The sequence below is a fragment of the uncultured Ruminobacter sp. genome, assembly GCA_902764345.1.
In the GTDB taxonomy this organism is placed as follows: domain Bacteria; phylum Pseudomonadota; class Gammaproteobacteria; order Enterobacterales; family Succinivibrionaceae; genus Ruminobacter.
In genome coordinates this window covers 1-41,193 of sequence record CACWVT010000013.1, presented here as the reverse complement: position 1 = coordinate 41,193, position 41,193 = coordinate 1, and the positions used below count along the sequence as shown (strand labels likewise).

General features: G+C 44.8%; 35 protein-coding genes and 1 riboswitch. Of the genes, 29 read left to right on the top strand and 6 right to left on the bottom strand.

Annotated elements, in window-relative coordinates:
- Positions 1–471: 471 nt before the first annotated feature.
- The 3 genes from QZU58_RS04095 to QZU58_RS04085 all read left to right on the top strand — a co-directional run bounded on the left by QZU58_RS04095 (position 472) and on the right by QZU58_RS04085 (position 3,187).
- A complete protein-coding gene (locus tag QZU58_RS04095) occupies positions 472–1,644 on the top strand; it encodes a phosphoglycerate kinase (protein ID WP_294495192.1) in 1,173 nt (390 codons plus the stop codon).
- Positions 1,645–1,729: 85 nt separating this feature from the next.
- On the top strand, positions 1,730–2,812 hold the full coding sequence (gene fbaA, locus QZU58_RS04090) for a class II fructose-bisphosphate aldolase (protein ID WP_294460979.1): 1,083 nt from the start codon (positions 1,730–1,732) through the stop codon (positions 2,810–2,812).
- Between the two features lie 78 nt (positions 2,813–2,890).
- Positions 2,891–3,187 carry a hypothetical protein gene (locus tag QZU58_RS04085; RefSeq protein WP_294495189.1) on the top strand — a complete coding sequence of 99 codons (297 nt, stop codon included), beginning with the start codon at positions 2,891–2,893 and terminating at the stop codon, positions 3,185–3,187.
- A gap of 71 nt (positions 3,188–3,258) precedes the next feature.
- Here QZU58_RS04085 and QZU58_RS04080 read toward each other — a convergent pair whose 3' ends face one another.
- The 3 genes from QZU58_RS04080 to gltA form a co-directional block, all read right to left on the bottom strand.
- Positions 3,259–3,870, bottom strand: a complete 612-nt coding sequence (locus QZU58_RS04080; RefSeq protein WP_294495186.1) for a hypothetical protein — start codon at positions 3,868–3,870, stop codon at positions 3,259–3,261.
- Positions 3,848–4,468 carry a DNA-binding protein gene (locus QZU58_RS04075; RefSeq protein WP_294495185.1) on the bottom strand — a complete coding sequence of 207 codons (621 nt, stop codon included), beginning with the start codon at positions 4,466–4,468 and terminating at the stop codon, positions 3,848–3,850. Before QZU58_RS04075 ends, QZU58_RS04080 begins: the two co-directional genes overlap by 23 nt.
- 229 nt (positions 4,469–4,697) lie before the next feature.
- A complete protein-coding gene (gene gltA / locus QZU58_RS04070; protein WP_294495182.1) occupies positions 4,698–6,020 on the bottom strand; it encodes a citrate synthase in 1,323 nt (440 codons plus the stop codon).
- Between the two features lie 536 nt (positions 6,021–6,556).
- On the opposite strand from gltA, the gene sucC reads away from it, so the two are divergent.
- From sucC to QZU58_RS04040, 6 genes are all read left to right on the top strand, one after another.
- Positions 6,557–7,717 carry an ADP-forming succinate--CoA ligase subunit beta gene (gene sucC, locus QZU58_RS04065; protein WP_294495180.1) on the top strand — a complete coding sequence of 387 codons (1,161 nt, stop codon included), beginning with the start codon at positions 6,557–6,559 and terminating at the stop codon, positions 7,715–7,717.
- A gap of 9 nt (positions 7,718–7,726) precedes the next feature.
- Complete coding sequence (gene sucD, locus QZU58_RS04060) at positions 7,727–8,602, top strand: succinate--CoA ligase subunit alpha (protein WP_294495177.1); 876 nt, start codon at positions 7,727–7,729, stop codon at positions 8,600–8,602.
- Positions 8,603–8,896: 294 nt separating this feature from the next.
- Complete coding sequence (locus QZU58_RS04055; protein WP_294495174.1) at positions 8,897–10,132, top strand: FtsX-like permease family protein; 1,236 nt, start codon at positions 8,897–8,899, stop codon at positions 10,130–10,132.
- A 10-nt stretch (positions 10,133–10,142) separates the two neighbouring features.
- Positions 10,143–10,841: an ABC transporter ATP-binding protein gene (locus tag QZU58_RS04050; protein WP_294461193.1), complete on the top strand. Its 699-nt coding sequence runs from the start codon at positions 10,143–10,145 to the stop codon at positions 10,839–10,841.
- Positions 10,842–10,844: 3 nt separating this feature from the next.
- Positions 10,845–12,119: an FtsX-like permease family protein gene (locus tag QZU58_RS04045; protein ID WP_294461191.1), complete on the top strand. Its 1,275-nt coding sequence runs from the start codon at positions 10,845–10,847 to the stop codon at positions 12,117–12,119.
- Positions 12,120–12,144: 25 nt separating this feature from the next.
- On the top strand, positions 12,145–12,615 hold the full coding sequence (locus QZU58_RS04040; protein ID WP_294495171.1) for a GNAT family N-acetyltransferase: 471 nt from the start codon (positions 12,145–12,147) through the stop codon (positions 12,613–12,615).
- A gap of 107 nt (positions 12,616–12,722) precedes the next feature.
- Here the strand turns inward: QZU58_RS04040 and QZU58_RS04035 are convergent, their stop codons facing one another.
- Positions 12,723–13,940, bottom strand: coding sequence for an acetate kinase (locus QZU58_RS04035; RefSeq protein WP_294461187.1), 1,218 nt, complete (start codon positions 13,938–13,940; stop codon positions 12,723–12,725).
- A 519-nt stretch (positions 13,941–14,459) separates the two neighbouring features.
- Here QZU58_RS04035 and QZU58_RS04030 point away from each other — a divergent pair.
- The 16 genes from QZU58_RS04030 to QZU58_RS03955 all read left to right on the top strand — a co-directional run bounded on the left by QZU58_RS04030 (position 14,460) and on the right by QZU58_RS03955 (position 34,177).
- Entirely contained in the window at positions 14,460–17,471 is a 3,012-nt protein-coding gene (locus QZU58_RS04030; RefSeq protein ID WP_294495168.1) for an EAL domain-containing protein, read from the top strand.
- Positions 17,472–17,817: 346 nt separating this feature from the next.
- Positions 17,818–18,804, top strand: a complete 987-nt coding sequence (gene pheS / locus QZU58_RS04025; protein ID WP_294495165.1) for a phenylalanine--tRNA ligase subunit alpha — start codon at positions 17,818–17,820, stop codon at positions 18,802–18,804.
- Positions 18,805–18,815: 11 nt separating this feature from the next.
- Positions 18,816–21,203, top strand: a complete 2,388-nt coding sequence (pheT, locus tag QZU58_RS04020) for a phenylalanine--tRNA ligase subunit beta (RefSeq protein ID WP_294495163.1) — start codon at positions 18,816–18,818, stop codon at positions 21,201–21,203.
- 104 nt (positions 21,204–21,307) lie between these two features.
- Positions 21,308–21,742, top strand: coding sequence for a DUF5710 domain-containing protein (locus tag QZU58_RS04015; RefSeq protein ID WP_294495160.1), 435 nt, complete (start codon positions 21,308–21,310; stop codon positions 21,740–21,742).
- Positions 21,743–21,899: 157 nt separating this feature from the next.
- On the top strand, positions 21,900–22,724 hold the full coding sequence (ttcA, locus tag QZU58_RS04010; RefSeq protein ID WP_294495157.1) for a tRNA 2-thiocytidine(32) synthetase TtcA: 825 nt from the start codon (positions 21,900–21,902) through the stop codon (positions 22,722–22,724).
- Positions 22,725–22,963: 239 nt separating this feature from the next.
- Positions 22,964–24,868, top strand: coding sequence for a methyl-accepting chemotaxis protein (locus QZU58_RS04005; RefSeq protein ID WP_294495154.1), 1,905 nt, complete (start codon positions 22,964–22,966; stop codon positions 24,866–24,868).
- Between the two features lie 441 nt (positions 24,869–25,309).
- Positions 25,310–26,566: an aminotransferase class I/II-fold pyridoxal phosphate-dependent enzyme gene (locus QZU58_RS04000; protein ID WP_294495152.1), complete on the top strand. Its 1,257-nt coding sequence runs from the start codon at positions 25,310–25,312 to the stop codon at positions 26,564–26,566.
- Positions 26,550–27,020: a M67 family metallopeptidase gene (locus tag QZU58_RS03995; protein ID WP_294495149.1), complete on the top strand. Its 471-nt coding sequence runs from the start codon at positions 26,550–26,552 to the stop codon at positions 27,018–27,020. Before QZU58_RS04000 ends, QZU58_RS03995 begins: the two co-directional genes overlap by 17 nt.
- A 204-nt stretch (positions 27,021–27,224) precedes the next feature.
- Positions 27,225–28,685: a ThiF family adenylyltransferase gene (locus tag QZU58_RS03990; protein ID WP_294495145.1), complete on the top strand. Its 1,461-nt coding sequence runs from the start codon at positions 27,225–27,227 to the stop codon at positions 28,683–28,685.
- Positions 28,686–28,736: 51 nt separating this feature from the next.
- Positions 28,737–29,693, top strand: a complete 957-nt coding sequence (locus QZU58_RS03985) for a family 2A encapsulin nanocompartment shell protein (protein ID WP_294495142.1) — start codon at positions 28,737–28,739, stop codon at positions 29,691–29,693.
- Positions 29,680–31,335: a cysteine desulfurase gene (locus tag QZU58_RS03980; RefSeq protein ID WP_294495139.1), complete on the top strand. Its 1,656-nt coding sequence runs from the start codon at positions 29,680–29,682 to the stop codon at positions 31,333–31,335. Before QZU58_RS03985 ends, QZU58_RS03980 begins: the two co-directional genes overlap by 14 nt.
- A gap of 80 nt (positions 31,336–31,415) precedes the next feature.
- Positions 31,416–32,375, top strand: a complete 960-nt coding sequence (epsC, locus tag QZU58_RS03975; RefSeq protein ID WP_294495136.1) for a serine O-acetyltransferase EpsC — start codon at positions 31,416–31,418, stop codon at positions 32,373–32,375.
- Positions 32,376–32,406: 31 nt separating this feature from the next.
- On the top strand, positions 32,407–32,625 hold the full coding sequence (gene thiS / locus QZU58_RS03970) for a sulfur carrier protein ThiS (protein WP_294495133.1): 219 nt from the start codon (positions 32,407–32,409) through the stop codon (positions 32,623–32,625).
- Positions 32,612–33,421: a thiazole biosynthesis adenylyltransferase ThiF gene (gene thiF / locus QZU58_RS03965; RefSeq protein ID WP_294462667.1), complete on the top strand. Its 810-nt coding sequence runs from the start codon at positions 32,612–32,614 to the stop codon at positions 33,419–33,421. Before thiS ends, thiF begins: the two co-directional genes overlap by 14 nt.
- Before the next feature lie 18 nt (positions 33,422–33,439).
- Complete coding sequence (locus tag QZU58_RS03960; RefSeq protein WP_294495130.1) at positions 33,440–33,880, top strand: M67 family metallopeptidase; 441 nt, start codon at positions 33,440–33,442, stop codon at positions 33,878–33,880.
- A gap of 45 nt (positions 33,881–33,925) precedes the next feature.
- Positions 33,926–34,177: a sulfurtransferase TusA family protein gene (locus QZU58_RS03955; protein ID WP_294495128.1), complete on the top strand. Its 252-nt coding sequence runs from the start codon at positions 33,926–33,928 to the stop codon at positions 34,175–34,177.
- Between the two features lie 108 nt (positions 34,178–34,285).
- Here QZU58_RS03955 and uspE read toward each other — a convergent pair whose 3' ends face one another.
- The gene (gene uspE, locus QZU58_RS03950) at positions 34,286–35,203 is read right to left on the bottom strand and encodes a universal stress protein UspE (RefSeq protein ID WP_294495125.1); all 918 of its coding nucleotides are present in this window, start codon (positions 35,201–35,203) and stop codon (positions 34,286–34,288) included.
- Positions 35,204–35,443: 240 nt separating this feature from the next.
- Positions 35,444–36,172 carry a fumarate/nitrate reduction transcriptional regulator Fnr gene (fnr, locus tag QZU58_RS03945; RefSeq protein WP_294495122.1) on the bottom strand — a complete coding sequence of 243 codons (729 nt, stop codon included), beginning with the start codon at positions 36,170–36,172 and terminating at the stop codon, positions 35,444–35,446.
- A gap of 254 nt (positions 36,173–36,426) precedes the next feature.
- On the opposite strand from fnr, the gene lpxK reads away from it, so the two are divergent.
- From lpxK to lysC, 4 genes are all read left to right on the top strand, one after another.
- Complete coding sequence (gene lpxK / locus QZU58_RS03940) at positions 36,427–37,413, top strand: tetraacyldisaccharide 4'-kinase (protein ID WP_294495119.1); 987 nt, start codon at positions 36,427–36,429, stop codon at positions 37,411–37,413.
- A 48-nt stretch (positions 37,414–37,461) separates the two neighbouring features.
- Positions 37,462–38,217 (top strand): 3-deoxy-manno-octulosonate cytidylyltransferase, encoded by a 756-nt coding sequence (gene kdsB / locus QZU58_RS03935; protein ID WP_294463372.1) that lies wholly within the window; start codon positions 37,462–37,464, stop codon positions 38,215–38,217.
- Between the two features lie 106 nt (positions 38,218–38,323).
- Positions 38,324–39,076 carry a Bax inhibitor-1/YccA family protein gene (locus QZU58_RS03930; RefSeq protein ID WP_294463371.1) on the top strand — a complete coding sequence of 251 codons (753 nt, stop codon included), beginning with the start codon at positions 38,324–38,326 and terminating at the stop codon, positions 39,074–39,076.
- A gap of 279 nt (positions 39,077–39,355) precedes the next feature.
- Positions 39,356–39,527: riboswitch (Lysine riboswitch) on the top strand.
- 70 nt (positions 39,528–39,597) lie between these two features.
- Positions 39,598–40,974: a lysine-sensitive aspartokinase 3 gene (gene lysC, locus QZU58_RS03925; RefSeq protein ID WP_294495116.1), complete on the top strand. Its 1,377-nt coding sequence runs from the start codon at positions 39,598–39,600 to the stop codon at positions 40,972–40,974.
- The last annotated feature ends 219 nt before the right edge of the window (positions 40,975–41,193 follow it).

Below are 41,193 nucleotides of genomic sequence, written 5' to 3'. Positions count from 1 at the left end.
ATCCAAAAATCAATACATGTTTTTAAAAAACACCCAAACCGCCTAGGATATGGGTTATGTTGTTATTTTCACTTTAAAACAAGTGGGAATCTCGAGTTTTGAACATGTTTTGAACAGAAGGCAGTAGTCCTGTATTATGCTTTATGCATAAAAATCGGAGCTTACGTTTAAAATCCCCTTGAAAGGATGTTTAAGAATTTTTTAAAAGACAGTTTTCATAAAAAGTAGTACAATTAACGGGTGCATGAAAAGTACGGAGGTTTTAGCTTCCTGATGACGGTTTCATCCCTGGACTTTTATGCAGACTGCAGTTTTAGGCAGCATGAAAATATTTAATACGGTAGGTGTAGTACCGGTGCTGCTTTAAATGAAATGAACGTGCCGTCAGACGGCATCTGAATTGTTGACCGGTGATTTAAAATCATCGGTAGTTTTTTGTTATTTTGTCTTAATAAGAATGAGGACTTTGATATGTCAATTATCAAGATGACTGACTTAGACTTAGCCGGTAAGAGAGTATTAATCCGTGCCGACCTTAACGTACCTGTAAAAGATGGTAAGGTTGCTTCTGACAAGCGTATTACCGCTACCATGCCAACCATTAAGTACGCTCTTGAAAAAGGTGCAAAGGTTATGGTTACTTCTCACCTCGGTAGACCAACTGAAGGTGAATACGATGAAGCTTTCTCATTAAAGCCAGTAGTTGATTACTTAAAGGATCACATGGATTGTCCGGTACGTCTCGTAAAGGATTATCTTGATACTCCTGTTGACGTTAAGGCCGGTGAACTTGTAGTTCTCGAAAACTGCCGTTTCAACAAGGGCGAAAAGAAGAATGATGAAGCACTTGCCAAGAAGTATGCTGCTCTCTGTGACGTATTCGTAATGGATGCATTCGGTACTGCTCACCGCGCTCAGGGTACCACCTACGGTGCTGCTCAGTTCGCTCCTATCGCTTGTGCAGGTCCTCTTCTCGCTGCTGAACTTGACGCTTTAGGTAAGGCTATGGACAACCCAGCAAGACCAATGGTTGCTATTGTTGGCGGTTCAAAGGTTTCTACCAAGCTCGAAGTTTTATACTCTTTAGCAAAGATTGCTGACCAGATCATCGTTGGTGGCGGTATTGCTAATACCTTCATCGCTGCTGAAGGTAAGAACGTAGGCGGTTCATTATACGAACCAGATCTCGTTGATACTGCTAAGGATATCGCTAGCAAGACCACTATTCCTGAAGTTATCGACGTTGTAACCGGTAAGGAATTCAGCGAAACCGCAGCTGCTGAAACCAAGGATGTTGCTGATGTTGCCGCTGATGACAAGATTTTCGACTTCGGTCCAAAGAGCACTGCAAAGATTGTTGAAATCATCAAGAATGCAAAGACCATCCTCTGGAACGGTCCAGTAGGCGTATTCGAATTCGACAATTTTGCCAAGGGTACCGAAGAAATGGCTAAGGCAATTGCTGAAAGCGATGCATTCTCAATTGCTGGTGGTGGTGATACCATCAATGCAATCCAGAAGTTCGGTGTAACCGACAAGATCTCTTACATCTCTACCGGTGGTGGTGCATTCCTTGAATTCGTTGAAGGCAAGAAGCTCCCAGCTGTAGAAATTCTGGAAAAGCGTGCAGCTGAACAGGCTTAATTAATGAAATTAAACGGGAGGATGTCAGTCCTCCCGCTTCTGCTTTTATTTTATAAATCAATATATATATTGGGAAATTATCTAAATGACTAAGATTTTAGACGTTGTAAAGCCAGGCGTTATTGCCGGTAAGGATTTAAACAAGGTTTTTGCAGTTGCCAGAGAAAACGGCTTTGCAATTCCAGCTGTTAACTGTGTTGGTACCGATTCTATCAATGCCGTTATCGAAGCTGCCCGCGTTGCTCAGGCTCCGGTTATCGTTCAGATTTCTAACGGTGGTGCTCAGTTCATCGCTGGTAAGGGTTTAAAGCTTGAAGGTCAGAAGGCTCAGGTTTTAGGTTCTATCTCTGCTGCTTTACACGCACGTAACGTAGCTGAAGCTTACGGCGTCCCTGTAATTATGCACACTGACCACTGCGCTAAGAAGCTTCTTCCATGGATCGACGGTCTTCTCGATGCTGGTGAAAAGTACTATGCTGAACACGGCGTACCTTTATTCTCTTCTCACATGATCGACCTTTCAGAAGAATCTTTAAAGGACAACATCGACCTCTGCTGCAAGTACTTAGAACGTATGGCTAAGATCGATATGACCCTTGAATTAGAATTAGGCTGCACCGGCGGTGAAGAAGATGGTGTTGATAATTCAGGTAAGGATGAATCAGCTCTCTACACTCAGCCAGAAGACGTTTACTATGCTTACGAACGTTTAAGCAAGATCAGCCCTAACTTCACCATCGCTGCATCATTCGGTAACGTACACGGTGTTTACCAGGCTGGTAACGTTAAGCTTAAGCCAACCATCCTCCGCGATTCACAGGCTTATGTAGCTGAAAAGTTAGGTCTTGCTAAGGGTGCTAAGCCATTAAGCTTCGTATTCCACGGCGGTTCAGGCTCAGCTGCTCAGGATATCCGTGACGCAGTTAGCTACGGTGTTGTTAAGATGAACATCGATACCGATACCCAGTGGGCTACCTGGAGTGGTGTATTAAACTACTACAAGGATAAGGAAGCTTACTTACAGGGTCAGTTAGGCAACCCAGAAGGTGAACATGCTCCTAACAAGAAGTACTACGATCCACGCGTATGGTTACGTAAGGGTCAGGAAGGCATGATCGCTCGTTTACAGGAAGCTTTCGAAGAATTAGGTTCTAAGAACTCCCTCTAATGTCTGATTTCAGATATTTATAAATAATACTAACCCCGGAAATTCCGGGGTTTTTTACATGTTTGAGTTTTAATTATAATGTTTAATAATATTCCGCATCTGTATTATTTTTGCAGACACCATGGTCATGGTTTTCGCTTTAGAGGACATTCAGGTGGTGGTGATCTGTTCAGTGATGAGTTTCTTAATACCTATCCTTTTGTTAAGTATATTCTTCTAATTGTCTTTCTGGTATTTGCCGGATTTTTACTGTACTGTCTTCTTAATGAGCTTGTGAATAAATCTGACGGCAAAGGAAACAGGAGCAGACCTAAGGTGAATAGTTGCAGACGTAGCGATTATGACAGGAATGTTGCGGATCGTTATAAGCACTGATGATTGTTGCTGCTGACACAATACGTGAATACCTGCGTAAGATCTCTATGCTTGAGGATGTTTTTTTCAGTTCAGATGTTTTGACTTAGAAATATAGCTTTGAGCAGTTTGTCAGCCTCATCGCGGTAGAATTCAGATTTGTCATTATGGAGTATGCCCAGATGCTGTCTGCTCCTCAGTATAAGTTCACGTAAAACGATCAAAAGATCCTCCGGAATTTCCGGACAACTTCCCTGGAATAATCTGTTGTTGAAAAATTTGAGTACAGCCTGATATTCTGTCAGTGGGGCGGTAATATCATTTTCAATGTGCTGAATGTCGTTGCTGAGTTTAAGATTTTCACTTCTGAGCTGGTTCAGAGTTTTTTCAGCATCGTGTATCATGCTTTCAATGCCTGAGGAACCGAGAGACTGATAATTTTCGCAGGTCTCCGTGACCTGCTTATTCTCGTGGTTTGTATCTGGGCTGTTTGTCGCATAACCTAGCCCGGAAACATTGCTTTCACCAGTTTCAGAGCTTTTGACTGGCTCTTCCAGATAGCCTTTCTGCCGCAGAATTTTCTGCAATGTGCCATAAGACCCGCGTCCAAGAATTTTTCTCATGTTGATGGTTGAGACTTTCTGATTGGTCGCTTCCAGGTTTTTTATGGCCAGTTCAATCTCAGTAGTTGTAAACCCCGTCATTTTTATTCCTGTTAAGTAGATCCCTAAGCATTTTTTCAATATTCATCAGACTCTGGTAACCTCCGTTGAGACGAAGGTTGTCCATATTGTTTTTCAAGGATTGGATACCGTTCAGAAAATCCTCTATAAGCATGCGTTCCATATTGTCTATTGTGCTTTGAGAAAAATCTGCATGCTGTTTGAGAAACTTCCATTTTAGTTCATCATCAGGCATGAATTTAACATGTCTGTTTTCCTGTGAGAGGTGCCGTACCAGAATTGTTTTTACCAGATTAAGAAGAATGATGTTTTCTATTAATGATGGATCGTGCAGCTTACGGATTTTTTCCCTTAGGGATTCGTTGCGACACTGTTCCCTGATTACTGATTTCTGCAACTGAGTGAGAATCTCCAGCCGCTCCATGTCAGTAGCTTCCGTCGTCTTGCGTGATATTTTGTTTTTTGCTGTTCTGATGCCGTTTTTTTCCAGAATTTCCAGGATCGTGGAATAGGAACCGTGACCGAGAGAGTCTCTGATTTTATTCACGCTGACCTTTTCTCCTTTAAGAAGAAGGCTTCTGGCAATGCGTAAAACTTCAGCTTCGGTTATGGGAGTCATAGGTATCCGGTAAAATGATTCTGAAATAACGATGACATCAGTATATAGAATATTCATGCATGTGTCCAAGCCTAATATCTCAAATCACGGCTATCGGAACCAATGCGAAAAAGCTGTTTTCAATGTTTTTGAGGAGTAATGCACGATTGGCAATGTTAAGTGCATATACATAAAAAAGGAAAAGACCCGACCGGGTCTTTTCCTAATATTGAAAAATCTTAATGAGCCATTAGAACTTCTTAGGGCAGGCTTCACGTTCACTCATAGGCTTAACCTCTCTGGTTGGACTTCCTACGTAGATCTGACGAGGTCTGCCGATACGTGAATCGGCTTCTTCATTCATTTCAATCCAGTGGGTAATCCAGCCGATGGTTCTTGCCAGTGCGAAGATTACGGTGAACATGTTGGTTGGAATGCCGATTGCGTTCAGAATGATGCCTGAGTAGAAGTCCACGTTAGGGTAGAGCTTACGCTGAATGAAGTATTCATCGCTGCGTGCGATTCTTTCGAGTTCAACGGCGACGTCAAGAATAGGATGATCCTTGATGTTCAACTCCTTCAGAACTTCGTGGCAGGTGTCACGCATTACGGTTGCTCTAGGATCGTAGTTCTTGTATACGCGGTGGCCGAATCCCATGAGTCTGAACGGATCGTTCTTATCCTTTGCCTTGGCGATGAATTCAGGAATGCGATCTACTGTTCCGATACGTTCGAGCATTCTCAGACAGGCTTCGTTTGCACCGCCGTGTGCAGGCCCCCAAAGAGATGCAATACCGGCAGCAATACATGCATAAGGGTTGGCACCTGAAGAACCTGCGAGACGTACTGATGAGGTTGATGCGTTCTGTTCATGATCTGCATGGAGAATAAAAATTCTGTCAAGCGCCTTTTCAATTACAGGATTAACCACATATTCCTCACAAGGGGTAGCAAACATCATGTGAAGGAAGTTGCCTGCGTAGCTTAAATCATTCTTAGGAGACATGAACGGCTGACCTATTGAATACTTGTAGGCCATGGCTGCGAGGGTTGGCATCTTGGCAACAAGACGCATGGCGGTCAGTTCGCGGTGTTCAGGATCATAGATATCGAGATTGTCATGATAGAACGCTGAAAGAGCACCGGCAATACCGCACATTATTGCCATCGGGTGGGAGTCTCTGCGGAAAGCCTTGAACAGTGAGTTAATCTGTTCATGAACCATGGTGTGGTAGGTTATGCGCTTTTTGAAGTTCGCATACTGTTCTTCGTTAGGCAGATCTCCGTTGAGAAGAAGGTAGCAGACCTGAAGGTAGTCGGTCTGTGTTGCCAGCTGTGCAATTGGGTATCCGCGATGGAGTAAGATGCCCTTTTCACCATCGATAAAGGTGATCTTTGATTTACATGAGGCCGTTGAAACAAAACCAGGGTCGTAGGTAAAGTATCCATGAGAACCGAGAGCCCTCACGTCAATTACTTCCGGACCTTCCGTTCCCTTCAGAATGGGAAGTTCAATCGGATCCAAACCCGGTATATTGAGAATAGCAACTTTCTGATTAGTCACTTCGGACATTTTTAGACTCCTTCATAATAAATCTTTTTCGTGGCGGACAGTTATTGAAATTGCTTACATAGCCATTCGTCAAAAAACTGCTACTATTATAACCATAATGAAAGCATTTGACATAATTAAAACATGTAAAAGCCAAAATATTTACATGATAACGCTGTCATTGATGACTTGTGTTGCAGAATATCGGTGCTGATTTTTATCCTGAAAATCAGTAGTTGTAACTGACATCAAGTATTACTCATTAACTTATTGTTGATCTTTGACTTTAAATTTATGGTGTGTATGGCTATAATTGACAACGGTTTAACCTTAATAAGTCGTTTTCCGCAGTGGATGTTTTTTCGTGGAAATTCCCGGACGGGATGTATGTTGGTTCTCGCTGTTTCTGAGAACGGATTCCGGGGTTTTTACCAGATTACGTGAAAATGTTTTGGAGATCTGAGTTTAGGATCGGGTCTGCCGCATGTAGTTTATTCCGGCATGTAGACCGGAGGTCGGGAAACGGGCAACTTTTTTATATACAGGTTTTGTACAAAATGAATTTACATGAATATCAGGCCAAAGAACTTTTAAGAAAATACGGATTACCTGTTCCTAAAAATACGGTTTGCAGTACTCCTGCCGAGGCGGAAAAGGCTTTTGAGGAGTTTAACGGAAATCCGGTTGTTGTTAAATGTCAGGCGTATACCGGCGGCAGAGGCAAGGTCGGAGGCGTAAAGGTGTGCAGAACTGCAACCGAAACGGCTGAATTTGCAGAAAAATGGCTGGGTAACAGAATTGTTACCGTGCAGACCGGCGAACGCGGACAGCCGGTATCCAAGTTACTTATCGAAGAGTGTTCCGATATCAGAAAGGAACTTTATCTCGGGGCTACCATTGACAGGTCAAAGGCACGTGTGGTCTTTATGGCTTCAACGGAAGGCGGCATGGAAATCGAGAAGGTTGCAGCCGAAACCCCTGAAAAGATTTTTAAGACTGTTATTGATCCGATAAGCGGTGCAATGCCGTTTCAGGGCAGGGAACTTGCTTTCAGACTCGGACTTACCGGTGATGCTTTTAAGCAGTTTGTAACCATGTTTCTCGGCATGAGCAGAATGTTCCATGAACAGGATCTGTCTCTTCTTGAAATCAATCCGCTTGTAATAACCGGTGACAACAGACTTCTGTGTCTCGATGCGAAAATCAATATCGACTCCAATGCACTGTTTCGTCACAAGGATCTGGCCGAACTTGATGATCCTTCACAGCAGGATCCGCGTGAAGCCAGGGCTCAGGCTGTAAATCTTAACTATGTTGCCCTTGACGGAAACATCGGATGCATGGTTAACGGTGCCGGTCTTGCAATGGGAACAATGGATATCATTAAGACCTATGGAGGAAATCCGGCAAACTTTCTTGACGTGGGCGGCACGGCAACAAAAGAACGTGTGGTTGAGGCCTTTAAGATTATTCTGTCTGACAGTAATGTGAAGTGCATTCTGGTAAACATATTCGGCGGTATTGTTCGCTGCGATCTTATTGCTGACGGCATTATCGGTGCCGTTGCTGAAGTTGGTGTCAGCGTGCCCGTTGTTGTCCGTCTTGAAGGTAATCAGGCTCCGGCCGGTCTGGCAAAACTTGATGCCAGCGGACTTAATATCATTTCTGCAAATTCTCTCAGGGAAGCTGCTGAGCTTGCGGTAAAGAGTGCACGTTAGGAGAAGGTAATGGCTATTTTATTAAACAGTGAAACCAAGGCTATCTGTCAGGGATTTACAGGTTCTCAGGGAACATCACACTCCGAGCAGTGTCTCGCATACGGTACCAAGCTTGTCGGCGGTACGACTCCGGGAAAGGGCGGTCAGGTTCACCTCGGTTTACCGGTATTTAATACCGTAAGGGAAGCGGTACAGGAAACAGGTGCTACAGCCACAATGATTTACGTTCCTGCCCCTTTCTGTAAGGATGCGGTGTTTGAAGCTATTGATGCAGGGATTAAGCTTATTGTCTGCATAACTGAAGGAATTCCTACACTGGACATGCTTCAGATAAAGAGACGTCTTGAGGGCACTGACATTACCATGATCGGTCCAAACTGTCCTGGTATTGTGACCAGTGGTGAGGCTAAGCTCGGTATCATGCCTGCTTCAATTCACATGAAGGGTAAGGTAGGTATCGTTTCACGCAGCGGAACTCTTACCTACGAGGCCATAAAGCAGACAACGGATGCCGGATTCGGTCAGACTACCTGTGTCGGTATCGGCGGCGATCCTATCCCGGGCTCCAACTTTATTGACATTCTGAAGCTTTTTGAAAAGGATGATGCAACCGAGGCAATCGTAATGATTGGTGAAATCGGCGGTACGGCAGAAGAAGAGGCTGCCCAGTACATCAGGGAACACGTAACCAAGCCGGTCGTAGCATACATTGCAGGTGCGACCGCTCCTAAGGGCAAGAGAATGGGGCATGCCGGTGCGATTATTGCCGGTGGAAAGGGAACCGCTGAGGAAAAGTTCAGGGCATTGGAAAGTGCGGGAGTGAAGATTGTAAGATCTCTTGCAGACATAGCCGACGGCTTAAGGGAAGTTACAGGCTGGAAGTAGTTTCCTGCTGTAAACGGCCCGCAACGTTTTTCTGAAAAATATATTGTGTCGGAAAACAGATAAAAAATCCCGGGAACGGGATTTTTTATCTTGATTATTTCGAATTTTTTTTGAATTCCGGATTTTTATTTTGAAACATAAATAAATTCGCATTTTAGTGAATCCTGTTTGGGATATAATTGCATTCTGTCCGTGCCGAAAGGCTTACCGGATCGGGATAATGAATTTAACTTAGGTTAACGGGATACGCCAGACCGTATGTCCGGTTAGCCTGGAACCGGGTGTTTTATCATCATGTCTCTGCTGAAAATGTTACCGCTGAGCGTTGCCATCGGACTCCGCTATGCATTTGCATCGTCAAATCACCGTTTTGCCACGTTTATTGCATTACTTTCCATGATAGGCATAATGCTTGGAGTGGCCGCACTGATTGTGGTTGTTTCCGTGATGAACGGGCTTGAAGGGGAACTCAAGGACAGACTTCTGTCATCTGTTCCTCATGCGGTTGTAACAACTGACAGTGACATGATAGTTCAAGACTACGACGTGGAAAAAATCACAGGGATAAAAGGTGTGCTGGCTGTAGCTCCTCAGATTACCGACGATGTTATGGTACAGGGAAGAAACGGCATTTATGGAGCCACCATGCTCGGCATAGATCCGAAATCCTATCCGGGAATTGATCTTGTCAGGGCTTCTGCAGGTTCCGAAGCCTTTAACAGTCTTGTACCGAGAAGCTTTGAGGTTATTTCCGGATGGGATACGCTGGAGCTTCTTAAAACCAATATTTCTGATGAAATGCGCATCATTTCCGCTTCATATGTCAAATTTACTCCTTTCGGCAGGGTTCCGTCACAGCGTCTTTTTACTGTTTCAGGCGCATATTCGGTCGGAGGCATGCCGTCAAAGATGATTCTTGCCAATATCGAGGATGTTCGTAAGCTTACTCACATGCAGAATGGATATGTTTCAGGTTTCAGAGTATGGCTCGAGGATCCGTTTGAAATCGGCAGTTTCACTGAAGAAATGAGGAAAATAGATCCATCAGTCACCGTAAAGGACTGGCGAATAGAGCTGGGTGAGTTCTTCCAGAGCGTGGCCATGGAAAGAATCATGATGGGGCTGATGCTGGCTCTTATAATTATGGTGGCCATATTCAACATGCTTTCGTCCCTTGCCATGGTGGTAAGCAGTAAGGTTGCCGAAATCGCTGTAATGCGTACCATGGGGCTGAGCCAGTCCTCAGTTATGAAAATTTTTATTACTGAAGGTGCGGTAAGCGGTATTATCGGTTCCTTTCTGGGACTTGGTCTGGGGCTTATTACGGTTAAATTCCTTGATAAGATTCTGAATGTTCTCGGAATAAACCTTTATATTTCCGCTGGAGGAAGCGGAATACCGGTACAGGTGGTAACCATGCAGATTGTCATGATAATGGTTATTACCGTGGCACTTAGCTTTGCCATCACCATATATCCTTCAATCAGGGCTGCAAGACAGTCTCCGGTGGAATCACTTCGTTATGAGTAAGGTAAATCACATGAGTATTGATAATGATCGTGAAATATTATTAAGAGCTGAGGGAATCAGTAAAGATTACGTTGAAAGCAGTGTGGTTACTCATGTGCTTAAGGGAGTGGATCTTGATATTTATACCAACGAGATGGTTGCGGTCATAGGCTCATCAGGTTCGGGAAAAAGCACCCTGCTGCACATTCTCGGAACTTTGGATAAACCTTCAAAGGGAAGTGTTTATTTCAAGGGGGATAACCTTTTTAAGCTCAGCAGCAGACGTAGGGATTATTTCAGAAACCACAGTCTGGGTTTTGTGTATCAGTTCCATCATCTGCTCAGTGATTTTACTTCATACGAAAACGTGGCATTTCCTCTTATGATTTCAGGGGAATACACCAAGAAGCAGATTGATGACAGGGTAAGGTATCTTCTCGACAGGGTGGGGCTTGCTCACAGAATGAACCATCGTTCTTCAGAGCTTTCCGGCGGTGAAAGACAGCGAGTGGCCATCGCAAGGGCTATAGCCAATAAGCCTGAGCTGATTCTGGCTGACGAACCTACCGGAAACCTGGATTTCAGGAGTGCGGGTGAGGTATTCGCACTTTTAAGCGAGCTCAGAGAGGAAAATGGGTGCTCAATGCTGGTCGTAACCCATGACAGGGATCTTGCCTCCAGATTTGAGAGAACCTGTGAAATGTCAGACGGACTGATTAAGGTGAAATAAGTTATGTTTTTACCGTTAAAAGTTGGTTTACAGTTCTCAAGAAGCAAGAAAAAAACCATTATGTCTGGTTTTATATCCATTGCTTCCATTGTCGGAATAACTATCGGCGTGGCTGCGCTGATAATCGGTCTGTCCGCAATGAACGGTTTTGAAAAAGAGGTCTCTCACAGGGTTCTTGGGGTAATGCCTGTTGTCGAAGTGCGCTCAATGAGCGGCTATTTTGACGATGCGGATAAGGTTGCCGAGAAAATTCAGGACAGACAGGGGATAACCGCAGCATCTCCGGGAATGGTAATTAATGCCATGTTAAATCATGACAACAGATACCGTTCTGCAAGAATTACGGCTGTGAATGCCGCTGACTACAGACAGGTGGTGAGCGTTGATGAGTTTATGGTTAACCCGAATGTGACTCTTGCGGATTTAAAGCCTGATGAGGATGGTGTTGAGGGGCCTAAAATTGTTCTCGGATTTGATTTGGCCAGGAAACTGGAGGTCGCCGAAGGAGATTCCGTTGAGCTTATCGTTACCAAAAATAACAGTAACGGTACCATGAGTGCTCCTCTTGGGATTAACTGCAGGGTTGTGGGAGTTTTCAGAATCGGCGGTCAGCTGGACAGTGTCATTGCGTACGTTGATTTGAGTACGATACGCAGCCTTCTTGGCATGGAGAAGAATCAGTCTTCCAGCATTTTTGTAAAAACAGACAGCTTTTTCAATTCAATAAACGAGGCAAGAACTGCCGTCATGGAGCTTGTGAATTCCGTGTCCACACCTATGGGACTTCAGAGCTGGATGGATCAGGCAGCCCCGCTGTACAGAGATATTCAGATGATTCGTACGGTAATGTGTCTGGCGCTGCTGCTTGTGATAGTTGTGTCCTGCTTCAACATAGTTTCCAGTCTCATAATGTCGGTGAATGAGAAGCGCAGCGAAGTGGCCATTCTTATTTCCATGGGGTACTCCAGGTTTCAGGTAATGCAGACCTTTGTGGTACAGGGGCTTTTCAGCGGTATATACGGCACAGTTTTCGGAGTACTTTTCGGCCTCGTGATTGCCATAAACCTTACGGAAGTGATAAATTTCATTCAGAATGTATTCGGTATCAGAATTCTTAAATCAGAAACATACTTTATGGATTATGTTCCTACGTCGGTTAACTACTGGGAGGTTCTGGCCATTGCTGCAGTATGTATTCTGATTGCCCTGCTGGCCGCAGTGCTTCCAGGCATTAAGGCTGCCTACATTAATCCTGCCACCGAATTATCAGGCAAGTAACTCGTGGCTTTATGGAGGAATTCACATGGAATGTGCTATGGATGCAGTGATTTCAAAGGCTTCACGTGATGATTTGGCGGAGATTCTTCAGCTTCAGTACAGTGCTTTTTACACCGTTGCTGAGAGTATGGGGGATTTCAGTATTCCTCCGCTGACGCAGACTATTGAAGAGCTTACTGATGAGTATGAGCACGGGCTTGTGCTGAAGCTCGTCTGTGACGATATAATTGTGGCTTCTGTAAGAGCCTTGGTGAATGGTGACACTGTTTATGTTGGAAAGCTGATAGTCAGTCCCGGTTACCGTCATCGGGGATATGGCTCCCGCCTTCTTGCAGAGATAGAGAAAATTTTTCCCGAAAAAAGATACGAGCTTTTTACATCGGTTGCAAGTCCGGAGAATATCCGTTTATATGAGAAAAACGGATATGTCATCTTTGACAGAAAGACTGTAAGTCCTAATCTCACGTTTGTCTACATGGAGAAGATATGCAGCTGATGACTGCACAATAACGGATTCCAAAAGAAGATGGGCCTTTAATGAAAAACATTAAAGGCCCTTTTCGTTTATGTTATGTTACGGAAAAATCCGTAGGGACCACGTTTTTACTTAACGAACTTGAAAGCACTGCGTGCAATTACGAGTTCTTCGTTGGTAGGAACTACAACAATCTTAACCTTTGAATCTTCAGAGTGGATTGGACCGCTACCGCCAAGATAAGCACGAGCCTTGCTGTTGGCTTCCTGGTCAAGCTTTGCACCGAATACTTCCGGTAAGAGTTCTACAACGCGCTTTCTCATTAAGTATGAGTTTTCACCGATACCGCCGGTAAATACGATGGCATCAACGTGTCCAAGTGGAACGTAGTAAGAGGCAATGTACTTGGCTAAACGATAGCAGAACATTTCGAAAGCCAGGGTACACTTTTCATCACCCTTTTCATAGCCTTCGGTGATGCCTCTCCAGTCGGAAGTGGTGGTGGAAAGAGCCATAAGGCCTGACTTCTTGTTGAAGATTTCGCGAACTTCTTCAACCTTGTAACCTAAAACGTCACACATGAAGAATACTACTGATGCGTCGATTGAACCGCAACGGGTACCCATTACAAGACCGTCGAGAGGAGTGAGCCCCATAGAGGTGTCTACGCACTTGCCGTTCTTAACGGCAGTTACGGAAGCACCGTTACCGAGGTGACAGGTAATGACGTTGAAGTTTTCCGGATCTGCATTAAGCTGCTTTGCAACTTCTGCTGCAACGTAGCCGTGAGAAGTACCGTGAGCACCGTAACGTCTGATACCATTCTTGGTATAGAGTTCTTCAGGAATTGCGTATCTGTAGGCAACAGGAGGCATGGTCTGGTGGAAAGCAGTGTCGAATACGGTTACGTGAGGAACGTTAGCAAATGACTTTCTGGCTGCTCTGATACCGATAAGGTGGGCTGGGTTGTGTAAAGGTGCGAAAGGAATACACTTTTCAATACCTGCTTCAACTTCGTCGGTAACAAGAGTAGGCTCAGTGTAAAGTTCACCGCCCTGCACGATACGGTGGCCTACGGCACAGAGGGAATCCAGAAGATCCGGACGGGTTGCGAGAATGTTGCTGTTCAGGAAGCTGATTGCGATGTCGTGGTCAGCCTTGTTTCCAAGATCCTGACTCTGTTTGTCCTGACCTTCGAATCTCCATTCAATTCTTGCTTCAGGCAGATTTAAATATTCTGCGATACCGTTTAAATATACGTGACCATCCTTAGGGTTGATAATGGCGAACTTTACAGAAGAGCTGCCACAGTTGATAACCAGCACGGTCTTTTCAACATTTGACATAAAAAATCCTTAAATAAACAAAAATAACCTCAAGTCACTGAATGTGAGAGGTTTATCCGGAATCTTGTTGGGGTTTATAAAAACGACAATTGGACTGTCCCGAGGGATAATCCAATAATTTCACGCAATTTTAGCACACTATGGATTATTTTTCTAAATTAAAATGTACAGGGAGAGGTTTTGTTTTCACCAGAGGCTGATGACTGTTGTAAATACACTCGTCCGTGTGCTTCGGAACCGAACGGTAATTAAGATTTTATCGGCATAAAAATCAGTTGTTAGTAAAACAAATGTTAAATAATATTGATATAAATGTAAAAAATAATTGCGTTATATGATAATTGTAATAAACATGTTTTTGTAAAATGTTGTTTTTTGGTGTGGCATATAAATATAATGTTTTGTAAATTAACTTTTAAAATATAAATATATTTGTTAAAATGTGATCTTATTCATATATTCATATTCAACTTTTTGATGCTTTAACTCAAGTGACAACTTATTTATAAGGGAGTTTGAATGCGTAAGTTCTGGGCTTTTTGGTGTTCGGTATTCGCCATGCTGGGGATATTTTTTTCCGTGGCGATCGCAGATGCATGGAATGAGGAACAAGTGCCTGCGGATCCGTCAACCATGTATGTGATTACAGACAGCAATGTAAATGTGCGTTTAAATCCCTATGTTGAATTTATGGAAGGGGAGGAAGATGCGGAATGGCCGTGGGATCTTCCTGATACCGGCTGGCAGACAAATTCTGACTACATGTCCAGCTGTTCCGTTTTCCCTGAAATTGCCGATAAGACTTACTGGTATCATGTCACTATTGCCAACAGGTCAGCAGATGAAAGAAATCTTGTTCTTTCAGTAAACAATATTTTCGTGAAATACCTGAGTGTCTACGTCATAGGTCCAAATGGAGCACTTTCAAGAGTATGGCATACGGGTATGAAATCCGGAGCAAGAAAGATTTTCCCTTCGGCTGGTTACTCCTTCCCGATTAATTTCCTTGATTTCAAGGACGGCAAGACTGAGCTTTACATCAGGGTGAAGTCTGATCAGGACTATCGTCTTGATCTCAGACTTCAGGATCTTAGAAGCTTCTCCCATCATGATGCAGAAGAAAAAATCGTGAATGCGGTAATAACAGGTTTTATGCTGCTGGTAAGCATATTCTCTCTCATCATGTTTTTCCTGCTGAGAGAAAAGAGATATCTGGCATACAACCTTTTTGCCATGGGGATTCTTGCTAATCTCCTGATAACGGGAAGCTACTCGTCTCTTTTCCTGTCATTTCTGAATCATCTTGACATTGCGAGACTGTATACCTGTTTCTGTTTTGTTACGCTGTGGGGGATTCAGCTGATAAGTCTCGAATACCTCAGTAATGCAAAGTGGACAGTGCTTAAGTACATCAGCAGAACGTTCGGGCTGTTCTTTGTCTGCAGTGCCGTTGTTGTATGGTTCTGTCCGGGATACTTTGCTTCAATTCTCTTTTTCTTCGGTACGGCGGTAATGTTCCTGCTGACTCTTGTATGGGTTCTTTACGCAGTCATGAAGAGAAATTCCGCTCATCTGATATATTCTCTTGCCCAGCTGGCATTCCTGTTCGGATGCATTTTCCCTTATGTATGCACCTACGGTATGCTCGGATGGTCAAAGTATGCAATATATGATTTTTTCCTGATTTCCATATCTGCGGCGATCATGATCAGTGCATCTCTGATATACCGTTTCTACAAGGAAAAGAATTATAACCGTAACGTAACCCTGAAGGCTAAAATGAGCCGCAGACAGTTCGTTAACTTCTTCAGCCTCACCAATGAGGGGATGTTCAAAGCTGATGTCGACGGAAGAATTTTAAACATTAATCCTGCCCTTTGCCGTGTTCTCGGATACAGGAACGTTTCTGAAATCAGCAGATCCGGCAAGACTAATATCAAGCATCTTTGTGCTGATGAGGATAGTCAGAAAATATACGGCAACAGTGTGTCCAAACTCATTCAGAAGTATGATTCCTCAAATAGGGAAAACGGTGACGGAAGCGTGCTTCTGCTCGAAGGTTCAATTGATAACATAAAGCTCAGATTCGTGTCATCGGAAGGATGTGTGATACATGTAAGCATGTCTATCCGTCTGTCCGAGGAAAATAATGACAGCTTCAGCATTATCGGTGACGTAAAGGATATTTCAGGGGACGAAAATCTCAAGAAGCAGATTCACTACATGGAATATCATGATCAAAACACAGGTGCGTTCAACAGGAAGTATATGATAGGCCTTCTTGAGAGCATCTTTAATGATGCCGGAGACCGCAGGGTGAAAGATGCAGAATCCAGAGTTCGTGAGCAGGACAATACTGAACAGGGCGGCAAGGATTACCTCTGCTTTATTCATGTAAACAATCTTAAATACATTAGGGATACAGTCGGACACCAGCATGCCGACAGACTTTTAAGACAGATATCCGAATATTTGCAGAATCATCTTCCTGAAAACAGTTGCCTGATATGCCTTAATAATGATGAATTTGCTGTCGTAATGCGCGGAGTTTATATCGTTCTTAATACGGTGAAGGCCTGGATAAAGGACATCGCCGACATGCGCTATGAGTCTGAAGGCTTTATTTACAACGTAACCACTGACTGCGGTATTGTGGATATGTCAATTGTTGATAATGATGTTTCCGTACTGCTTTCATATGCTGATGCGGCCTGCAGAAATGCTCATGCCCAGGGACCTAACCAGTGTATTCTGTGCTGTGAGAAGTCGGATCGCATACTTACGTCCCGCAAGAGCGTGGCTCTGTCCACATCCGTATGGCAGGCTATTGAGACCAACAGTGTAATGGCGGTAAAAATTCCTATGCTCGGATGCGGTGGCTCTTCTGCGGCTTCATCACGTTGTGAGTATGTGGTAAGAATCCGTAACTCAAAGGGACAGTTCGTTGATGTTTCTGAATTCAGGGACGAGACTTCTGACTTTAACCTGATGTCTCATCTCGATGTATGGCTTGTCGACAATCTTGTACGTCAGAATGACAGTGGCGTGCTTGGTGACGTTAACAGAATTTTGGTGACCATTCACAGTGAGACTCTGTGCGACAACTATCGTGCCGATGCAATATACAGGGCGCTTTCCGGGAAACTTGAACTGTGCTCAAAGCTTTATTTCCAGTTTGATACGGAAAGGCTTGAGGACAGACTGCAGCAGCTGGAACGTTTTATCGGCAGATTCAGCAGCCTGGGCGTAGGCTTTGCATTAAGGGATTTTGTAGGTAACAGAATTTCCATAGAGGTTCTGGAGAAATTCCCTATTAACTGCGTGCAGGTCAGCGAGTTCTATACCAAGGAACTGGTAAGAAATTCCGTTAACTGGAAGATTGCCAAATCCGAGGTGAGCATGATTAAGAGTCTTAACATGGAGACAGTGGCTGCAGGTGTTAACAATGCAGATCAGTATGAGATTGTCCGTGATCTTGGATTTGATTTCTGCAAAGGGGAATATTCCGGTAAATTCATTAAGAAGAAATAAGGTGACGGCCTGAGTAAAGATCATGCCGTTCGTCTTAATTTATGTCTTTTGGAAAAATGCTCTGATGGGGTATAATATCGCAGTTTTTTTATTTTCTGTGATGTTATACCTGTTTTTTTAGCTGGTATTGCGCATGGAAACAAGCCGTTCGCGGATTAAGCTTGGTGCCGTCTGATTTAATGCTACGGTATTCGGATTTCTGAACGGATCAGAAAATTTTTTGTATACGGTTGTCTCCGGGAATGGTCGGAATGCGGCTTTGTCATCCCTTCCTAAGCCTCAGAGAAATGGTATGCCCTGATTTTTAGTTGAAACACATATGCCGTAAACGTGTAGTGAGGATCGTATGGATAATTTAGAAGAGCTGGTGCAAAAGGCTCTGCAGCAGATTAATGCAGTAAGTGATGAAGCAAGTCTGGATGCTGTAAGAGTTCAGTATCTTGGCAAAAAGGGCTTTTTCACCGATTTAATGAAGGGCCTCAGTGCTCTTTCTCCTGAAGAAAGACCAAAGAGAGGTGCTGAGGTTAACGTTGCCAAAACCAAGGTTATGGAAGCTTTAAATGCCAAGCGAGAAGCCATGGCTGCAGAGGCTCTCAGCAAGCGTCTTGCTTCAGAAAGCGTTGATATTACCCTTTCAGGAAGAACTGTTGAGGCCGGTACCCTTCATCCGGTAACCAGAACCATTAAGCGTATTGAGGAAATTTTCAAGGGGCTCGGTTTTAATGTTGAGGCCGGTCCGGAAATTGAGGACTGTTTCCATAACTTTGATGCATTATGCATTGAACCTGATCATCCTGCACGTTCAGAACATGATACATTCTATTTCAACAGCAATCTGCTGCTGAGAACTCAGACCTCAGGCGTACAGATTCGAGTTATGGAAAAGAAGGAACCTCCTATCCGTATAATCGTTCCAGGCCGTGTATACAGACCAGACTATGATATGACCCATACTCCGATGTTCCATCAGGTTGAAGGTCTTCTTGTTGACGAAAAGAGCTCATTCACCGAATTGAAGGGAGTTCTTCACAACTTCCTTGTTAATTTCTTTGAAGAAGAACTTCAGGTTCGTTTCAGACCTTCATACTTCCCGTTCACCGAACCTTCTGCCGAAGTTGACGTTATGGGGAAGAACGGTAAGTGGCTCGAGGTTCTCGGTTGCGGCATGGTTAACCCTAAGGTTCTTGAGAATGTAGGCATTGATTCCAGCAAGTATCACGGTTTTGCCTTTGGTCTCGGTGTTGAACGTCTGACCATGTTACGTTACGGCGTAAACGATCTTCGCGCTTTCTTCGAAAATGATCTCAGATTCTTAAAGCAGTTTGGTAAGTAGGAGCTTAGTAAATGAATTTCAATAAGTTATGGATCGATGAACTTGTTCCTACCGGTCTTTCAGTTGACACAATTGCAGATACCATCACAATGGCCGGTCTTGAAGTTGATTCCGTTAATCCGGTTTGCGGCGAGTTCACCAATGTTGTTGTCGGTGAGGTTTTAACATGTGCCGACCATCCGGATTCAGACCACCTTCACGTAACAACCGTTAATGTCGGTGATGAAGTTCTGGATATCGTGTGCGGTGCTCCAAACTGCCGTGCCGGTCTTAAGGTGGCCTGTGCCAAGGTCGGGGCTGTTCTTCCAGGTAATTTCAAAATCAAGCCGGCAAAGCTCAGAGGCGTGCCTTCAAACGGTATGCTCTGCTCCCTCAAGGAACTTGAGCTTTCTGAAGAAAGCAACGGCATCATCGAATTTCCGGCTGATGCTCCGGTCGGCATGGATATCCATGAATATTTAAATCTCAACGACAGTTCTGTAGAAGTTGACTTAACCGCCAACAGGGCTGACTGTCTGAGTATCCGCGGTATTGCCAGAGAACTCGGGGTTCTGACTTCAAAGGACGTTAACTACCCTGTAATCTCCGAAGTACCTGCTTCAGTTAGCGATACCTTCAGTGTTGACGTTCAGGACTCTGATGCTTGTCCTAGATATCTCTGCCGCGTGATTAAGAATGTTGACATCACCCGTCCAAGTCCTCTGTGGATGCAGGAAAAACTCCGTCGCTGCGGCATCCGTTCGATTGATGCAATTGTGGATATCACAAACTATATTCTTCTCGAACTCGGACAGCCTATGCATGCTTTTGATTTAAACAAGCTCAACGGCCAGATTATTGTCCGTCAGGCCGTTGCCGGTGAAAAGCTTGTGCTTTTAAGCGGTGAAGAGGCTGAGCTTAAGGAAGGTACCCTTGTTATTGCCGATAAATCAGGTCCTATCGCTCTTGCAGGTATTTTCGGCGGTGCGGCTACCGGTGTAAATGCTGAAACCAGGGATGTTCTCCTTGAGTCCGCATTCTTTGCTCCGTCTGCCATCAAGAACAGAGCCAGAGAATACGGCCTTGCAACAGATGCGTCACACAGATATGAAAGAGGTGTGGATTACACCATTACCAGAGAAGCAATGGAAAGAGCAATCTCCTTCATTCTTGAAGTCTGCGGCGGAGAGGCCGGTCCTGTAAATGAGGTTGTTTCTCCGGAAAAATTCCCTGTTCGTAATGACATCAATGTTCCTTTCAGTTTCATTAACGAAGTAATCGGTATCGATATTCCAAAGGTTACCGTAATGGATATTCTGACCCGTCTCGGCATGAAACCTAACGAATCAGCCGACGGCCTGTCAGTAACTGTTACCAGCCCTTCTTGGAGATACGACATTGCAATCCCTGTGGATATCTGTGAAGAAGTTGCCCGTATCTACGGCTACGACAACATTCCAAACTGCGATCCTGTCGCTCCGCTGAGAATGATAAAGCAGTGCGAAGCAGAAGTTACCACTTATGATATCAAGTCCGTTCTCGCTGACAACGGTTATCATGAAGTTGTAACCTACAGCTTTGTGGATCCAGCAAGTCTGAAGATTATAAAGCCTGAGACTGAAGCAATTATTCTGCCTTCACCTATTTCTGCTGAAATGTCAGCGATGAGAACAACCATCTGGGCAGGTCTCATAAATACCGTTTTATATAACGTTAACCGTCAGGTTCAGCGCATGAAGCTGTTTGAATGCGGTCTGACATTTATTAAGGACGAAAATGCTGAAAACGGCATTCTTCAGGAAGATCACATTGCCGGTGCCGTTTACGGTACCGTGGCTGATGAAAGCTGGAACACTGAGTCAAGGGACGTTGACTTCTTTGACGTGAAGGGTGATGTTGAAAGACTTCTTGAAGTTACCGGAAGAGCAGGTGATTTCGTGTTCGAAAGAGCAGATATTTCCGCATTGCATCCGGGTGTCAGTGCCGTTATCAAGCTTGACGGAGAATGTGTCGGCTATGTAGGTCTGATTCATCCGGTTGTGCAGAAGAAGCTTGGTCTCAAGCGCCCTGTATTCCTGTTTGACCTGAAGCTTGCGGCTCTTAAGACCCGTAAGATTCCTGCATATGCAGAAATCTCCAAGTATCCTTCAATCAAGCGTGACTTTGCTATTCTGGTAGATGCTTCAGTTTCTGCAGACAGCATTATCAGTGTAGTTAAGGACTGTGGTTCTCTTGTAAGAAACGTTAATATTTTTGACGTGTTTGCAGGTAACGGTGTTCCTGAAGGAAAGAAGAGCATTGCGTTCAGCGTAATTCTTCAGAGTACTGAAAAGACTCTTGAGGACAATGACATCAGCAGCTTCTCTGATTCCGTAATCGGTAATCTTGCCGATAAGCTCGGTGCGGTTTTAAGAGACTAAGACCGTAATGACCGGTTCCGGATGCTCTGCATTGCCGGAATCGGTTTTATCTTGAATTAAGTCTCGCTGAAGATTCGTAGGAATCCTTTTTTAAGAGAGTGGTTATGGCCGACAATAGTGATTTTGATACTGAAGAGCGTTACAGGCTCAGTATTGAGAATATTCCCGTATCGGAATGTGATTATCTGCCTTTCGGTGAAGATGAAGGTGACATCCCGTGTCAGGACATGCCTTTTGATTTATCATACGGTGACAGTGTAACCGGCGTTCCTTCAGGTACCGGTTTTCAGCAGTCACGCAGTTCTTATGATTCGGGGCGCAGTGTTGCCAGACAGTCCGGTCTGCAGAATTCTGCCCGCGGATACTCGGAATATGCGTCAGGGAGAACGGGAAACGATAATTCAGGCGTCACGTATCTTAATGTGCCGTTCAGTGAAAAGGATGAAGCAAAGGCTCTCGGGGCCAGGTGGGATAAGAATGCCAGAAAATGGTATGTCCCTGCAGGCATTCCTCTTGAACAGTTCTCCAAGTGGATTTAAATCAGGAAAATTTTTTATTAAACCGCAGTATGTCAGTGTATACTGCGGTTTTGTGTTAATGGACGGTACGCAGGACAGGTTAATTATGCGATCGTCGCATAATACGTTCGTAAAAAATTAAACAGTACACGCATAAACAGTAAGGCAGTTAAACAATATGAGTACGCAGGAACTGAACCAGAAGCAGGTCTACAACTTCAACAAACTTCAGAAAAGACTCAGACATGCGGCAGGAAAGGCAATAGCCGATTTCAACATGATTGAAGCGGGTGACAGGGTCATGGTATGTATGTCCGGGGGAAAGGACAGCTATGCGCTTCTGGAAATTCTGCAGAGTCTTCAGCGCAGTGCTCCTGTGGATTTTGAACTGGTTCCCGTGCATCTTAACGGAATGTTTCCAAAATATCCCGAAGGAGTTGTGGAGGATTACATGAGACGTACGGGACTCGAGTATCATGTAATCAGGGAAGATATCCACAGTATCATTACGGACAAGATTCCTGACGGAAAAAATATCTGTTCTCTTTGTTCCAGACTGAGAAGGGGAATTCTGTATCGTACGGCAAGAGAATTAAAAATTACCAAGATAGCTCTCGGTCATCATGCCGATGACATTCTGGCCACTTTCTTCCTGAACCTGTTCTATGCGGGCAAGCTTAAAAGCATGCCTCCAAAGCTTCTGACGGATGACGGAGACAATATTGTAATAAGACCTCTTGCCTACTGCAGGGAAAAGGATCTCATAAAACTTGCCGAAATCAGGGAATATCCGATACTGTCAAAAGACATATGTTCACTCGGTGAAAATAAGATGCGCAAGGAAATTGAGGAAATGATAAGAAACTGGGACAAACAGTATCACGGCCGCAGTGAGATAATGTTCAAGGCTTTGAAGGATATCTGTTTAAGCCATCTTCTCGATACCCGCACGTACGATTTCAATCTGAAGGTAAAGACATTAACTGAGACTCATGACGATTAATTGGGTGGTAAGGAATCTGTTTTTACGTGACATTAATTTAAATTTTTTGTGATCTGTTAAATTAATCAGTCATAAACGATGACTGATACGTCTAAATGAGATTGAACACGGAATATACAGACTGTCGATGTGTTAGAATTATCAGGTAGTTCAATATACAGGGAATGTCATCGCTGTTCCCATAGGGCCTTATGACTATATAATAAATCTGCGTGCAGTGTACATATTCGGGTGTCATCATGAGAACTTTAAGAACAAAAGTATTCATACTGACGTTTATACCTCTGGTTCTGTTTTTTGTTGCGGTAATAATAAACAGTCAGGTATTTGAAAAAAAACGTGTGATCCGTGATTCATTTCTTTTTTTCAATTCAGTACTCACAAATTACGTCAGTTCCATTGAAAAGTGGCAGTCCAATTATGCAAACATGCTGGAGAGTCTTATCAAACTGGACAAAAAGGAGCTTTTACTGCGTGATTTTCAGGTGTCCATTGCCGAAGCTCACAAGGCTGATCTTTATTACGCCGGGGACGACGGATCCATATATGCAAGTGATCAGACTCCGGAGGAATACAGCGCAGGCAAATATTCATATCATTATGACCCGAGAGAGGAAGACTGGTTCGGCAGAGCCGGGCCGCATGTCGCCATGGATGACATGGAATATGAGGACACGGTAGACAGATGGGTAGTGTCCTGGATTGTGCGCAAGGACGACGGCGTATTCGGGATTGACGTAAACGTTGATGAAATAGATGTTGCGGACAAGAATCTGCAGCTTCCTTATCAGGGAAAGATACTTCTTGTCAGTCATGACAACCATATAATCGTATGGAATGATTCCAATCTTCGTGGCGAAGATGTAAGTAAAGTAGACCCAGTATTTACCAAAAGCTTTATGGACAGCGTCCTGGACAATAAAAACGCAAGCTATGTAAGCTACAATGATGCCGACGGCACAGAAATGTGGGTTCTCGGTTCCAGAGTGGGAGATTCAGGATGGAAGCTTTTCATTTGTCTTGAAAAGGATCTTGTGCTCAGTAATGTGAATACATCCATCAGAATCAAGTATGCGGCACTTCTGCTGATGTTTATTGTTATTTTCCTGTCAGTCAGAATCTACATTTCCAGAAATATTTCCGAACCGGTGTCCAACGTATCGGCCCTAATCAGCAACATGAGCATCGACCATGATTTTACCGAGCGCGTTTACTGTACTTCCAATGACGAGATTGGCGTCATGTCTGCGAACATGAATGAATTCATGGATGAACAGTGTCGTATTGTAAGTTCGGCAAAAGCCACGGGAAATTCCATACTTGAAGGTATTAATACCTGTAACATGGTGGTGGGTAATGTTGAGTCGGAGCTTCGCAATCAGGAAACGGTAACTTCAGGTTTTGCCAACTCCATAAAGGAAATGCATCTTGCCACCGATGAAATTTCCAAAAATTCTGATGAGGTGGCCTCAAAGGTGGTATCGGTTCATGGTCTTTCAAGCAACAGTGTTGAGATGGCCAATAATGCCAAGGAGGCAGTAAACATTCTGCGTGCCGACATAGAGGATTCATCAAAGGCCATAAGACATCTTTATGATCTTACTTCCGGTGTGTCATCCGTGGTTGAGACCATTAGGGAGATTGCGGAGCAGACTAATCTGCTGGCTTTGAATGCCGCAATCGAAGCTGCCCGTGCCGGTGAGCACGGTCGCGGGTTCGCCGTTGTTGCGGACGAGGTTCGGGTCCTGTCATCCAGAACCCAGGAATCAATTAAGGAAATTGAAAACAGCAGTATGGCTTACAAGGAAGGGACGGACAATGCGGTAGCCATGATGAAGAAAAGTTCTGAGAGCTGCGGCAAGACCATTGAGTGGGTGGAATCTATTGTGGACAAGCTGAACGAAATAAATGTTCACATAGGCAAGGTTTCCGAAATGACCAGCGCCATAGCTCATTCGACAACCGTCCAGGAACATAACTTCAGTGAGGTTCAGGACGGAATGGAGGATCTGCGTCAGAGCGCCCAAAAGATAGCGAGCGATATGACAAAATGTTCCGAGGCATACAGTGAACTGCTGGCTGAGTCAAAGGAGATGATGAACGTTTTCAGCAAGTTTGTTCTGCCTGAAGATTATGACAAATGATTCATCAGAAGATGATTCCTGAGGAAACGGAGGTTCGACCTCCGTTTCTGTTTTTTGGCATTCCTTATTTTGCCGGGTTCCTTGAACATGATGCAGTTCTGACTGCAGTGTCGTTGATAATATTTGGTAAAACATATTGATTAACTAGGAAAAGGTAGCTATAATTACGCAACTTTACTTAAGCATGTCATCGCTTAATTGTCTTTAATCGCCGGTAATTGGGGATTTTCAATATATGTCTCTCTAAAAACAAGAAAATTTCGTTAATGGAAATACTTGATAAATATATTTCATATATAACCTATTGACATACTAGGATAGTAGGAATATACTCGGATTTGCAAGGTAAAACTGACGGATGAAAAAAGAATTTCATCACCGGCTCGGATAACGGATCGGAACTGTCTGTCGCAGAAAAATTTTTTAAGGGAAATTTCTGATATGGCAAATGACTGCAGATTTAATACATCGCTTCTTCACGGAACTGGCTCAAAGGGATTTTTCCAAAGGGAGATTCTGCCTCCCATTTCGCAGGTTACGGCATTTCAGTATGAGAGCATGGAAGATTTGGAGGATGTATTTGCCAGAAGAAAAATGGGATTTGCATATACCCGCATCGGAAATCCGACAATAGCTGCTTTTGAACAGAAGATTTGTGCCCTTGAAGACGGAGCGGCAGCAATATGTACGGGGAGCGGCATGTCAGCGGTATCAGCCGCACTCTTAACGGTCTGTCAGAGCGGGGATGAGATTATTGCTGGATCGGGGCTTTACGGCGGAACCATAAGACTGCTCCGTAATTTTGAAAAACTGGGAATCAGAACCGTGTTCGCATCCAGACTTGATGCGGATCATGTGAGGGAACTTATTACCGAAAAAACAAAGGTGGTGTTCGGAGAACTAATTGGAAATCCTTCTCTCTCCGTTCTTGACGTACCAGAGGTTTCGGCAGTGGCGCATGAACACGGAATACCTTTGTTTGTGGATTCCACAACCGCTACTCCGTATCTTGCCAAGCCTCTTAATCTTGGAGCTGACGTGGTGATTCATTCCACCTCGAAATACATAAACGGAAATGGTAATGCGATAGGCGGCATGATTATCGACGGCGCAAGGTTCCCGTGGAATTTTGAAAAGCACGGAGCCCTGTCTGAATTCAGTCAGTTCGGAAGATTGGCGTTTACGGTACGAGCTCGTGCCGAAATATCCAGCAATCTCGGAGGATGTATTTCACCGTTCAATGCCTTTCTCTCATATGTAGGTATTGATACTCTGGGACTCCGCATGGAACGTATATGTGAGAATGCTGCGGCTCTGGCTTCAAGACTTGATGAGGAAAAGGATGTTTCAGTCAACTATCTGACTCTTCCGCATCATCCTGATCATGCATATGTCAGCAGTGAGCTTAATGGTTACGGCGGAGGAATAATGACCATCAGGGTCGGATCAAAAGATAGGGCTTTTAAGGTTATCAATTCCTTAAAGTACGTAAAAATCGCAAGTAACCTCGGAGATGTAAGAACTCTCGTAATACATCCGGCCTCAACCCTGTACCGCAGGAACAGCAGGCAGGAAGCTGAGGCAGCAGGTGTTTTTGATGACACCATCAGAATAAGCGTTGGTATTGAGAACAAGGAGGACCTGATTGATGATTTTCTCAGTGCCATTGAAAAGAGCAGAAATGAGCAAAAGGACTAGTGCAGTCGGAGCCGGTGAGTGTCTCATAACTCCCGAAGCATTGTCCGGAGTGTTTAAACATGCGGCATCGGTATATCCCTTTGAAATGTGCGGGGTGCTGTTGCGAAAAGGCGTAGGTTCTCCAGTTACCGAGTACCGAAGGATGGATAACTGTGAGTCAGGTGCGGCAGCCATGAAATCATTCACCATAGATCCCCTGCTTTTTTTTCGCAGGGAAAGAGAGTGGGCAGCTGAGGGACTTGAAGTAGCAGGGTTCTGTCATTCCCACCCTGACGCTGGGGCCGTGACATCGTCTTCCGACGTTGCATCCATGGTTCCAGGACTGCAGTACATGATTGTTTCCGTTTCTGCAGAAGGAATAAATGAAGTGAGGGTGTGGCAAAAAAAATCCGCAGTCGGTGAGCCTGTCGGAATTCCCGTGAAGGTGGCTGATGATTTCATCAATTACATATAAAACCAAGTCCCGGTAACGGAATCGGCCTGTGAGGCCTGAACGGAACAATCATAAATTAAAAAACAGTAAAGAATAAAAAAGATAAAACAAAAAACAAAAAACAAAAAACAAAAAATAAAAAATAAAAAGCTCAGAATAAAAAAGAAATAACTGAAGCTTATAAAAATATTAAAGAAAAACACGAAAACAAGAGGACGATTATTAATGAAAGTTTACATATCCTCCACGCTCCGCTTCTTTTTCGGGCGTAAAGCTGAAATAGATGTTCAGATACCGAATCCTACGGTCAGCTCCGTTCTGCGGAAACTGACTGAAGAGTTTCCGGAAGCAGCCGGCGGACTTTTTGATAACAGTGAGTTAAGAACATTTATCAGAATTTTTGTTTCCGGAGAAGACTGGACTGACAGATCCTTTCATGATCGGGAAATAGATGAATCTGCACAGGTGCTCATACTGCCTCTCATAGCCGGAGGATCTGCTGATGAAAGTATTATTTCCGACGAGCGCAGAAAGGCTCAGGTTCTTGACGGTGATGAGATCGAGCGCTTCAGTAAGCACCTGCTTCTTCGGGAAATCGGGGTGCCGGGACAGAAGAGAATCAAGGCGGCCAGAGTTGTCATAGCAGGACTGGGGGCTTTAGGTTCCCAGGTTGCGCAAATCCTTGCTGCGGCAGGTGTGGGTACCATCAGAATTATCGATTTTGATTCCGTGGCATTAAGCAATCTTCAGAATCAGCTGCTTTTCGGGATACGTGACGTAAAACGTCCGAAGGTGGCTTCCGTCAGAGACAGAATCCGCGCGGTAAATCGCAACATAACGGTTATTGAGGAAAAAGTAAAAATTGATGCGGACAATGCCGTCAGTCTGATTGAGGATGCCGATCTCGTCATTGACTGTACCGATAACTATAAAACCAGATATCTGCTGAATGATGCGGCGGTTATTGCCGGTATCCCTCTTGTTTTCGGGGCAATATACCAGTTTGAAGGTCTTGTAAGTGTTCTGAATCATGACGGCGGACCTTGTCTCAGATGTCTGTTTCCTGCTCCTCCAGCTCCGGGACTCATGCCTACATGTGCCGAGAACGGAACAATAAGTTCACTTCCGGGAGTGATTGGCAGCATTCAGGCAAATGAGGCGCTGAAGCTGATAATCGGAATCGGTTCACGGTTAAGTGGGAAGCTTCTGAGAATGGATCTTCTCAATCTGACATCGGAAGTACTCAATGTCGGCAGAAATAAGGACTGCCCGTTCTGCGGAGAGAAATCATCACGCGTAAGGGTGGAGGACTTTGATTATGACGAATTCTGCGGACTCAGACAGGAGGATACCGAGATTCCGGTGGAAACCATAAGTCCAGAGGAACTTACAAGAAGAATTGACAATAACGAGCCTCTGACCATCGTGGATGTCCGTGAGCCTCATGAAAGAACTATTCTGCGTTTTTCAGGTGCGGTTGTCATTCCTATAGGTCAGCTCGAAAGAAGGAAAAAGGAGCTTAATCCTGAAATTGATACGGTAATTATCTGTAAGGAAGGAAAGCGCAGCATTCTGGCTGTAAGAACCCTGAAGGAAGCAGGGTATCTCGGTCCGGTATACAGCCTTAAGGGCGGGCTTGATTCGATGAAGGATATTATCTTATCCGGTGAAGGCGGGTGGATTTAGCATTCCCCTGCATTGTTAGAACTAACTTAATGTTTTTGTAAGGAGTCTGTAATGACAACAAATAATAATGATTCAACTCAGATAAATGCACTTGGCAAGGCTGCGGCCTATAATCTTGCCAATGTGACCAAGACAAAGCCTCAGTTCGGTTCAATCACTCCTAAGTGGTTAACCAAATTTCTGGAATTCAAGGGACTTGAAACCGGTATTTTCAGAGTAAACAAGGTGGTTGAAGGTGAAACTCCGCTTGACGTTTTATGCAGTCAGACCAAAAAGTCAGACATTATTCCTGAAGGTTATGTTGAGTATGAAACTGAACCGCGTGAATATCAGCTGAACTCGATTTCCACCATCATTAACGTAAATACCGCCATCGAAGACGTTTACAGTTCTCCGTATGATCAGGTTCAGGAACAGCTTGCTCTGGCAATCGAATCACTGAGAGAACGTCAGGAAAGCCAGCTCATCAACAACGATGATTACGGTCTCTTAAAGAATATTGCTGATTCTCAGAGAATTCAGACCAGAAACGGTGCTCCTACACCTGATGACCTTGATGAACTTATCACCAAGGTGTGGAAGGAACCTTCATTCTTCCTGGCCCATCCGAGAGCAATTGCAGCATTTGAAAGAGAATGCACTAAGAGAGGCGTACCTCCTGTAGTCGTAAATCTTTCAGGCGGTACTTTCCTTACTTGGAGAGGTATTCCAATTATTCCTACCGATAAGCTCCTTGTTGACGGTCTCAAGAATCCTACCTCACAGAGCGGTAAGACCAATATTCTTCTTGTCAGAACCGGTGAAGCCAAGCGCGGTGTAATAGGTCTGTTCCAGGCCGGTCTCAAGAATGAACATTCAAGAGGTCTTTCAGTACGCTTCCGCGGTATTGACAATAAGGGCGTTGCTTCATATCTGCTGTCACTGTACTGCTCTGCAGCCATCCTTGCAGATGACGCAATAGCTGTTCTCGAAGATGTAGAGGTTGGTGAATACTATGACTACGACTAATTCGGACGGAAATTTTGAGCATCTCGCGGGAGTACCGTCGGCTGCTGAGCTGACCATCCTGGCGAACCAGCTTTTTCCGGATCTGACCGAAGGTGTCAATGCTACGGAAACCGGAGCCGAGGTTGCCGATGTTCGTGAAACCGAGCAGGCGGCATATGCGGCTTCCGCCGAAACCGGTGTGGGAGCACTCCCGTCTGGAGTCCCTTCCTTTAACTGGGACGATCCGTTTGCGTACGGTAACGGCGTACCCGGAGTTTCATTGGTACCCGGTATTTCCGGCAACAGTGGAAGTGAAGAGGCTGTCAGTTACGCTCCGAAGGTAATTTCGGCTGAACAGGCGAGGGAGCTGGAATCACGACAGAAGCAGGATGCTTCAACTGAAAACGCCATTGTTTCAGGGGGGCAGACAGAAAGTGAGAGCTCAGTAAGAATCGGCACAAAAACCCTTGCACAGATTCGTGAAGACTTTCCGATTCTGTCAGAGCAGATCAACGGTCATCAGCTGGTATGGCTTGATAACGGAGCGACCACTCAGCGCCCGCAGCAGGTTATAGACAGAATAGCTCATTACTATCGTTATGAGAATTCCAACGTGCACCGCGGAGCCCACACGCTGGCGGCCAGATCCACCGATGCCTACGAGAATGCCAGACGCATAGTCAAGGACTTCATCGGAGCCTCTTCCGCACAGGAAATTGTTTTTGTGCGCGGTACCACTGAGGGTATTAATCTGGTAGCCAACTCATTTGTGCTGCCGCAGCTTAAACCGGGAGATGAAATCATTGTTTCAATCCTTGAACATCATGCCAACATTGTTCCGTGGCAGCTGATTGCCCAGAAAACAGGGGCGGTAATCAAGGTTATTCCATGTGACTCTACCGGTCAGCTTATTCTCAGTGAATATGAAAAACTGTTTACTGCAAGAACCAGGTTCGTTTCCGTAACTCATGTTTCGAACGTTCTCGGTACCGTTACTCCGGTGGAGGAGCTGATTGCAATTGCGCACAGACACGGAGTGAGAATTCTTATTGACGGCGCACAGTCAGTTGCACATATCCCTGTCAACGTAAGTGCATGGGATGCTGACTTCTTCGTGTTCTCCGGACATAAGATCTATGCACCTACAGGCATCGGTGTCGTGTACGGCAAGAAGGAACTTCTCCAGGCTGCGGAGCCTTATCACGGAGGCGGAAACATGATTGCGGATGTTACGTTTGAACGTACCATCTACAATGACGTGCCTAACAAGTTCGAGGCAGGAACCGGAAGCATAGCTGACGCCGTAGGTCTCGGGGCCGCTCTGGAGTATCTCTCCGGCATAGGCATGCCGTGCGTATACCGTCGTGAGCATGAACTTATCCAGTACGGACTTAAGGAACTGAAGAAGATTCCAGGACTGACTCTGGTGGGAACTGCTGCCAATAAGTCTTCAGCACTGGCATTTAAGCTTGCCGGTCATTCCGACGATGAGGTGGGCAAAAGACTCGATTCATACGGTATTGCCGTACGAACCGGTCACCACTGTGCTCAGCCGGTGTTAAGGCATTTTGGATACGAAAGCACCGTCAGACCGACCCTTGGTATCTATAACTCTGAAAGTGACATTGATGCACTGGTAAGAGCCTTAAGAACCTTCGGTTAGTACTGATACGGGAATTTTGTTATTAGGACGGGACTGAATCCGTTCAGTCCCTCCTCTCGGTTCGGGGAATTTGGAAAATTATGAACTATACAGGTATTGAGCCTGAAATTGACGAACTTGTGCAGCTTGTCGTAACTGACCTCAGAGGCAGTAAGAATATTGATGATTCAGATTTCTACGGCAAACCTGATAAGCACGAGGTGCATTCCGTGGTGGATGCTCTGTTCGGTATTGTTTATCCGGGATACTACAAGGACAGAAACGTTAAAATCTACAATCAGTCACATTCGGTGGCGGTGACTGTTGAGAACATTTTTTACCATCTGAACAAACTGGTGGTTAAGGCTCTGGATTTCTGCAGAAAACGCGGAACAATGTCTGAAGGGGATAGAAAGCATGAAGGATTCCGCATCTGCAGTGAATTCTTCAGAAAAATTCCGGAAGTACGCCGGCTTATCGAATCGGATCTACTGGCTGCATATGACGGGGATCCGGCAGCGGGATGTCTGGAAGAGGTTATTCTGGCGTATCCCGGACTTGTAGCCATTACCGTTTACCGTCTGGCACATGAACTGTACCGGCTTAACGTTCCGGTAATACCGAGACTCATGACAGAGTATGCCCATGCCAAAACAGGCATAGACATTCATCCGGGAGCCAGAATAGGTGAAGGCTTCTTTATTGACCATGGAACGGGGATCGTTATAGGTGAAACCTCTGTTATAGGTAAAAATGTTAAGATTTACCAGGGGGTAACCATCGGTTCTCTTTCAACCAGAGGCGGTCAGAAGCTGTCCGGAGTAAAAAGACATCCGACAATCGGTGACAATGTAACAATTTATGCGGGGGCCTCAATTCTCGGCGGGGAGACCGTTGTCGGGGATAACACGGTTATAGGAGGCAACACCTTCATTACGTCATCAGTACCGGCGAATACCAAGGTAAGAATAAAAAATCCTGAAATTGAGTATCTGACCGCAGATCATAAATGGCAGGTGGAGGAAGTAAAGCCCGGAGATGCATGGTTTTACATAATATAGTTGAAATTGAATCATTCATAAGGAACAATAAATGTTTATAACTGTAGCAGGAAAGAGAAAGGAAGTTGAAGACGGAATTACCGTGGAGAAGCTCATTGAAATTGAAAAGGTTGAGACTCCGCTGTATGTTTCAGTTTCCGTAAACGGAGAATTTGTCAAGTCAGGTACATTCGGCGAGACTGTTCTCAAGGAAGGTGACGAAGTGGAATTTCTGTATTTTATGGGAGGCGGCAGCTATGGCGTTTACTAATGAGCAGCTTGAACGCTATTCAAGACACATTCTACTCAGTGAGATTGGTGTTAAGGGGCAGAAAAAGCTTCTGGAATCCAAGGTGCTGATTATAGGCGCCGGCGGCCTCGGTTCACCTGCGGCACTTTATCTGGCCGCGGCCGGCGTGGGAACCATCGGTATTGCCGATGCCGACGTTGTTGACCTGTCAAACCTACAGCGTCAGGTTATCCACACTACAAAGGATATAGGCGTGAAGAAGGTTATTTCCGCAGCTGAAACAATGAAGGCGATAAATCCGGACATCACCGTAAACACCTATGAGGATTTTGTGGACAGTTCCAACATTATGGATCTGATTAAAGATTATGACTTCATTCTTGACGGAACTGATAATTTTCCGGCGAAGTTTCTCATAAATGATGCCTGCGTAATGGCCGGTAAGCCGTTCAGCCACGCAGGAATCATCAGATTCAAGGGACAGCTTACAACCATTATTCCGGGAAAGGGACCATGCTACCGCTGCATTTTCAAGGAACCGCCTCCAAAGGATGCCGTACCTACCTGTAAGCAGGCCGGGGTTATCGGGGCAATGGGCGGTGTAATTGGTTCACTGCAGGCCATGGAAGCCGTAAAGTACATTACCGGGGTGGGGGATCTTCTGGTGGGTTATCTGCTTACCTATGATGCACTTAAGATGGAATTCCATAAGATTAAGCTTCCGGCACGTGGTGAAGGCTGTGCCGTATGTTCTGATCATCCTGAGATTACCGAACTTAGGGATTATGAACAGCCGACCTGCGAGCTTAAGCTTTAATGCTGACGGGAGGTGTGCATGAAGATTACCATTTCAAAAAAGGATTTTGAGGCCGTGTGCCGTCATGCCTTTGCGGAACTTCCTGATGAGGCATGCGGACTTTTGGCCGGTTATGATCGGGAGGACGGGGTCAGAGTAATTCAGAAGGTATATCTGCTTACCAATATTGATCATACCAATGAACATTTTTCCATTGATCCTTCAGAACATCTTGCGGCCATCAAGGACATGCGGGCCAACGGCCTGTCTCCGCTCGGAAACTGGCATTCCCATCCGGAAACTCCGGCAAGACCGTCACAGGAGGATCTGCGCTGGGCAAACGACAGCAGAGCCAGCTATCTCATTCTGTCACTTGCCGATCGTGATAATCCGGTGCTGAACGGATTTCATGTTGAGGGTGATTTGAGCAACCGTACGTCAAGAAAGGAAGAAATAATAATAACCGACAATAATGACTGACGGCTGATGCCGATGATTTTAACGGAAAAACATAGGGAGATGATTATGTCTGAAACTGAAATATTACCTGATGACAAAATAGATATTACCGACGTGACCTGTCCGATAACTTTTGTGAAAACAAAGGTGGCTCTTGATGAATTGGAAAACGGTCAGATTCTGCAGGTGCATCTTAACGGCGGTGAACCGATTCAGAATGTACCGCGCAGCGTTAAGGATGAAGGCCACTCCGTCCTTAAGGTTCTTGAAAATGCCGACGGTACCTTTGAGCTTTTCATAAGAAAGAATGAGGACTGACGGAATTTTAAACCGTAAGTACGAATACCTGGTAAAGACAGGATGAAAGAAGCCCCGGCAGTGTGGACTGCCGGGGCTTCGGACATTAGTTAGAACGTTACGGACAGGTTATCTTAAGTTCTTGCTTATGACCATGATGTCGCAGCCGACGTCGTCGGTAATCTGCTCGCACACATTTCCGATGATGTTGCCCACTACTCCTTTTCTTGCGGAATTACCTATGAGAATGAAGTTTGCGTTCAGCTTCTTTGCCTGATGGTATATGACATCGTCAGGCTGACCTATGCAGATGTGGCAGTTGCTTTCAGGAATTCTGTGCTTCTTTGCAAATAACACGAGCTTGTCTGAACTTTGGTTGTATACGGCTTCACTGTAAAGATCCGGAGAGAAACCTGGAATTTCCACCAGGGTTGAAGGTGTAATAGGAACAGCCGCATTCACAAGGTGTATTGTTCCCCCGGTAAGCGTGGATATCTGCTGGGCATGTCTCAGTAGTCTGAGATTCATCAGTCTCTGAGCATTCAGATCCTCATCATCAAAGTTTATTGCAACGAGGATGTTTGCACCAGGAGTCCATGAGTGTTCCTTGGCAATGATTACCGGAATCGGGGAGTATCTGAGAAGTTTCCAGTCGAGAGGCGTATAGAGCAGTTTCTTGGTTAGGTCGTGATTATCGGCAACCTTTATGAGAAGGTCGTAATCACCGGCGTTGATTTCATCAACAATTGCCCTGGTAACGCTTCGTTGCCAGACGATTTTGCAGTCGATGTCACTGTGTTCGGCATTCAGTTTTCCCACAGCCTGTTCAATCATCTGTTCGTGGGCGACAACCAGTTTGTTTTTCAGATCAAGCTGAGTCTGTACGTCAAGAACGGATGTCAGTTCGGCTGAAAAATCATACATTGCAATCATTGCTGTTATTCTTGTGTCCGGGGAAAAAGACGCTATCTCCAGAGCTCTGGTCAGTGCCGTATTTTTTTCTGAACCGGGTTCCACAACTGCGAGGATATGTTTGTATTTTCTCATACGTCCTCCTTGGTAACGGATAAGTAAAGATCCATAATAAAATTTTAGACAAATTTCCGTACAAAGTTTTTGAATTCAGTCCATTAATTGAAATAAGCGGAGCAGTTCAGTTTAAAAAGTGTGGCCTATAACTAAAAATCGGGGATGGCGGGAGCGGACTGACACGTGCAGTCCGTGAACGGTTCAATGAAAGTTTCAATGAAAGGTGTGGAATGATCGGTTTAAAGAATTACGATAAGGTTAGGATTCAACTATGTCCTGAAGTCTGTCCAAATTGATGATCGTGATGTATTTGCCCTTGACTGAAATAATCTGTTTCTGCTGGAATCTTGAGAGCAGACGGCTGATGGTTTCAACTGTAAGGGATATGTAGTTTCCTATTTCGTATCTTGTCATCGGCAGCTTTATTTCGTTTCCTGAAAGATTTCTTCTTTTAAGATTGTCTGAAAGATGCATGATAAACGTTGCCAGCCTCTGTTCAGCTGTCTGTTTTGATATCATCATCATGAGATTCTTTTTTACGGATATCTCGGCACTGATAAGCTTCAGAAGCCTGAGGTTCATGTCCGGATACCTGCTGGCCAGTCTCATCAAAGGTTCAAAGGGAATTTCACAGATGTTTGATGTTTCGAGGGTCTGGGCAAAGGACTGGTGCCTGTTGTCTGCGATGGCATCAAAACCGATGAGATCACCTGGCATGTGGAAGCTGGTTATCTGCTCTTCGCCGTGTTCGTTTATTGAATAGATTTTTACTCCGCCGGATCTGATGGCGTAGAGATTTTTCAGTTCGTCACCTGCCTTGTAGATTATTGAGGCCTTCTGATAGTTTTTCTTTCTTTCGATAATGCTGTCTATTGCCGCAAACGTCTGATGATCAAAGCTTCCGGTTGCAAGGCACAGGGAGTTTACCAGACATGAGGCGCAGGAAAAATCGCTGGGAGATTTTGAATTTTTTTGGCGGGATGTCATGGCTTGTCCTCATGGTCGGTAATTTAAACGTTTTTGTTTAAATCTTAGGTTAAATACCGTGGTGTCTCAAATATTTTTCCATGATTATATGATAAAAATTGAGATATTTCATGTGTCGTCGGAAATGACGGATGTCAGGACGGCTGTCTGTACAAAAAACTAAAATTGTCTGATAATGCTCTGATGATTTGACCTGTTTCCGTATAATGCACTGACGGAGATAGGAGGATTAAACCGGGTAACGGAGGAAGGGAATGAGTTTGGAAAACAGAATAAAGGATATATGGTTCGGTAATTCCTGCTGGAAATATCCATTACTGCCGTTGTCAGCTCTTTATGCCGCCGTTACTTCCGTGAGACGTTTTCTTTACCGCCGGAACATTCTGAAAAGCTACCGCAGCAGTATTCCGGTAATTGTTGTCGGAAACATAATGGTGGGAGGAAACGGCAAAACACCGGTGGTCGTCGGGATTGCCGATTACTTCCGGAAAAACGGATTCCGTGTTGCTGTGGTAAGTCGCGGATATAAGGCCCATCCTCCGGCATATCCGTATGAGGTAACGGCTGAGAGTCCGGCGGAACATTCCGGGGATGAACCGAAGCTTATTCTGAAAAGAACAGGGGCTGCGGTTATTATTGATCCTGTAAGAAGCCGTGCGGCAGCCCTGGCCGAAAAACAGGCTGACGTGATTATCACCGATGACGGTCTGCAGCACTATGCACTGAAACGTGACGTTGAAATAATTGTGATGGACGGTATCCGCAGAACCGGTAACGGACATCTTTTCCCGGCAGGACCGCTTAGGGAAGGGGAGTGGCGTCTGAAATGCGCCGATTATCTCATAAACAACGGCGGAGAGCCCCGTGATGGTGAGGTACCGATGAAACTTGAGGTGGACGGGGTTCTTCCTGTTGATGAAACATTATCGCCTCTTCCTGACGGTGCTGAAATCATTGCTCTTGCCGGCATCGGCAGTCCTGCACGTTTTTACGATACGCTGTCCGGAATGGGATACAGGATTGTCAGAAAGGTTGAAATCGGGGATCATGAGAAGGCGGACATCAGCCTGCTGCTTCAGGCCGAAAAGGATTATCCCCTGGTCATGACGGAAAAGGACTTCGTCAAGTATGCTGGATGCGGCCTGAAAAATTCATATTATGTACCGGTGTCGGCCGATCTGCCTGAGAATTTTTACGGCGAACTGCTGTCAAAGGTAAAACGGCTTTCAGCCGGAAAGTAAAGATACCGGTGTGAATAGACTAAAAAAACAGAAAAATTGGAGAATGGCGTGAAATTTACAGTTATTATTCCCGCAAGATATGCATCATCAAGATTACCCGGAAAGCCGTTAATGGATATATGCGGCCGTCCGATGATTGTCAGGGTGGTGGAACAGGCCCTGCAGGCGGGGGCAGACAGAGTGGTTGTGGCTACCGATGATGACCGTATCGTGAAAGCCTGTGAAGGTTGCGGTGCCGATGTGTGTCTGACCTCTAAGGACCATAATTCTGGAACCGAAAGACTTTCCGAGGTTGTGGAAAAGCTTGGGCTTCCTGATGACGAGATAGTTGTCAACGTACAGGGTGACGAGCCTCTTATTCCTCCTGAAAACATTCGTCAGGTGGCTGAGCTTCTGGACAGAACATCGGCTCCTATGTCCACACTGTGTGTTCCGATTGAAGGCGAGGAGGTTTTTAACCCTAACTGCGTTAAGGTTATTTTCAATCACAGAAATGAGGCTATTTACTTCAGCCGTGCTCCGATTCCGTACGAAAGGGATAATTTCAGGGCCAATAACATGGCGGCTAAGGATGGTCATGCAAGACACCTCGGGATCTATGCTTACAGAGCAGGATTCATTAAGGAATATGTACGAATGAGTCCGTGTGCCCTTGAGGCAATAGAATCTCTTGAACAGCTGAGAGTAATGTACTACGGATACAGAATTGCAGTGGATTATGCCCTTTCCGATCCGCAGGTAGGAGTCGACACTGCGGAGGATTTGGAAAAGGTTAGAGAAATCTTTTCTAAAAAATATCTATAATCATTGAATTATCATATAAAAGACTGTATATATGTAATACGTGAGTCAAGTATGCGGTTGAATCCCTTATCTTGATTGTTATTCAGCAATAAAGGAAATATTAAACATGAATCTCAGTACTTCCAACCCGATGACCAACAGTGAAAGACTTATAAAGTCATCCAGAGAAAACGCCGTTGAGAATGCCGGCGTGTTTTCAGTAAGAGGGGCCTGCACCAAAGGCGGCTTTATGATTGCCCTCTGTTTCTTTTCCGCATGCCTTACCTACGCCAACCAGTTGGGTGGTGTAGCAACTATCGTTGCCCTGATATGCTCTCTCATAGCTTATTTTGCGGGTATCTTTATTCCTAGCATTGCAAAAATCTGCGCTCCGGTTTATGCCATCTGTGAAGGTGCACTGCTTGGAGGCTTCAGTTCCTATGTTGATAACAGATTCGGTGCGGGACTCAGTATTTATGCCCTTCTCGGTACTGTTTCAATCGGCGGCATTGTATTTGTCGGTTACATTTCCGGTATTTTCAAGGTGAATCAGAAACTCATTAATATTGCCATTACTCTCGGTCTGGCACTTATGATCACTTATCTTGCAAATATGCTGCTTCCTCTGTTCGGCGGTCGTGCATTCACTTCCATTGCCGATACTTCACTTCTCGGATTCGGTATCAATCTTGTTGCACTTGCTGTAGGTGCTGTTTATCTTCTTATTGATTTCGACAAGGTGTTCGAGCTTGAAAACAACGCTGACAGCCGTTACGAATGGGTATGGGGCATGGGTTTCCTGGCCAGCATCGTTTGGGTTTACATTGAGCTTCTCAAGCTTGCCGTTAAGATTCAGGTTCTTCTGAACGGTGATGATTAACTTCGTAAGATAAGCAGGAATTTCTGAGAAGAGGCGGTTCATGCTGTTATGAACCGCCTTTTTTATGTTCGGATAAAGAGCCCCTGAACAGGCTTTTCGGGCGTCATGTACATACGGAAAAACATGAACACATCAGACTGTTTCATATCGTTCCGGAAGTATTTTCCATGCGTGTCCGCATGTCATTTTTCCGTTTTAAAAATTTTCAGAAAAATGCTCAAAAAACGTTTGACAAACAAGATTAAAAAATGTAAAGTCACTCACAATTCTTCGGAATTAACAACCAGAAGAGGCGCTCTTCTTAGGTATCCCGATTAGCTAACATGCTTAACATGCAGTCGGGAGAGGGAATGAAGAGCCGAGGCAATCTGAAACAGCATTAATCCGATTGTCGGCTATGGAGGCTGAATCCTTCAGGCTGTCACACTTAAGGTGAAGTGCTTCTGGCGGATTATTTCCCCGCCTTTATCAAACTTTCCCTTAGGTAACTCAAACAATCATTTTTTATTCTAGGAGTTCATATGAACCAGGTTTGTGTTGCCAAGTTCGGTGGTACCAGCGTTGCTAACTACCAGGCAATGTGCAATTGTGCAAAGATCGTAACCAATAACCCTAATACCAAGCTTGTAGTTTTAAGTGCAAGTGCCGGTGTTACCAATTTACTTGTTGAACTTGCATCAGGTACCCTTGATCAGGCAAGCATTGAGCAGCGTATGGAAAAGCTCTCTGCAATTGAAAATTCCATTCTTAATGATTTAGGCCGTCCTGCCGCCATCACCGAAGAAATTGAAAAGCTTCTTCATGAAATCAGAGATCTGGCAAATCATGCCATTCAGGAACATGATGATGCCTTAACTGACAGAATCGTTTCATTCGGTGAAATCATGTCAACCAAGCTCTTCACTGAAGTTTTAAACAGCCTCGGTTATAAGGCAAAGTGGTTCGACGTACGTAAGGTAATGAGAACCGACAGCGTATTCGGTAAGGCTGCTCCAATCATCGAAGTAATCGGTAACTGTGCAAAGGAACAGATTGCTCCGTTACTTGACGACTACATTGTTGTTACTCAGGGCTTCATTGGTTCTAACGCCATCGGTCAGACCACCACTTTAGGTCGTGGCGGTTCAGACTACAGTGCTGCTCTTCTCGGTGAAGCAATTCCGGGCTGTGCCGCAATTGAAATCTGGACTGACGTTCCTGGTATCTACACTACCGATCCGCGTCTTGTTCCTGAAGCTCATGCAATTCCTGAAATTACCTTCTCTGAAGCTGCCGAAATGGCAACCTTCGGTGCCAAGGTTCTGCACCCTGCAACCATTTTCCCTGCAGTACGCAAGAACATCCCTGTATTCGTAGGTTCTTCAAAGGAACCTGAAAAGGGCGGTACCTGGGTTCGTAAGGAAACCAATTCAAAGCCAACCTTCAGAGCCGTTGCTTTAAGAAAGAACCAGATTTTATTAACCCTCCAGAGCCCTAACATGATTGGTGCCTGCGGTTTCCTGGCAAATATCTTCAGTATTTTTGCAAAGTACGGTATTTCAGTTGACCTCATTACCACTTCAGAAGTAAGTGTTGCCCTTACCATCGACTATACCGGCAGCCAGTCAAGCGGTAAGTCTGTACTCAGCGAACAGTTATTACAGGAACTCAAGTCATTCTGCCGTGTACGTATCGACGAAGGTCTGTCACTCATTGCCTTAATCGGTAACGGCATGAGTCAGGTTAGCGGTACCGGTGCTGCAGTATTCTCATCAATCTGTGACGTTAACATCCGTATGATCTGCTACGGTGCAAGCACTCACAACCTGTGCTTCCTGGTTAATGAGGATCAGGCTCCAAAGGCTATCGCCGAATTACACCACAAGCTTCTTGAAGGTAATCCAACCACTATCAAGTAACGGTTATGGTGATTAACGGAGTTCCGTCAGGGAATTTCCGTATGTGAGAAATCAGGGGATGTCCCGTATTAACGGGACATCCCCTTTGTTTTGTTGTCCGGCAAAGATGTCGTCGTTTAACCTAAACTTTGTTGTAATTCATATGTTTAGGACACATAAGACCGAATTTCAAATAACGTGAGGTTCGGTCTTTCTATTTCTCGATTTCACTTAGGATAA

Coding starts and splice junctions, on each gene's coding strand:
- QZU58_RS04095 (WP_294495192.1), top strand. CDS start 472: ATGTCAATTATCAAGATGACTGACTTAGACTTAGCCGGTAAGAGAGTA.
- fbaA (WP_294460979.1), top strand. CDS start 1,730: ATGACTAAGATTTTAGACGTTGTAAAGCCAGGCGTTATTGCCGGTAAG.
- QZU58_RS04085 (WP_294495189.1), top strand. CDS start 2,891: ATGTTTAATAATATTCCGCATCTGTATTATTTTTGCAGACACCATGGT.
- QZU58_RS04080 (WP_294495186.1), bottom strand. CDS start 3,870: ATGACGGGGTTTACAACTACTGAGATTGAACTGGCCATAAAAAACCTG.
- QZU58_RS04075 (WP_294495185.1), bottom strand. CDS start 4,468: ATGACTCCCATAACCGAAGCTGAAGTTTTACGCATTGCCAGAAGCCTT.
- gltA (WP_294495182.1), bottom strand. CDS start 6,020: ATGTCCGAAGTGACTAATCAGAAAGTTGCTATTCTCAATATACCGGGT.
- sucC (WP_294495180.1), top strand. CDS start 6,557: ATGAATTTACATGAATATCAGGCCAAAGAACTTTTAAGAAAATACGGA.
- sucD (WP_294495177.1), top strand. CDS start 7,727: ATGGCTATTTTATTAAACAGTGAAACCAAGGCTATCTGTCAGGGATTT.
- QZU58_RS04055 (WP_294495174.1), top strand. CDS start 8,897: ATGTCTCTGCTGAAAATGTTACCGCTGAGCGTTGCCATCGGACTCCGC.
- QZU58_RS04050 (WP_294461193.1), top strand. CDS start 10,143: ATGAGTATTGATAATGATCGTGAAATATTATTAAGAGCTGAGGGAATC.
- QZU58_RS04045 (WP_294461191.1), top strand. CDS start 10,845: ATGTTTTTACCGTTAAAAGTTGGTTTACAGTTCTCAAGAAGCAAGAAA.
- QZU58_RS04040 (WP_294495171.1), top strand. CDS start 12,145: ATGGAATGTGCTATGGATGCAGTGATTTCAAAGGCTTCACGTGATGAT.
- QZU58_RS04035 (WP_294461187.1), bottom strand. CDS start 13,940: ATGTCAAATGTTGAAAAGACCGTGCTGGTTATCAACTGTGGCAGCTCT.
- QZU58_RS04030 (WP_294495168.1), top strand. CDS start 14,460: ATGCGTAAGTTCTGGGCTTTTTGGTGTTCGGTATTCGCCATGCTGGGG.
- pheS (WP_294495165.1), top strand. CDS start 17,818: ATGGATAATTTAGAAGAGCTGGTGCAAAAGGCTCTGCAGCAGATTAAT.
- pheT (WP_294495163.1), top strand. CDS start 18,816: ATGAATTTCAATAAGTTATGGATCGATGAACTTGTTCCTACCGGTCTT.
- QZU58_RS04015 (WP_294495160.1), top strand. CDS start 21,308: ATGGCCGACAATAGTGATTTTGATACTGAAGAGCGTTACAGGCTCAGT.
- ttcA (WP_294495157.1), top strand. CDS start 21,900: ATGAGTACGCAGGAACTGAACCAGAAGCAGGTCTACAACTTCAACAAA.
- QZU58_RS04005 (WP_294495154.1), top strand. CDS start 22,964: ATGAGAACTTTAAGAACAAAAGTATTCATACTGACGTTTATACCTCTG.
- QZU58_RS04000 (WP_294495152.1), top strand. CDS start 25,310: ATGGCAAATGACTGCAGATTTAATACATCGCTTCTTCACGGAACTGGC.
- QZU58_RS03995 (WP_294495149.1), top strand. CDS start 26,550: ATGAGCAAAAGGACTAGTGCAGTCGGAGCCGGTGAGTGTCTCATAACT.
- QZU58_RS03990 (WP_294495145.1), top strand. CDS start 27,225: ATGAAAGTTTACATATCCTCCACGCTCCGCTTCTTTTTCGGGCGTAAA.
- QZU58_RS03985 (WP_294495142.1), top strand. CDS start 28,737: ATGACAACAAATAATAATGATTCAACTCAGATAAATGCACTTGGCAAG.
- QZU58_RS03980 (WP_294495139.1), top strand. CDS start 29,680: ATGACTACGACTAATTCGGACGGAAATTTTGAGCATCTCGCGGGAGTA.
- epsC (WP_294495136.1), top strand. CDS start 31,416: ATGAACTATACAGGTATTGAGCCTGAAATTGACGAACTTGTGCAGCTT.
- thiS (WP_294495133.1), top strand. CDS start 32,407: ATGTTTATAACTGTAGCAGGAAAGAGAAAGGAAGTTGAAGACGGAATT.
- thiF (WP_294462667.1), top strand. CDS start 32,612: ATGGCGTTTACTAATGAGCAGCTTGAACGCTATTCAAGACACATTCTA.
- QZU58_RS03960 (WP_294495130.1), top strand. CDS start 33,440: ATGAAGATTACCATTTCAAAAAAGGATTTTGAGGCCGTGTGCCGTCAT.
- QZU58_RS03955 (WP_294495128.1), top strand. CDS start 33,926: ATGTCTGAAACTGAAATATTACCTGATGACAAAATAGATATTACCGAC.
- uspE (WP_294495125.1), bottom strand. CDS start 35,203: ATGAGAAAATACAAACATATCCTCGCAGTTGTGGAACCCGGTTCAGAA.
- fnr (WP_294495122.1), bottom strand. CDS start 36,172: ATGACATCCCGCCAAAAAAATTCAAAATCTCCCAGCGATTTTTCCTGC.
- lpxK (WP_294495119.1), top strand. CDS start 36,427: ATGAGTTTGGAAAACAGAATAAAGGATATATGGTTCGGTAATTCCTGC.
- QZU58_RS03930 (WP_294463371.1), top strand. CDS start 38,324: ATGAATCTCAGTACTTCCAACCCGATGACCAACAGTGAAAGACTTATA.
- lysC (WP_294495116.1), top strand. CDS start 39,598: ATGAACCAGGTTTGTGTTGCCAAGTTCGGTGGTACCAGCGTTGCTAAC.